Source organism: Arthrobacter sp. (genome assembly GCF_031179385.1).
In the GTDB taxonomy this organism is placed as follows: domain Bacteria; phylum Actinomycetota; class Actinomycetes; order Actinomycetales; family Micrococcaceae; genus Arthrobacter_D.
In genome coordinates this window covers 4,384-60,319 of sequence record NZ_JAPSHV010000006.1, presented here as the reverse complement: position 1 = coordinate 60,319, position 55,936 = coordinate 4,384, and the positions used below count along the sequence as shown (strand labels likewise).

The 55,936-nt window shown below is 62.8% G+C and carries 57 protein-coding genes, 2 tRNA genes and 1 pseudogene (1 of these 60 cut by a window edge); 24 read left to right on the top strand and 36 right to left on the bottom strand.

Going from position 1 to position 55,936, the window contains the following annotated elements; translation table 11 throughout:
- The 3 genes in view from RIF85_RS02485 to pdhA are tightly spaced (at most 8 nt apart) and all read right to left on the bottom strand, a layout consistent with a single transcriptional unit that may run on beyond the window.
- On the bottom strand, positions 1-562 hold the 5' portion of the coding sequence (locus tag RIF85_RS02485) for a dihydrolipoamide acetyltransferase family protein (protein WP_309070328.1). Its footprint begins 857 nt before the window's first position; the window shows 562 of its 1,419 coding nt (coding positions 1-562); it begins with the start codon at positions 560-562; its stop codon lies off the left edge, out of view.
- 8 nt (positions 563-570) lie between these two features.
- Complete coding sequence (locus RIF85_RS02480) at positions 571-1,587, bottom strand: alpha-ketoacid dehydrogenase subunit beta (protein WP_309070327.1); 1,017 nt, start codon at positions 1,585-1,587, stop codon at positions 571-573.
- On the bottom strand, positions 1,587-2,702 hold the full coding sequence (pdhA, locus tag RIF85_RS02475; RefSeq protein WP_309070326.1) for a pyruvate dehydrogenase (acetyl-transferring) E1 component subunit alpha: 1,116 nt from the start codon (positions 2,700-2,702) through the stop codon (positions 1,587-1,589). The genes RIF85_RS02480 and pdhA overlap by 1 nt, the downstream gene beginning before the upstream one ends.
- A 203-nt stretch (positions 2,703-2,905) precedes the next feature.
- On the opposite strand from pdhA, the gene RIF85_RS02470 reads away from it, so the two are divergent.
- The 3 genes from RIF85_RS02470 (at position 2,906) to RIF85_RS02460 (ending at position 4,539) form a co-directional block, all read left to right on the top strand.
- Complete coding sequence (locus RIF85_RS02470; RefSeq protein ID WP_309070325.1) at positions 2,906-3,376, top strand: Lrp/AsnC family transcriptional regulator; 471 nt, start codon at positions 2,906-2,908, stop codon at positions 3,374-3,376.
- A 106-nt stretch (positions 3,377-3,482) separates the two neighbouring features.
- On the top strand, positions 3,483-3,899 hold the full coding sequence (locus RIF85_RS02465; RefSeq protein WP_309070324.1) for a DUF4383 domain-containing protein: 417 nt from the start codon (positions 3,483-3,485) through the stop codon (positions 3,897-3,899).
- A gap of 7 nt (positions 3,900-3,906) precedes the next feature.
- Positions 3,907-4,539, top strand: coding sequence for a hypothetical protein (locus tag RIF85_RS02460; protein ID WP_309070323.1), 633 nt, complete (start codon positions 3,907-3,909; stop codon positions 4,537-4,539).
- Positions 4,540-4,615: 76 nt separating this feature from the next.
- Here the strand turns inward: RIF85_RS02460 and RIF85_RS02455 are convergent, their stop codons facing one another.
- A complete protein-coding gene (locus tag RIF85_RS02455; protein WP_309070322.1) occupies positions 4,616-6,235 on the bottom strand; it encodes a cation acetate symporter in 1,620 nt (539 codons plus the stop codon).
- Positions 6,232-6,612, bottom strand: a complete 381-nt coding sequence (locus RIF85_RS02450) for a DUF485 domain-containing protein (RefSeq protein WP_309070321.1) — start codon at positions 6,610-6,612, stop codon at positions 6,232-6,234. The genes RIF85_RS02455 and RIF85_RS02450 overlap by 4 nt, the downstream gene beginning before the upstream one ends.
- A gap of 214 nt (positions 6,613-6,826) precedes the next feature.
- Between RIF85_RS02450 and RIF85_RS02445 the strand changes: the two genes are divergently transcribed.
- The 4 genes from RIF85_RS02445 to RIF85_RS02430 all read left to right on the top strand — a co-directional run bounded on the left by RIF85_RS02445 (position 6,827) and on the right by RIF85_RS02430 (position 10,669).
- Complete coding sequence (locus RIF85_RS02445) at positions 6,827-8,020, top strand: histidine kinase (protein ID WP_309070320.1); 1,194 nt, start codon at positions 6,827-6,829, stop codon at positions 8,018-8,020.
- Positions 8,021-8,092: 72 nt separating this feature from the next.
- Complete coding sequence (locus RIF85_RS02440; RefSeq protein WP_309070319.1) at positions 8,093-8,812, top strand: LytTR family DNA-binding domain-containing protein; 720 nt, start codon at positions 8,093-8,095, stop codon at positions 8,810-8,812.
- Positions 8,813-8,816: 4 nt separating this feature from the next.
- Complete coding sequence (locus RIF85_RS02435; RefSeq protein ID WP_309070318.1) at positions 8,817-9,197, top strand: hypothetical protein; 381 nt, start codon at positions 8,817-8,819, stop codon at positions 9,195-9,197.
- Between the two features lie 11 nt (positions 9,198-9,208).
- Complete coding sequence (locus tag RIF85_RS02430) at positions 9,209-10,669, top strand: cation acetate symporter (protein ID WP_309070333.1); 1,461 nt, start codon at positions 9,209-9,211, stop codon at positions 10,667-10,669.
- Positions 10,670-10,720: 51 nt separating this feature from the next.
- Here the strand turns inward: RIF85_RS02430 and RIF85_RS02425 are convergent, their stop codons facing one another.
- The 6 genes from RIF85_RS02425 to rpsB form a co-directional block, all read right to left on the bottom strand.
- Positions 10,721-11,299: a DivIVA domain-containing protein gene (locus tag RIF85_RS02425; RefSeq protein WP_309070317.1), complete on the bottom strand. Its 579-nt coding sequence runs from the start codon at positions 11,297-11,299 to the stop codon at positions 10,721-10,723.
- Positions 11,300-11,372: 73 nt separating this feature from the next.
- Positions 11,373-12,371, bottom strand: a complete 999-nt coding sequence (locus RIF85_RS02420) for a phosphatidate cytidylyltransferase (protein WP_309070316.1) — start codon at positions 12,369-12,371, stop codon at positions 11,373-11,375.
- A complete protein-coding gene (gene frr / locus RIF85_RS02415) occupies positions 12,371-12,928 on the bottom strand; it encodes a ribosome recycling factor (protein WP_309070315.1) in 558 nt (185 codons plus the stop codon). Before frr ends, RIF85_RS02420 begins: the two co-directional genes overlap by 1 nt.
- Before the next feature lie 106 nt (positions 12,929-13,034).
- Entirely contained in the window at positions 13,035-13,772 is a 738-nt protein-coding gene (gene pyrH, locus RIF85_RS02410) for a UMP kinase (RefSeq protein WP_309070314.1), read from the bottom strand.
- Between the two features lie 265 nt (positions 13,773-14,037).
- On the bottom strand, positions 14,038-14,874 hold the full coding sequence (gene tsf, locus RIF85_RS02405; RefSeq protein ID WP_309070313.1) for a translation elongation factor Ts: 837 nt from the start codon (positions 14,872-14,874) through the stop codon (positions 14,038-14,040).
- A 115-nt stretch (positions 14,875-14,989) separates the two neighbouring features.
- Entirely contained in the window at positions 14,990-15,868 is an 879-nt protein-coding gene (rpsB, locus tag RIF85_RS02400; protein ID WP_309070312.1) for a 30S ribosomal protein S2, read from the bottom strand.
- Positions 15,869-16,286: 418 nt separating this feature from the next.
- Between rpsB and RIF85_RS02395 the strand changes: the two genes are divergently transcribed.
- Positions 16,287-16,802, top strand: a complete 516-nt coding sequence (locus tag RIF85_RS02395; protein WP_309070311.1) for a peptidoglycan DD-metalloendopeptidase family protein — start codon at positions 16,287-16,289, stop codon at positions 16,800-16,802.
- Between the two features lie 7 nt (positions 16,803-16,809).
- Here RIF85_RS02395 and RIF85_RS02390 read toward each other — a convergent pair whose 3' ends face one another.
- The 7 genes from RIF85_RS02390 to RIF85_RS02360 form a co-directional block, all read right to left on the bottom strand.
- A complete protein-coding gene (locus RIF85_RS02390) occupies positions 16,810-18,000 on the bottom strand; it encodes an acyl-CoA dehydrogenase family protein (protein ID WP_309070310.1) in 1,191 nt (396 codons plus the stop codon).
- A gap of 203 nt (positions 18,001-18,203) precedes the next feature.
- Positions 18,204-18,277: transfer RNA gene (locus tag RIF85_RS02385), tRNA-Ile, on the bottom strand.
- A 65-nt stretch (positions 18,278-18,342) separates the two neighbouring features.
- Positions 18,343-19,539 (bottom strand): glycosyltransferase, encoded by a 1,197-nt coding sequence (locus tag RIF85_RS02380; protein ID WP_309070309.1) that lies wholly within the window; start codon positions 19,537-19,539, stop codon positions 18,343-18,345.
- A gap of 41 nt (positions 19,540-19,580) precedes the next feature.
- Positions 19,581-20,471, bottom strand: coding sequence for a DMT family transporter (locus RIF85_RS02375; RefSeq protein ID WP_309070308.1), 891 nt, complete (start codon positions 20,469-20,471; stop codon positions 19,581-19,583).
- A gap of 13 nt (positions 20,472-20,484) precedes the next feature.
- Positions 20,485-21,093 (bottom strand): CDP-alcohol phosphatidyltransferase family protein, encoded by a 609-nt coding sequence (locus RIF85_RS02370; RefSeq protein WP_309070307.1) that lies wholly within the window; start codon positions 21,091-21,093, stop codon positions 20,485-20,487.
- Between the two features lie 83 nt (positions 21,094-21,176).
- Entirely contained in the window at positions 21,177-22,019 is an 843-nt protein-coding gene (locus RIF85_RS02365) for a phage holin family protein (protein WP_309070306.1), read from the bottom strand.
- 88 nt (positions 22,020-22,107) lie between these two features.
- Positions 22,108-23,547: a sugar porter family MFS transporter gene (locus RIF85_RS02360; protein ID WP_309070305.1), complete on the bottom strand. Its 1,440-nt coding sequence runs from the start codon at positions 23,545-23,547 to the stop codon at positions 22,108-22,110.
- Positions 23,548-23,805: 258 nt separating this feature from the next.
- Between RIF85_RS02360 and RIF85_RS02355 the strand changes: the two genes are divergently transcribed.
- A complete protein-coding gene (locus RIF85_RS02355) occupies positions 23,806-25,029 on the top strand; it encodes a multidrug effflux MFS transporter (RefSeq protein ID WP_309070304.1) in 1,224 nt (407 codons plus the stop codon).
- Positions 25,030-25,114: 85 nt separating this feature from the next.
- On the opposite strand, the gene RIF85_RS02350 is transcribed toward RIF85_RS02355, so the two are convergent.
- Entirely contained in the window at positions 25,115-26,593 is a 1,479-nt protein-coding gene (locus RIF85_RS02350) for an SDR family oxidoreductase (RefSeq protein ID WP_309070303.1), read from the bottom strand.
- Between the two features lie 1,277 nt (positions 26,594-27,870).
- Here RIF85_RS02350 and RIF85_RS02345 point away from each other — a divergent pair.
- Positions 27,871-29,013, top strand: a complete 1,143-nt coding sequence (locus RIF85_RS02345; RefSeq protein ID WP_309070302.1) for a hypothetical protein — start codon at positions 27,871-27,873, stop codon at positions 29,011-29,013.
- A gap of 761 nt (positions 29,014-29,774) precedes the next feature.
- Positions 29,775-30,743, top strand: coding sequence for a hypothetical protein (locus RIF85_RS02340; RefSeq protein ID WP_309070301.1), 969 nt, complete (start codon positions 29,775-29,777; stop codon positions 30,741-30,743).
- A gap of 62 nt (positions 30,744-30,805) precedes the next feature.
- On the opposite strand, the gene RIF85_RS02335 is transcribed toward RIF85_RS02340, so the two are convergent.
- Entirely contained in the window at positions 30,806-30,931 is a 126-nt protein-coding gene (locus RIF85_RS02335) for a hypothetical protein (protein WP_309070300.1), read from the bottom strand.
- Between the two features lie 343 nt (positions 30,932-31,274).
- Here RIF85_RS02335 and RIF85_RS02330 point away from each other — a divergent pair, with 343 nt between their 5' ends.
- Positions 31,275-31,718, top strand: coding sequence for a hypothetical protein (locus RIF85_RS02330; RefSeq protein WP_309070299.1), 444 nt, complete (start codon positions 31,275-31,277; stop codon positions 31,716-31,718).
- A 40-nt stretch (positions 31,719-31,758) separates the two neighbouring features.
- Here RIF85_RS02330 and RIF85_RS02325 read toward each other — a convergent pair whose 3' ends face one another.
- The 3 genes from RIF85_RS02325 to RIF85_RS02315 all read right to left on the bottom strand — a co-directional run bounded on the left by RIF85_RS02325 (position 31,759) and on the right by RIF85_RS02315 (position 34,780).
- Positions 31,759-32,547, bottom strand: coding sequence for a hypothetical protein (locus RIF85_RS02325; protein WP_309070298.1), 789 nt, complete (start codon positions 32,545-32,547; stop codon positions 31,759-31,761).
- A 188-nt stretch (positions 32,548-32,735) separates the two neighbouring features.
- Positions 32,736-33,335, bottom strand: coding sequence for a Shedu anti-phage system protein SduA domain-containing protein (locus RIF85_RS02320; RefSeq protein ID WP_309070297.1), 600 nt, complete (start codon positions 33,333-33,335; stop codon positions 32,736-32,738).
- Between the two features lie 395 nt (positions 33,336-33,730).
- Complete coding sequence (locus RIF85_RS02315; protein ID WP_309070296.1) at positions 33,731-34,780, bottom strand: carbon-nitrogen hydrolase family protein; 1,050 nt, start codon at positions 34,778-34,780, stop codon at positions 33,731-33,733.
- 160 nt (positions 34,781-34,940) lie between these two features.
- On the opposite strand from RIF85_RS02315, the gene RIF85_RS02310 reads away from it, so the two are divergent.
- A complete protein-coding gene (locus tag RIF85_RS02310; protein WP_309070295.1) occupies positions 34,941-35,900 on the top strand; it encodes an AraC family transcriptional regulator in 960 nt (319 codons plus the stop codon).
- 123 nt (positions 35,901-36,023) lie between these two features.
- Here the strand turns inward: RIF85_RS02310 and RIF85_RS02305 are convergent, their stop codons facing one another.
- The 4 genes from RIF85_RS02305 to RIF85_RS02290 all read right to left on the bottom strand — a co-directional run bounded on the left by RIF85_RS02305 (position 36,024) and on the right by RIF85_RS02290 (position 39,076).
- Positions 36,024-36,614 carry a DUF1990 domain-containing protein gene (locus RIF85_RS02305; RefSeq protein WP_309070294.1) on the bottom strand — a complete coding sequence of 197 codons (591 nt, stop codon included), beginning with the start codon at positions 36,612-36,614 and terminating at the stop codon, positions 36,024-36,026.
- 151 nt (positions 36,615-36,765) lie between these two features.
- Positions 36,766-37,581, bottom strand: coding sequence for a thymidylate synthase (locus RIF85_RS02300; protein WP_309070293.1), 816 nt, complete (start codon positions 37,579-37,581; stop codon positions 36,766-36,768).
- A gap of 167 nt (positions 37,582-37,748) precedes the next feature.
- Positions 37,749-38,363, bottom strand: a complete 615-nt coding sequence (locus tag RIF85_RS02295; protein ID WP_309070292.1) for a DsbA family protein — start codon at positions 38,361-38,363, stop codon at positions 37,749-37,751.
- 107 nt (positions 38,364-38,470) lie between these two features.
- A complete protein-coding gene (locus RIF85_RS02290; protein WP_309070291.1) occupies positions 38,471-39,076 on the bottom strand; it encodes an NAD(P)H-binding protein in 606 nt (201 codons plus the stop codon).
- A 91-nt stretch (positions 39,077-39,167) separates the two neighbouring features.
- Between RIF85_RS02290 and RIF85_RS02285 the strand changes: the two genes are divergently transcribed.
- The 9 genes and pseudogenes from RIF85_RS02285 (at position 39,168) to RIF85_RS02245 (ending at position 45,716) form a co-directional block, all read left to right on the top strand.
- Positions 39,168-39,566, top strand: a complete 399-nt coding sequence (locus tag RIF85_RS02285; RefSeq protein WP_309070290.1) for a helix-turn-helix domain-containing protein — start codon at positions 39,168-39,170, stop codon at positions 39,564-39,566.
- A gap of 225 nt (positions 39,567-39,791) precedes the next feature.
- Entirely contained in the window at positions 39,792-40,049 is a 258-nt protein-coding gene (locus tag RIF85_RS02280) for a hypothetical protein (protein WP_309070289.1), read from the top strand.
- Positions 40,042-40,509 carry a MarR family transcriptional regulator gene (locus RIF85_RS02275; RefSeq protein WP_309070288.1) on the top strand — a complete coding sequence of 156 codons (468 nt, stop codon included), beginning with the start codon at positions 40,042-40,044 and terminating at the stop codon, positions 40,507-40,509. Before RIF85_RS02280 ends, RIF85_RS02275 begins: the two co-directional genes overlap by 8 nt.
- Positions 40,510-40,780: 271 nt before the next feature.
- On the top strand, positions 40,781-42,112 hold the full coding sequence (locus RIF85_RS02270) for a SufS family cysteine desulfurase (protein WP_309070287.1): 1,332 nt from the start codon (positions 40,781-40,783) through the stop codon (positions 42,110-42,112).
- Positions 42,109-42,543 (top strand): annotated as a pseudogene (gene sufU / locus RIF85_RS02265) (Fe-S cluster assembly sulfur transfer protein SufU); the annotation flags it as partial. The gene RIF85_RS02270 and the pseudogene sufU, both read left to right, overlap by 4 nt.
- Before the next feature lie 255 nt (positions 42,544-42,798).
- On the top strand, positions 42,799-43,710 hold the full coding sequence (locus tag RIF85_RS02260; protein ID WP_309070285.1) for a methylenetetrahydrofolate reductase: 912 nt from the start codon (positions 42,799-42,801) through the stop codon (positions 43,708-43,710).
- A 209-nt stretch (positions 43,711-43,919) separates the two neighbouring features.
- Positions 43,920-44,936: an ATP-dependent DNA ligase gene (locus RIF85_RS02255; protein WP_309070284.1), complete on the top strand. Its 1,017-nt coding sequence runs from the start codon at positions 43,920-43,922 to the stop codon at positions 44,934-44,936.
- A gap of 22 nt (positions 44,937-44,958) precedes the next feature.
- Positions 44,959-45,108, top strand: a complete 150-nt coding sequence (locus tag RIF85_RS02250) for a hypothetical protein (RefSeq protein WP_309070283.1) — start codon at positions 44,959-44,961, stop codon at positions 45,106-45,108.
- Positions 45,109-45,389: 281 nt separating this feature from the next.
- Positions 45,390-45,716 carry a hypothetical protein gene (locus RIF85_RS02245; protein ID WP_309070282.1) on the top strand — a complete coding sequence of 109 codons (327 nt, stop codon included), beginning with the start codon at positions 45,390-45,392 and terminating at the stop codon, positions 45,714-45,716.
- Positions 45,717-45,720: 4 nt separating this feature from the next.
- Here RIF85_RS02245 and RIF85_RS02240 read toward each other — a convergent pair whose 3' ends face one another.
- From RIF85_RS02240 to RIF85_RS02215, 6 genes are all read right to left on the bottom strand, one after another.
- Positions 45,721-45,963, bottom strand: coding sequence for a helix-turn-helix domain-containing protein (locus tag RIF85_RS02240; protein WP_309070281.1), 243 nt, complete (start codon positions 45,961-45,963; stop codon positions 45,721-45,723).
- A 206-nt stretch (positions 45,964-46,169) separates the two neighbouring features.
- Positions 46,170-46,847 carry a hypothetical protein gene (locus RIF85_RS02235; RefSeq protein WP_309070280.1) on the bottom strand — a complete coding sequence of 226 codons (678 nt, stop codon included), beginning with the start codon at positions 46,845-46,847 and terminating at the stop codon, positions 46,170-46,172.
- A 799-nt stretch (positions 46,848-47,646) separates the two neighbouring features.
- Positions 47,647-48,513, bottom strand: a complete 867-nt coding sequence (locus RIF85_RS02230) for a hypothetical protein (protein WP_309070279.1) — start codon at positions 48,511-48,513, stop codon at positions 47,647-47,649.
- Positions 48,514-48,537: 24 nt separating this feature from the next.
- Positions 48,538-49,965, bottom strand: coding sequence for a DUF3631 domain-containing protein (locus RIF85_RS02225; protein ID WP_309070278.1), 1,428 nt, complete (start codon positions 49,963-49,965; stop codon positions 48,538-48,540).
- The gene (locus RIF85_RS02220; protein ID WP_309070277.1) at positions 49,962-50,333 is read right to left on the bottom strand and encodes a hypothetical protein; all 372 of its coding nucleotides are present in this window, start codon (positions 50,331-50,333) and stop codon (positions 49,962-49,964) included. The genes RIF85_RS02225 and RIF85_RS02220 overlap by 4 nt, the downstream gene beginning before the upstream one ends.
- 246 nt (positions 50,334-50,579) lie before the next feature.
- Positions 50,580-50,783 (bottom strand): helix-turn-helix domain-containing protein, encoded by a 204-nt coding sequence (locus RIF85_RS02215; RefSeq protein ID WP_309070276.1) that lies wholly within the window; start codon positions 50,781-50,783, stop codon positions 50,580-50,582.
- Between the two features lie 38 nt (positions 50,784-50,821).
- On the opposite strand from RIF85_RS02215, the gene RIF85_RS02210 reads away from it, so the two are divergent.
- Both RIF85_RS02210 and xerC read left to right on the top strand, forming a co-directional pair.
- Positions 50,822-51,424, top strand: coding sequence for a helix-turn-helix transcriptional regulator (locus RIF85_RS02210; protein ID WP_309070275.1), 603 nt, complete (start codon positions 50,822-50,824; stop codon positions 51,422-51,424).
- On the top strand, positions 51,421-52,704 hold the full coding sequence (gene xerC / locus RIF85_RS02205) for a site-specific integrase (protein WP_309070274.1): 1,284 nt from the start codon (positions 51,421-51,423) through the stop codon (positions 52,702-52,704). Before RIF85_RS02210 ends, xerC begins: the two co-directional genes overlap by 4 nt.
- Before the next feature lie 107 nt (positions 52,705-52,811).
- On the opposite strand, the gene RIF85_RS02200 is transcribed toward xerC, so the two are convergent.
- From RIF85_RS02200 to RIF85_RS02190, 3 genes are all read right to left on the bottom strand, one after another.
- A tRNA-Asn gene (locus RIF85_RS02200) sits at positions 52,812-52,884 on the bottom strand.
- A 55-nt stretch (positions 52,885-52,939) separates the two neighbouring features.
- Complete coding sequence (gene dnaG, locus RIF85_RS02195; protein ID WP_309070273.1) at positions 52,940-54,946, bottom strand: DNA primase; 2,007 nt, start codon at positions 54,944-54,946, stop codon at positions 52,940-52,942.
- 64 nt (positions 54,947-55,010) lie between these two features.
- On the bottom strand, positions 55,011-55,936 hold a 926-nt coding region (locus RIF85_RS02190), incomplete at its 5' end, for a deoxyguanosinetriphosphate triphosphohydrolase (RefSeq protein ID WP_309070272.1).

Below are 55,936 nucleotides of genomic sequence, written 5' to 3'. Positions count from 1 at the left end.
GCTTCCGCACCGGCGGTGTTGACCGCGGACGCTCCCGCGGCGCATCCGCAACAGCAGGAGCAGGAGCCGGAGCCGGAGGCTGAGCCGGTGGCGGCGTAACCGCTGGTTCGGTTGATATAGCAGGAGCAGAAGCGGCCGGAGCGGCGGCGTCAATAGTGGTGGCTGGTACCGCTGCGCCGGCACGCCGGGCTCGCCGTGCGGGCCGACCCGACTTCTCGACCGCTGCGCCGTAGCCGACGAGGTTCGGCTCGCGCCTGGGCGGCTCGGCGGGCTCGGACCTGCTCTGGTCCGGGCCATCGGTGGCCGGTGCGTCACCACCCGCACCGGGCACATCGAAGGAGACGATCGGCGCGCCGACCTCCACCACGGTGCCGGGCTGCTCATGGAGTTTCGCGACGACGCCCGCGTAGGGCGACGGCAGTTCGACGACCGCTTTCGCGGTCTCGACATCGGCGATCACCTGGTTGAGTTCCACCGTGTCGCCTACCGCGACGTGCCAGGCAACTATTTCCGACTCGGTGAGGCCTTCACCGAGGTCGGGCAGTCGGAATTCCTTGATCACCGGTGCCACTATCCTTCCAGTCCGTTGTGCGGGCTCAAGGAATTGGGCCGCCCGAGGGCGCGGTCCACTCCGTCCAGTATCCGGTCAAGGTCCGGCAGATGGTGGAACTCCACCTTGGAGTAGGGGTACGGGATGTCGAACCCGGTCACGCGGACCGGTGCGTGCTCGAGATGGTAGAAACAGCGCTCCGTGATGCTGGCGGCGATCTCCGCGCCAAGCCCGCCCGACTGGGCGGCTTCATGGGTGATGACCAGCCGTCCGGTCTTCCGGACCGATTTCTCCACGGTCCCGAAATCGATGGGCGCAAGGGAACGAAGGTCTATCACCTCGATCGAGATCCCGTCGTCGGACGCTGCGATCGCGGCGTCTCGCGCCGTCGGCACGAGCGGCCCATAGGTTACGAGCGTGACATCGCTGCCCTCGGTCACCACGCGGGCGTCGTTCATGCTTGTGGAGCTGAGATCGACGCTCTCGTCGACCTCCCCCTTCACGTGGTAACGACGCTTCGGCTCAAAGTAGAGCACCGGGTCATCGCTCGCGATGGCCTGCTGAATCATCACGTAGGCATCCTGCGGGTTCGAAACGCTGACCACGCGGAGTCCCGAGGTGTGGGTGAAGTATGCCTCGGGTGATTCGGAGTGGTGTTCGGGAGACCCGATCCCACCGCCGAAGGGCACACGGATGGTGAGCGGAACCTTCACCGCTCCCTTCGTCCGATAGTGCAGCTTGGCCACCTGGCACACGATCTGATCAAATGCCGGGTAGATGAACCCGTCGAACTGGATCTCGACGACGGGACGGTAGCCCCGGTAGGCCAGGCCCACAGCCGTGCCCATGATCCCGGACTCGGCAAGCGGCGTGTCGAGGACGCGGTGCGGGCCGAAGTCCTTCTGCAGCCCGTCAGTGATGCGGAAGACGCCCCCGAGCTTCCCAATGTCCTCCCCCATGAGTACAACCTTGGGATCGTTATCCATGGCGCGTCGAAGCCCGGCATTGATGGCACGCCCGAATGTCATGGTGGACATCAGCGGCCCCCTTCCTCAGAAGATCCGAATGAAGTCAGGTACTGCTCGTAATGGTCCTGCTGCCGCTCAAGCCATGAGTTGGGTTCACTGTAGACATGCTTGAACACGTCGAGAGCTGCCGGCTCCGGCATGGAGATGCATCCCTCACGCAGCCGCGCCGCAACCTCATCCGCTGTCGCCTTGACTGCGTCGCTGACTTCGGCGGGTAGGAGGCCCTCGGAATCAAGCAGCCCGGCGAGGCGCGCAATGGGGTCCTTGGCGGCCCAGTCCTCAAGTTCATTCGCGTCCCGGTATCGGGTGGGATCGTCCGCGGTGGTGTGCGGGCCCATCCTGTAGGTCACCGCTTCGATGAAGGTCGGGCCGCCGCCCGTCCTCGCCCGGTCAAGCGCCTCCCGTGTGACGGCAAGGCAGGCGAGCACGTCATTGCCGTCAACGCGAACGGACGGGATACCGAACCCCGGTGCGCGGCGCGCAATCGGCACATGCGCCTGCAAACGGACCGGCTCCGAGATGGCCCACTGATTGTTCTGGCAGAAGAAGATGACCGGTGCCTGGTAGCTGGCCGCGAACACCATTGCTTCATTGACATCGCCCTGACTGGTGGCACCGTCACCGAAGTAGGTGACAGCGACCGAGTCGGCGCCGTCTGTGAGGATGCCCATGGCATAACCGGTGGCATGCAGGGTCTGCGCTCCGATGATCACCTGGGGCGTGGCCATATTGATGGCGTAAGGATCCCAGCCCGAGGAGGCGTTCCCGCGCCAGACCCGGAGAAGATCCGTCAGGTCAACACCGCGGCAGTACGCCACGCCGTTCTCACGGTAGCTGGAGAACACAAAATCGTCCTCACGAAGGGCTCGACCCGAACCGATCTGCGCTGCTTCCTGACCAAGGAGCGGCGGCCAGAGCGCGAGCTCACCCTGCCTCTGGAGCGCGGTGGCTTCGGCGTCGATCCGCCGGATGACGACCATGTCCTCATACAGGGCCTGCAGGGCAGCCCCATCAACATCTGCAACCCAAGGGTCGTACGCGGCGTTTGAACGGCGCTCCCCGTTGGGCGTAATCAGCTGGATCAGCTCATCCCGCGTGGCATCCGTCTGGTCGTTCGAAGGCACGTTCACCCATCCTTAAGTCTTGCGGCGTCGGCGGTCGGCGCTCCCACGAACCCAAGGCCGAGCGGCGCTGGAAAGAGCCAAGGCACCGTTGCCTGAGGTTTATTGTGACGATACTCACGTGGACCAGCCAGCACAACCGATCTGCCTTTCACTGAGCATTCTGCTCTATTTCACGACTCCAGCTCGTGCTACCGTTGCGCACTATGCAGCCCCTTGACGCGACCGACTCGAGGCTCCTGCTCGCGCTTGCACGGGACTCCCGCAGGACGGTCGTGGCCCTCGCCCAGAAACTCGGCCTGTCACGCAACACAGTGCAGGCGCGAATGACCCGCCTCGAGAAAAACTCGACTTTCCTCTCCTTCGAGCGCCGCATCAATCCGACCGCGCTCGGCTACCCCCTGACAGCGTTTATCCACGTCCATGTGGACCAGCGGAAGCTGGCCCCCATCACCGAACAGCTGGCCGGCATCCCCGAAGTTCTGGAAGCCCACGGGTTGACCGGGCAGGCGGACATCCTGGTCCGCGTTGTCTCGGTTGATGCGGAAGACCTCTTCCGCATCAACGGAAAAATCCTGGCGTGCGACGGCGTGGAGCGCTGTGACACCTCCCTTGCCATGCACGAGCTGATTCCCTACCGCATGGAACCTTTGCTGCAGCGGGGTTCGGAGGAGTAGTCCCGGTTCCGGAAGATCAGGGGAAATAACCATCCGTAATGCCGACAGACCCGAATGGTGAGCAGAACTCCATTACCGGAGCGCACATCTAAGGAAAGGCATCATCATGGGCACCTCCCCCAACCGTCTCCTCGCAACCGTCTTCGGCGCGGTCTACCTCCTGGTCGGCATCCTCGGCTTCTTCGTCACGTCCGGGGTGGGATTCTTCGCCACCGAAGGCAACACGCTGATCATCTTCGAAGTCAATCCCCTCCACAACATCATTCACCTGGCGATCGGTGCAGCACTGCTGCTCGCCGGCCTGAAGTCGGTCAGCGCCGCCAAGGGAGTCAACACCACCGTCGGCGCCGTCTACCTCCTGGTCGGTATCCTCGGGCTTTTCCTGGTGGGCACCTCGCTCAACATCATCGCCCTCAACGGTGCAGACAACGTCCTGCACCTCGCAAGCGCCGTGCTCCTGCTCGGCGTGGGCCTGTCGCAGGACAAGCAGGTTCACACCGCACGCACCCGCGCACACGCGTAATTGACCGATGACCGTCACCGGTATTGAAGCGCGGGTTCTGCCGGCTCTTCAACAGCGCGCTGACGGGCAGGGTTCCCGGGACGAGGTACTCCGCCTGCTTACCGGCTTCGCTGCCCTGGGTTCGGGGATGACCTTTTTTGCCCTGGCAGCTGATTCGATCCTGGCTCGCGGTGGTCCGGGGTCCCTTCTGTTGGGTGGCGCCGTCGGACTGTGGGCGCTTTCGCTCACCGCGTGGGGCATCGTCACCCTGCGCGGGGGGCACGGTGCCGGTCGGCCGGCGAGGTTACTTACGCTGTCCGTGCCCGTCGCGCTTCCCGCGGCTGCCGCCGTCGTCCTGGCTGTCCTCAGCTGGAGCGCACTGTTGGCTCCTGCCGGCAGCCGTGAGCTCGACCTGACGCTGGTGTCGGCCCTGGCACTGGTGCTCCTGCAGCTCGGTTGTCTGGGAACCCTGCGCCGGCGTTCCGGACGTCAAGGCCGGCCGGCCTCGCCCGGAAAGCTCCTCGCCGGGCTCTTCTTCTCCGCCGTCCTGGTCGCGGGAATTACGACGCCGGGACTCGCCGCATCGACGGCAGGTGAGCACGCAGTGCCGCACGGCCAGCATGGTTCGGTGCCGGTTCCTGCGGACCACCCGGACCATTAGTCCCAGCGGCACGGATAGGTGCAACACAACGGGCCGGAATCGAAGCGATTCCGGCCCGTTGTGCATGCTGGGAGAACTAGTGGTGAGTTGCTTTCTCCGCACCGACACCGGTGAGCGAGCGAACCTCCATCTCCGCCTGCTTCTGCGCGTCCTCAGTGCGCTTGGCCAGCACGGTGCCGAGCCAGCCCAGGAAGAACGCCAGCGGAATCGAGACGATCCCGGGGTTGCTCAGCGGGAACCAGGAGAAGTCCGCCGTCTGGATCATCGACTTCTCACCACCGGAGACCACCGGGGAGAACGCGATGAGGATGATTGCCGTGAGCAGGCCGCCGTACATGCTCCAGAGCGCGCCCTGGGTGTTGAACTTGCTCCAGAACAGCGAGTAGATGATGGTCGGCAGGTTCGCACTCGCTGCCACCGCGAAAGCCAGAGCAACGAGGAACGCAACGTTCTGCCCCTGCGCACCGATTCCACCGAGGATGGAAAGCACTCCAATAACGACGACGGTACGCCGGGCGACCTTCACCTCACCGTCGGGATCGACCTTGCCGCGCCGGACGACGTTTGCGTAGATGTCGTGGGCGAAGGACGCCGCCGCGGTGATCGTCAGCCCGGCAACAACGGCGAGGATCGTGGCAAAGGCGACCGCGGAGATGATGCCGAGCAGGAATGGTCCGCCGAGCTCGAACGCCAGGAGCGGAGCGGCTGAGTTGACGCCGCCCGGTGCCGCGTTGATGCGGTCCGCACCGATCAGGGCACCTGCACCGTAGCCGAGCACCAGGGTGAAGAGGTAGAACGCTCCGATGAGCCAGATAGCCCACACCACTGAGCGGCGGGCTTCCTTGGCCGTCGGCACAGTGTAGAAGCGCATCAGCACGTGAGGCAGTGCTGCCGTTCCCAGGACGAGTGCGAGCGCGAGGGACACAAAGTCCAGACGTGTCGTACCGGTGGCGCCATACTGCAGTCCGGGACCCGTGATGGCGGGATTCCCCGAGGTTTCGATGGCGGCACCAAGCAGGGTGGAAAGGTTGAAGCCGTACAGGGCCAGCACCCAGACGGTCATCACGAACGCGCCGGCGATGAGCAGGCAGGCCTTGATGATCTGCACCCAGGTGGTGCCCTTCATGCCGCCAACCAGTACATACAGGATCATGAGCGCGCCCACGACGGTGATGACGAGGGACTGGCCGAGGCGGTCGTCGATGCCGAGGAGCAGCGACACCAGCGCACCGGCTCCGGCCATCTGCGCCAGCAGGTAGAAGAAGCACACGGCGAGCGTGGTGATGGCCGCGGCGATCCGCACGGGACGCTGCTGCAACCGGAAGGAGAGGACGTCCGCCATGGTGAACTTGCCGGTGTTGCGAAGCAACTCTGCGACGAGCAGCAGCGCAACCAGCCAGGCCACCAGGAAGCCGATTGAGTACAGGAAGCCGTCATAGCCGTTGATGGCGATGGCTCCCACAATGCCGAGGAAGGACGCGGCGGACAGGTAGTCGCCCGCGATCGCCGTGCCGTTCTGCGGGCCGGTGAAAGAGCGGCCGGCTGCGTAGTAGTCGGCCGCGGTCTTGTTGTTGCGGCTGGCGCGCAGCACGATCACCAGGGTGATCGCCACGAACAGACCGAAAATGGTCATGTTCAGCCACGGCTCACCGACCGTGGTTGTCTCGGCGGTCTGCATCGGCAGGTACTGCCTCATCGGGTTCCTCCCTCGAGGGTCTGGTTTGTCTCAGGCAGCACGCCTTCAAGGTCATTGCGGAGGCCCTCCGCGATCGGATCGAGCCTCTTGTTGGCATAGCTGACGTACCACATGGTGATTCCGAAGGTGCTGACGAACTGCAGCAGCCCGAGGATCAGCCCGATGTTCACATTCCCGAACACAGGAGTCGACATGAACTCGTGTGCGTAGTCAGCGAGCAGGACATACAGGAAGTACCACAGCAGGAAGACCGCTGCCATGGGAAAGACGAAGCTGCGGTGCCGTTTGCGCAGCTCCCTGAACTCCGGCCGCTGCTGGACTTCGGTGAAGTCCACCGGGGCCGGCGGCGGTGCGTCGCGCGATGGGTCGGAACCCATTGTTACCTCCTTGTTAGGGGCTCCCCTGAAGGTCAGCGCCGCACTGGACGGCACGGGAAAGGGAGTGTGACTCCCATCACTGTCGATCACCCGGCGCGTCGATGCCAAGAACCTGCCGGGGTCCGTCGCCCAATGGACAAGTACGTGCGGTGAACGGTGCGGCCCTGCGCCGAACGGTGTCGGACGTCGTTCCGGTGACCGCTACTCTTGACCCATGCTCAGCCCCGCCGTGGACGTAGCGCTTGTTGCCGCCGTCGTCATCATCACCCTGGCAGTGGTCGCGGTTTTGGGGTTCAAGTTCTCACGCTCCTACCGGGATCTGGGGTCCGACGCCGATCGCGCCACCTACGCGACCCTCCACACGGTGGCCCAGGCATCGGAACACCTGCGGACCGGGCTGACACCGGCCGGAGCGTCGAAGGCAGCGCGCCATCTTCGCGGCCTTCTGCGCTGTCAGGCCTTGCTGGTGACCGACACGGACGGCGTCCTTGCCTGGGAGGGTGCCGCGAAAGAGCCGTCCGAGGTGATGCTCCTCGCGCAGGACGTACTGTCCAGCGGGCGCACGCGGATCTTCAAAGGGCCGCAGCTGGGAAGCGTGACCGGAGAGCAGACCGGCATCGCGGAAGCAGTGGTTGCTCCGATCCGCGTGAACGGCCGGGTGGTCGGTACGGTGGGTGCCTTTGTGCCCTCGGTCAACGCAGGCCTCGTGCGTGCAACCAACGAGGTCGGTGCCTGGGTTGCCACGCAGGTGGAACTGGCCGAGCTCGATTCGTCACGCACCCAGCTCATGGAAGCCGAGGTACGCGCGCTGCGGGCGCAGATCAGCCCGCACTTCATCTATAACTCTCTCAACGCGATCGCCTCCTTCATCAACACCGATCCTGAGCGTGCCCGCGAGCTTGTGGTCGAGTTCGCGGATTTCACGCGCTACTCGTTCCGCCGCCACGGTGACTTCACCACCGTGGCCGAGGAGCTGCGGTCGATCGACCGCTACCTCCTGCTCGAGCGAGCCAGGTTCGGGGACCGGCTCAAAGTCAGTCTCCAGATCGGTCCTGAAGTACTCAGCACGGTGATCCCTTTCCTCAGCCTGCAACCGCTCGTGGAAAACGCCGTCCGGCATGGTCTGGACTCGAAAGACGGTACAGGGCATATCACCATCACCGCCCACGACGCCGGAGCCTATGCGGAAGTGACAATCGAGGACGACGGCGTGGGGATGGATCCCGACCGGCTGCGTGCCGTTCTTGCCGGGCATGTGGACGGCGTGCACGTGGGCCTGCGCAACGTCGATTCCAGACTGCGGCAGGTCTACGGCGAAGCCCACGGACTGGTGGTCGACACCGCGCCGGGCGCCGGCACGCTGGTCACCCTGCGCATCCCGAAGTCCCAGCCCGCCCACCGAACCTGAACTCCGGCTGTGCGGCAACCCACGTAATGGGTACCGACAAGAGCGCCCGCAGTTTCCGCGTAATCTGGAACCATGGTCAACGTGGTCATCGTCGACGATGAACTTCCGGCACTCGCCGAGCTGGGTTTCCTGCTCTCCAGGGATGCCCGCATCGACACTATTCATCAGGCTTCGAGCGGCGCCGAGGCCCTGCGGATCCTGCAGGACCACACCATCGACGCACTGTTCCTCGACATCCATATGCCCTCGCTGACCGGTCTGGACATCGCAAGGGTCATTTCACGCTTCAGCCGGCCTCCCGCCGTCGTCTTCGTCACCGCGGACGAGGACCGGGCTCTGGAGGCCTTCGAACTCCGCGCCGTCGACTATCTGCTCAAGCCGGTACGCACCGAGAGACTCACCGAGTCCGTACGGCGGATCTGCGAACTGATGGAGGATGGGGCCACCACGCCGGAGGTCATCACCGTCGACCAGGGCGGGATCAGCAAGATGATCCGGCGGGATGAGATTCGCTACGTACAGGCGCAGGGTGATTACGCCCGGCTGCACACCGCCGAGGCAAGCTACCTCATCCGGATTCCCCTGAACGACCTGGAGCGCCAGTGGGCTGACGCCGGATTCCTGCGCACGCACCGGTCGTACCTTGTGGCCATGGACCAGGTAACCCAGGTCAAGCTGGGAACGGGCAAGGCCAGTGTGCTTGTGGGTGACGCTGAATTGCCGGTGAGCCGTCGGCACCTGTCCGAGATCCGCGGCAAGCTCGAAGCCACCCGCCTGCGGCCCGGACAGTAGCGCGGTGTCGGCCCCTGAACAGCGCCCGCCACGCGTGCGGGTCACCGCGCCCCGCTCAGCGACGGGTCCGGCGCCCACCTACCCGGTCGCGAGGGAACTGGCGGAACAGTCCGACGTCGGTGAACTTTTTGTGCGCTCGCTCATCCGCTCCCAACTCAGGCTGTCAGCGGTCGTCGCGTCAGGCTTCCTGGTGATCCTCGTCGGCATCCCGGTCCTGTTCAGCCTCTTTCCGGCCATCCACAGCTGGACCATCGCAACCGTTCCCGTTCCCTGGCTTCTCCTCGGGCTCGGCATCTACCCCGTGGTCATCGGCTGCGCCGTGCTGTACGTCCGGAGCGCCGGACGGATCGAACAGCGTTTCCGCGACCTGGTGAACGACGAATGACGTTCCCCGAGCTGAACCCCGTGGTGGGATACGTATCGCTGATCCTCGTTGCCGTAGCCACGGTCCTGATCGGTATCTATGGGCTGCGGATCTCCCGGACCACGGGCGACTTTTACGTCGCTTCCCGCACCGTGCGCCCCTGGTGGAACGCCTCTGCCATCGGAGGAGAATACCTGTCCGCCGCGAGCTTCCTCGGGGTGGCCGGATTGATCCTCCTTTCCGGCGTGGACGCGCTCTGGTTCCCGATCGGCTACACCGCCGGCTACCTCATGCTCCTGTTGTTCGTGGCGGCTCCCCTGCGGCGCTCGGGCGCCTACACCATTCCCGATTTCGCGGAGGCGCGTCTTGACTCCCGAAGCGTGCGTCGCGTGACGAGTCTGCTCGTCATCGCCGTCGGGTGGCTGTATATCGTGCCGCAACTGCACGGGGCTGCGCTTACCGTGCGCATCACTACGGGCCTGCCGTCCTGGGTGGGGTCAGTCGCCGTCGTCGTGGTGGTGTGCCTGAGTGTGATCACCGGCGGAATGCGCTCCATCACGTTCGTCCAGGCCTTCCAGTACTGGCTGAAGCTGACGGCGCTGGCCGTTCCGGTGATCTTTATCCTCATGCAGCTCGCCGGCTCCGGGGCATCCCTGACGGACGACGGCGCCGTCTTCAGTTCCAGCCTCAACGCCACCGGGTCGGCCTCCCTCTACCAGAACATCTCGCTCGTGATCGCGCTGCTGTTCGGCACTCTAGGGCTACCGCATGTGCTGGTGCGCTTCTACACGAACCCGGACGGAGCCTCGGCACGCCGGACGACGCTCCTTGTGCTGGGACTGCTCTCAGTCTTCTACCTGTTCCCTACCCTGTACGGCGTGCTGGGCAGGATCCACACGCCTGATCTGGCGGTGGAGGGTTCAGCGGATGCCACCGTGCTGCTGCTGCCGAGCCGCATCTTCGACGGACTCGGAGGAGACATCCTCTCGGCCTTCGTCACGGCCGGCGCGTTCGCCGCCTTCCTCTCCACGTCTAGCGGACTGGTGGTGTCGCTGGCGGGCGTGGTCAGCCAGGACTTCTTCCGTGCGAGCGTTTCCGGTTTCCGGTGGGCGGCGATCGTCTCGGCCCTTATTCCCCTCGGCTTCGCGCTGCTCACCGACACGCTTGCGCTGGCAGGCAGCGTAAGCATGGTCTTTGCGTTCACCGCCTCAACCATCTGCCCCCTTCTGGTCCTGGGCATCTGGTGGCGTGGACTTACCGACGTCGGAGCTATCGCCGGCATGGCGTCAGGAGCGGTACTCTGCGGTGGGTCGATCCTGCTCGCGGCCGCGCTGGGAGCCGATCAGGCGCCCCAGTGGCTCCGGCTACCGGCCCTCTGGACCGTTCCGGCAGCCTTTGCCATCACCATCGCGGTATCCCGGCTTACGGCGCGGCGCCGGCCCCGAAATGCGTCACGGGTCCTTGCCCGGCTACACACGCCCGAAGCCGCCTGATCCTGATCAAGAGCCGCCGTCGCCGTCGATCACCCTACTGCGGTAAGAGCCTCAGTCGATGGCGGCCATGAGCTCAACCACGCGGTCGAGGAAGGCATCGACCTGGGTTTCCTCGTAGCCGTCCTGGCCGATAGCTTCGCGGAAGACAGCCCTGCGTACCACGTCGACGCTCAGCGGCATGTCGTTCTCGAAGTAGCCGAGCAGCTCGTTGCACAGAGCGTCGACATCCTCGATGTTGTAGCTGGTGGCATTATTCCGCGACGGGCGACGGAAGCGCTCGCCCGGGGGACGGTGAAGCCTCCCCCGCAGCACAGCGGAGATACGCCCGATCTGCATCAGCCAGGCCTGCTCGCCGTTGGACTCGATGAGGGCGTCACGCTCGCGCTGGGCGAAGACGTCTTCCAGCCGGTCGAGCGCCGCGTCAACCGCCCGCGGTTCGTATCCGCCGCGGGCAGGGTCGAAAGCCATGGTGCGCACGTCACTACTGGTGACGGGTTCACCGTCAGTGCCGTCGGAGTTGTAGAAGGTGCGCGCACGGGTCAGGAACCTGTCAACCTGCTTCGCGTTGTAGCCGAATTCGCGGCGACCGACACGGGCAAACGGCGAGCTGCCGTTGCGTGCTCCATCCATGGGTGTGCGTTCTCTTTCTTCGTTCCGTGGCGTTCTTCGCACCGTCGCGGTCACCGCGCGCAGTCACCAGGTTCTACAGGGATCCGGGTACCAATGTAACGGACAGCAGGAAGGCAACCGGCGAAGCGAAGACGATCGAATCGAGCCGGTCCATGACGCCGCCATGTCCGGGCAGGATGCTGCTCATGTCCTTGACACCCAGTTCCCGTTTGATCATCGACTCCGCGAGGTCTCCGGCCGTGGCCGCAGCGACAACGGCAACGGCCAGGCAGATGCCGACCCACCATGGCCTGTCGAGAAGGAGCACCACCGCGAGTACGCCCACGATCATCGCTCCACCGATCGACCCGCCGAAGCCCTCCCACGACTTCTTCGGGCTGATACGGGGGGCCATAGCGTGTTTGCCGAAGAATGCGCCGACCAGGTAACCGAAGGTGTCGTTCGCGACCACGAGAAGCAGGAGGGTTGCCACCTTGATGGAACCGGACGGCTCCTGGAGCAGCAGCATGGCGAAGCTGAGCAGGAACGGCACCCATAGGAGCACAAAGGTGCCGGCCATAATGCTTCGCGCGGCGTCTGGAGCAGGGTCGAGGGAGCGCCAGAGAACCAGCGCTGTCACCGAGGCTACCGTTGCAAAGGCCAGCGCTTCCGGCCCACCGAGGTAGGCCGCGAAAGGAAGCGCGACGCCTGCCGCCACCGCCGGGACGGTGGGAACCTTGATGTGCCGCACCTCAAGCGCTCTGCCCACTTCCCAGACGCCGACGACGCCGATCATCGTGGTGAGTGCCACAAAAGCCAGCGGCAGGAACAGCATCCCCACCAGCAGCGACACGAGCAGGGCAAGCCCGACGCCGATAGCCGCCGGCAGATTCCGCCCCGCGCGGGAGGCTGCACCGGACGGTGGCCGCGGCGACCGGCGCTTGAACAGGCCGGTGCGGCTTGATTTCGCTGCCTCGCGGAGTGCACGCCTGCCGGGCAGGACGCCGGCGGCCGGCGGACCGGCCGCCGCCTGGTGTGCAGCATCAGCGGCAGGCGTGCGGCCAGCCTCGGTAGAAGGCTGGGAGTCGCTCATCAGACCTCGAGCAGCTCTGTTTCCTTGCGCTTGAGCATGTCGTCGATGGTGTCGGTGTGGGACTTCGTGCGTGCATCGAGATCCTTCTCGGCACGTGCGCCCTCGTCTTCGCCGGCGTCGCCGTCCTTCACAGCCTTGTCGATGCCGTCCTTCGCCTTGCGGCGGATGTTCCGGATCTGGATCTTGGCGTCTTCTGCCTTGCCGCGGACCAGCTTGACGTACTCCTTGCGGCGTTCCTCCGTCAGTTCGGGAAGCACCACCCGGATGACGTTGCCGTCGTTGGACGGGTTGGCGCCGAGGTCCGAGTCGCGCAGTGCCTTTTCGATCTCGCTGAGCGCGGAGCGGTCAAACGGAGTGATCAGCAGCGTGCGCGCTTCCGGGTTCTGGAAGGACGCCAGCTGCTGCAGCGGCGTCGGTGAGCCGTAGTAGTTGACGACGACCTTCGAGAACAGGGACGGGTTGGCACGGCCGGTGCGTACTGTCGCGAAGTCTTCCTTCGCGGCCTCGACGGCCTTGTCCATACGGTCGGTGGCCTCTGACATGGTCTCTTCGATCACGATTTCTCCTTTGGTTCGAAATCCGCTGCTTCTAAGCGTCCGATTCAGTTGATAATCCTAGTTCACAGCCGGGCCGGCACCGGGACCGCCCGGCCGCGCGCGGCGCTCAGGCAGTGACGATCGTGCCGATGCGCTCCCCCATGATTGCGCTGGTGACGTTGCCTTCGCCCTCCATGCCGAAGACCACCATGGAGAGGTTGTTGTCCTTGCACATGGTCATGGCGGTCTGGTCCATTACGCGGATGTCCTGACGCAGGGCGTCATCGTAGGAGAGCGCCTCCAGCTTCTGCGCGCTCGGGTCTTTGCGCGGGTCAGCTGTGTACACGCCGTCCACGCCGCTTTTGGCCATGAGTACGACGTCGGCGCGCACTTCCAGCGCCCGCTGGGCGGCGACGGTGTCGGTTGAGAAATACGGCAGCCCGGCACCGGCGCCGAAGATCACTACGCGGCCCTTTTCCAGGTGCCGGATGGCGCGCCGCGGGATGTAGGCTTCCGCAACCTGTCCCATGGTGATGGCGCTCTGGACGCGGGTCTCGACACCCGCCTGCTCAAGGAAGTCCTGCAGGGCGAGGCAGTTCATGACTGTTCCGAGCATGCCCATGTAGTCGGCGCGCGATCGGTCCATGCCGCTCTGGGAGAGTTCGGCGCCGCGGAAGAAGTTCCCGCCGCCGACAACAATGGCAACTTCCACCTGCCCGATTGTCGCGGCGATCTGCTTAGCTATTCCCCGGACCATGTCAGGGTCGACGCCGAGCTTTCCGCCTCCGAAGACCTCTCCGGAGAGCTTCAACAGCACGCGCCGCCTCGGGGATCCGCTGTGGCCAGCGTTGTCGTATTTCTCCATGATGCCTCCCGGGCTTTCGTACGTGCGGTTCAGTTGCGCAGCTGCGCTGGTGGTTCAACGAGGGTGCGGTGGAAGATCACCCTGCCCCCGGCGTCGTTGAAGGCCCCGGTCGGCAGGTCTCGAATGGTTGGTGGAATCAGTCTTGCAGGTCCGGTACGGCGACGGTCACCGCACATGGTCACCGCACATGGCGGAGGGGCGGTCACCGTGGCGACCGCCCCTCCATCATCTCAAACAAATTCAACCCGTAAGGGTTTCGCGCCGGTTAGGCACCAACCCGGAAACGAGCGAATTCCTTGGGCTCGACGCCGGCTTCCTTCAGCACCTGGGCGACGGACTTCTTGGCGTCCTTGGCGAACGCCTGGTCCACCAGCACGCCCTCCTTGAAGAAGCCGGTCAGGCGACCCTCGACGATCTTGGTGAGAGCGGCCTCGGGCTTGCCCTCCGCGCGGGCGGTCTCGTCAGCGATGCGGCGCTCGGTCTCGACGAGTTCAGCCGGAACATCCTCACGGGTGAGGTAGGTCGGCGAGTAGGCGGCGATGTGAACGGCGACATCGTGTGCGGCCTCGGCTGCACCGTCTCCGCTGCCCTCTACTGCGAAGAGCACGCCCACCTGTGCGGGGAGGTCCTTCGACGTCTTGTGGAGGTACGCGTCAACGATTGCACCCTCAACACGTGCCACGCGGCGGATGTCCACCTTCTCGCCGAGCAGGGCTCCGGCTTCGATAACGTGCTCCGAGACGGGCTTGCCGTCAACGGTGTGTGCGAGCAGCGACTCGACGTCAGCGGCACCCGACTCAATCGCGGCAGCAAGGACCTTGTTGGCGAATTCGATGAACGGGCCGGCCTTCGCGACGAAGTCGGTCTCGCAGTTGACCTCGACCATGACGCCGACGTTGCCCTCGACCTTGGCGGCAACGAGGCCTTCGGCGGTCGAACGGCCTTCGCGCTTGGTTGCGCCCTTCAGGCCCTTGATGCGAATGAGCTCCATGGCCTTCTCGGCATCGCCGTTGGCCTCGTCGAGAGCCTTCTTCACGTCCATCATTCCGGCGCCGGTCCGCTCGCGGAGAGCCTTGATGTCAGCGGCAGTGTAGTTTGCCATTTGAACTCCTCAGATGTGGTTTTCTCGTCAAGATAATTTGAGTGAAAGTTCTCCGGAAACAGGTCCGGCACAAGCGAAAGGGTGCGGGCTTGAATCCCGCACCCTGTCACCGAAACTACTTGCTCTCGCCCTCGGCAGCTTCCTCAGCAGGAGCTGCTTCAGCAGCGGGTGCCTCTTCAGCAGCAGGTGCTTCCGCGGCAGGAGCCTCTTCAGCAGCAGGCGCGGCGCTGCCTTCGAGCAGTTCACGCTCCCACTCGGCGAGCGGCTCTTCTGCTGCGGCGGCGTCGTTGCCCGAAGCGCGGTTGTTGCGGGCGATGAGGCCCTCGGCAACGGCGTCGGCGACAACGCGGGTCAGCAGGTTGACTGCGCGGATGGCGTCGTCATTGCCCGGGATCGGGAAGTCGACCTCATCGGGGTCGCAGTTGGTGTCGAGGATTGCGACAACCGGGATGTTGAGCTTCTTGGCCTCGTCGATGGCGAGGTGTTCCTTCTTGGTGTCGACAACCCACACGATGGACGGAGCCTTGGTGAGGTTGCGGATACCGCCGAGGTTGCTCTCAAGCTTGGTCAGCTCGCGCTGCAGCAGGAGGAGTTCCTTCTTGGTGTGGCCGGAACCGGCGACATCCTCGAAGTTGATTTCCTCGAGCTCCTTCATGCGCTGGATGCGCTTGGAGACGGTCTGGAAGTTGGTGAGCATGCCGCCGAGCCAACGCTGGTTGACGTACGGCTGGCCAACGCGGGTGGCCTGCTCGGCGATGGCTTCCTGTGCCTGCTTCTTGGTACCGACGAAGAGCACGGTTCCGCCGTGGGCAACGGTGGCCTTGATGAACTCGTAGGCGCGGTCGATATAGGACAGCGACTGCTGCAGGTCAATGATGTAGATACCGTTGCGCTCGGTGAAGATGAAGCGCTTCATCTTCGGGTTCCAGCGGCGGGTCTGGTGGCCGAAGTGGACGCCGCTGTCGAGCAGCTGGCGCATGGTAACGACTGGCATGTCGTTCCTTTCGTAGGGCAGCACAGTCATTGCTGTGTAATCTGCCGGTTTGACGGTTGATTCCCGCGGACTATGCGGGGTCCTGGTGTCCGTCAGATGACTCACCGCTCCAACCGGATTCCTCCGGACCGCTGGAGCAGTGTTCCCAGGTATACGCCCACCAGTGAAGTTCAGCGGCGATCGACCTGTGAATCGGGACACGCGTAGTCAGTTCCCGACGAGCCGCAGAACCACACGAAGAGCTTTGTGGCATGACGGCATACGGGAAACTGCTTCACCTAGTGTACTACAGCAGCCCGTCACTCCTGACGGGGAGCACATCCGGCCCTTCCTCCACAATCCGGCCGAATCAGATGGACATTTCCACATAGGCCCACGACGCCGGCACGAGGGAAACGACCGGTTGGATAGTGGATGGGTGACTGCGCGAAAGAACCTGCCCCGCCCGTTGCTCATGGCCGCCGCTATCGGGGCGCTGCTCTCCATCGGCGGGCCGGCCCCGGCCGCCCCTCCTGCCGAGGGACTCTGGGAATGGCCGCTGAGCGGCGGCGTCCCCGTGCTTCGCCATTTCGATCGACCGCCGGAGAGGTGGATGGCCGGTCACCGCGGTGTCGATCTCGGCGCGGCGGACGGCGTGGTGCTGAGCCCCGCCGATGGGGTCGTGGTGTTCACCGGCACGGTGGTGAACAGGCCGGTGCTGACCATCGACCATGGAGACGGGTTCCTGTCCAGCTTCGAACCGGTCACCGCGTCCGTGGTGAAAGGTGCAAGCGTGCAAAGGGGGCAGGTAGTCGGGAGCATCAGCTCCGAACCCCACTGCCCTGACCCCTGTGTGCACTGGGGCGTCCGGGAGAATGGTGAATACATCAACCCACTCCCGCTCGTCTCCGACCGGCGTCCCTCCATCCTGCTGCCGCTGGCCGGCACAGGATAGAACTCCGCTAGATGAAAGCGGCAATCCCGGTGATTGCCCGCCCCGTGACCAGGGAGTTGATCTCGTAGGTTCCTTCATAGGAGTAGACAGCCTCTGCGTCGGCGAAGATCTTCGCCATCTCATAGTCGGTGACTATGCCGTTGCCCCCCAGAATGCTTCGGCCAAGTGCGACGGTCTCCCGCATGCGGGCGGTCGTGAACGCCTTGGCGAGGGCTGACTGTTCGTCGCGGGCACCGCCTTCGTCCGCGAGCTGGGCCAGCCGCACCATCATGCCCAGGGAGCTCACCGTGTTGCCCAGCATTTCCACCAACTGCTGCTGAATGAGCTGGAAGGAGGCGAGCGGACGTCCGAACTGCTGGCGCTCCACAGCATAGCGGCGGGCCACGTCGAACGCCGCAAGCTGCTGCCCCACCGCCTGCCACGCCACGGACAGCCGGGTAATGCGAAGCACCTTGTTGGCGTCCTTGAAACTGTTCGCACCGGCCAGCCGGAAGTCATCGCTCACCTGGAGACCCTCCAGGAGGATGTCGGCGTTCTCCACCGTTCGCAGGGCCGTCTTGTTCTCGATCTTGGTGGCCTTGTAGCCCGGCAGCGACGTGTCCACCATGAAGCCCTTGACCTGGTTGTCCGCGACATCCCGGGCGAAAATGACCACCCAGTCGGAGAACGTGGCATTTCCGATCCAGCGCTTTGCCCCGTTGAGGACCCATCCGTCGCCGTTGCGCTCTGCGGTGGTGCGCGTTCCGCCGGCCACATCAGACCCGCCAAGCGGCTCGGTCAGGCCGAAGGCGCCGATCTTCTTCATCGCGTAGATGTCCGGCAGCCACGCGGCCTGCTGCTCCGGTGAGGCCAGCGTTTCAATGGACCCTGTGAACAGCCCGTCATGGACTCCCATGAACGTGGCGATCGATGTATCGGCGCGGGTGAACTCGGCGTGCAGCAGCCCCGCAAACAGATTCGAGAAACCCTGACGCTTCACCGGCGAGACGACGTCCAACTCCGCAATGCGAGGGATCAACTCGGTCGGGAACACGCCTGCGTTCCACCAGCGCGATGCGTTTGGGCGGATCTCCTGGGCGAGCCATTCCCGCACCTCATGAAGGCGGGTGCGCTCCCTGGAGTCCAGCAGTTGTTCGAAAAAGTAGAAGTCACCGTCGGCGTACGGCAGGTTGTCTGCGTCGAGTGTGGGTGCACCCATGAATGTTCCTCACCATCAGTGGCCCGGCGCTCGCCCCCGCCGGCGGGGTCCGCGCACTGTTAGCGCGGCTCATCGGACTCATGTTACCCGCGAGTAACTTTGGGCACCAGCCGCCGGCGTCTCCGGTCTCAATGCCGCTTTCCGACGACTCGCCCGAGAATGAAAGGAACCCCGGCCTCAAGGCCAGGGTTCCTTCCGATCTGTAGGGCTGGTGGGGCTTGAACCCACGACAAACGGATTATGAGTCCGCTGCTCTAACCGGCTGAGCTACAGCCCCGCAGCACCGATGAGACCATCGGCGCAATCCATTCTAGTCACGAACCGAGCTGTGCTTTCGGCGAGTCAGACCGTTTCGCTCTCGTGGGATCGGCCGTGGTACAGATCCTCGAAGGTGGAAAGCGTGGAGTCGATACTGTGCTTCTCCACCATGGAGCGGCTCATCTTGCCCATCCGCTCGCGCTCGGCTTCCGGCATGGAGATGATTTCGGTGAGTCGTTCACCCAGCTCGGTGCTGTCATGCGGGGTGAACAGGTAACCATTGGAGCCGTCCTCAACCAGATGCGGCAGGGCCATCGCGTTGGCGAGCAACACCGGCGTCGACGCGGACATCGCCTCAAGAGTGACCAACGACTGAAGTTCAGCGGTACCCGGCTGGCAGAACACGGTTGCGCGCAGGTACGCCAGCCGCAACTCCTCATCATCAATCAGGCCATGGAACTTCACGCGGTCTTCCAGTCCGAGCCGCTTGGCCTGCGCCTGCAGCGCCGGCTTGACCTCTCCCCCACCGACAATCTCCAGGTGCAGGTTCAGCTCCTTCGGTGTCTTTGCCACTGCGTCGATCAGGACGTCCACGTGCTTTTCCTCCGCGAGGCGCCCGACGAAGAGCACGATCGGGTAGTCAGGACGCTCGATCTGTTCACCCGGCTTGGGCTCGTAAGCCGCCGCATCGATCCCATTCGACAGCGGCAGCACCTTGCGGAGAAAAGCGTGCTCATGCATTGCCTTCGCGGCGAGCGGGGTGGGTGTGGTGACAACGTCAGCCTTCCCCATCTTCCTGCCCATGTCGCGCCATGAATTCTTCGCCACAATGTTCTTGAACCACCGTGGGAAAGGCAGGAACGGATTCAGGTTCTCGGGCATGAAGTGGTTGGTGGCGATCACGCGGATGCCGCGTTTGAGAGCCTCGTAGAGCGCGTACTCACCGACCATGTAGTGGCACTGAATATGCACAACATCGGGCTGCACACGGTCGAAAAGCATCCGGATGTCACGCTTGATTTCCCAGGGAAGGCAGATACGCCAGTAGTCGTGCGTGGGAACGGCATGGGAGCGGAGCCGGTGTACCGTCCAGTCCCCGCCCGGTTCCGTAAAACTTTTGCCGGTGGTGGTGTGGGGCGCCAGGACGTGCACGTTGTGTCCACGGGCCGTCATGCCCTTGGCGAGCCGGTACCCGAACTGCGCCGCTCCATTGACGTGCGGCGGATAGGTATCAGCAGCGATGAGAATGGTCAGCGGCGCGTCTGCTGCCGTATCAGTCACGAAGTAGTCCTCGGGTTGGCAACGATGGGCGAAGTCCGGCGTTACCGCCGTCGTGCTTCTTTCTGGCGCTTGACCACGTCTGGATGGTGGCGCGACAGGGCTATTACTCCAACAATAGCAACGATGGCTGCCGCTCCCATGGCAATTGCGATCACCGATTCCACATTCGGCTGCAGTTCGCCCAGCACCACGATGCCGACGGCGATTCCCACGATCGGATCCACCACTGTCAGGCCTGCGATCACCAGGTCCGGCGGACCTGTGGCGTAGGCGCTTTGCACGAACCATGAGCCGAGACCCGCGGCGGCGATGATCGCGATAACGCTGTAGATCGGAACGTTGAGCAAAAACCGCCCATTCGGGTCCAGTAGATGCGTGGCGATGATCTTGGTCAGTACTGCCACGAAACCGAAGAGCACACCTGCTCCGAGGATGTAGGCGAATGCGCTGAGACGCCGCTTGAAGACGAACGCCAGAGTTCCGAAGACTGCCACGGCGATACACAGCAGCAGGACGGCCGTCAGTTCCTGGTCGGGCAGGACAACGTGGTCCTTCCTGGTTACGTTTACCGCAAGCAGCACGAACAGCGCGCTTCCGGTGACGCATGCCGAAATTGCGACGACGGTGGCCCGGTTGATGCGCACGCCCTGGTCCCGGGAGTTGACCACTGTGGTGATGACCAGCGCGATGGCGCCGATGGGCTGCACAACTGTGAGGCTGGCGAGGCTCAGTGCGATCACATTGCACACCATGCCCACGCCAAGGAGGATCAGACCCAGAATCCAGCGCGGATTTCGAAGCAGGCGCAGGAAGCCGTTCGAGTTCAGGGACAGGCCGCCGGTGTTCGAGCGTACGGCGCTGCCCTGGCGCTGTGCGCCGACGGCCAGAAAGCATGCGCCGAGCAGCGCCAGGAAGACCGCTACCCAGGCCATGCGCCCGCTTCCCTCATGCGCTCTGCTCCAACCGGTACTTCCGATGCGCCGCCGTGAAGTACCCGTAAAAAGCAATAAGGTGGCCGATGCACCCCAGAATCAGCAGTGTGTTGGCGGTGATCTCCAGCCACGGCTCGTTGAAGCCATCGACCCGCTGCAGCAGCAGGAGCGGGGATCCCACCAGCAGCAGCGCAGTCCTGATCTTGCCGATATTGCTCACCGGCAGGGACAAGCGGCCGCGGAACAGAATCAAGGCATTGATGATGAGAATGGCGTCTGGAATCACTATGGCCCACACCAGCCAGGCCGGTGCAACGCCGTCCACGACGAACGTCACGGCGACGACAATCAGCGCAGTCCTGTCCGCAAGCGGATCGAGCCACTTGCCGACTGACGAGACCTGGCCGAACTGGCGGGCCACGTAGCCGTCGATCCAGTCTGTTGAACCAAGGAGCACGAGGGTGATGACGGCGGCGCCGTACCGTTGCTGCACGATGAACATCACGAAGAGCGGGACACCGAGAAAACGGACCACGGTGATGATATTCGGCGCAGTCCAGAACGTGTTCAACTCGGCAGGAGTCCGCCCAGGCTTCCCCCCGGCGCCTATAAGTCTGATCACTGTCCCTCCGCTCCCATTATGCAGGCAGGGGCGCGATTAGCCGGCAACGGTCGGCGGGTTCGCGCAAGCAGGAGGTGCAAGGCCTACTTGGCGACGAGCCGGCGCACCATCACAGCGATAGCGGCAGCAGACGCGGCGACGACGCTGAGGGGCTTCCAGCGGTCTGCGAGTGTCTGGTTGTGGCGGGCAGGAACGTGCACTGCCCGCGGCGACGAACTGTTGTGGGTACGCCGGGAGTCCCGTGCCTGAACCGCTGACGACTTGGCATGCGCAGCAGCTGTGCGTGCCTTCGAGGTGGTGCGATTGATCTGCGACTTGAAGTCCAGTCCCCGGCTGAGATCGTCCCGCGTTTCCGCGATGTGGTCGCGGCGGCGTCCTGAACGGCTGCGCAGCTCCGCGTAGGACGGTGCCGGCCGCTTTGGCTCGCCGGACTCCTTGTGCTTGGGCTTCTTCTCTTCGGCAGGCTTCTTGACGTCGAGCGTTGCGGGATTGAACCTGCGCCCTTCCTTGAGCACGCCGATGTCGTACTTGACCCCGCGGATGGCATCTTCAGGCAGGAGCGGCATCGCCTTCTTGAACCGTGACAGGCCCATCAGCCCCGCGATCGCCGCAATGATAAGGAACAGCGCAGCGAAGCACAGCGCCGCGAGCCAGGCCGGCATGACCGTGGCCAGGCCCATGATGGCGGCAACGATGAGGGCCACTGCGAGGGCTGCGAGGAAGAGGAGGGCAACCACGAAAAAAGCCGCTGCGACACCGGCCTTGATCCCCTTCTGCTTCATCTGCTCGCGGGCGAGCGACACTTCGTCGCCAAGCTGGCGCGGGGTCAGCCGCAGCAGCAATCTGATCAGGCCAATTATCGACGGCGTGCCGCCCGATCGATTCACCCGCGTGCTGGTCGAGCTCTCCATCTGCCGTGCTCCCATCCGTTCATCCTGCGCATCTGCTAGCAAAATTACCACCGACGCATATTTCTCGCCCGAACAGGCTCGATTCACCGCAACTCACAGCACATCAGCGTGCGACGAGTTCGTCGCGATCCTCCAGCTCACGGCCCGCATATTCCTCGAGCTGGGTCTTGACGAACCAGAAGGAGACCACCGCGAAGACGGTGAAAACCGCGTACATGATCCACACGCCGAGATTCTCGCTGACCCATGGGAAGGCCAGTGTCACGATGAAGTTGAAGATCCAGTTCACCATCGTCGCCACACCGAGGGCGATGGACCGGACCTTGTTCGGGAACATTTCTCCGAGTGTCACCCACATGACCGGCCCCCAGGTCGCGGCGAAGAAGATCACGAACAGGTTGGCGCCGACGAGGGCTACAGGTCCCCACATTCCCGGCAGGGAGACATCTTCTCCGCCGCCCGTGGCCTGCGCGAAGGACACGGTTGCTGCGAGCAGGCCGACGAACATGCCGGCTGAACCGACCAGCAGCAGCTTTCGCCGGCCGATCCTGTCGACAAAGAAGATGGCAACGAACGTCATGGCGACGTTGATGATGGAAGTGATGACCGACGTCGTGAAGGAATCACTCTCGCTGAAGCCGACCGACTGCCACAACGTTGTGGAGTAGTAGAAGATGGCGTTGATGCCCACGAGCTGTTGCAGGGCGGCGACGATCATGCCCACCCAGAGAATCGGCTGCAGGCCGAGGGCCGATCCGCGAAGGTCCCGCAGGCTGGTCTTGTCTTCCACCCTCAGCGTCGAACGGATCTCCGTCAGCTTGGCAGACGTGTCCCTGATCCCGGTCACCCGCGAGAGCACCTGCGCAGCTTCCGCGTCCCGTCCACCGCGGATCAGGTAGTGGGGAGACTCCGGAATGGTGAGCGCAAGGACGCCGTAGATAATCGCCGGTACGACGCCGACCAGCAGCATCCAGCGCCACGCAGGCAGTCCCCACCACAGTTCTCCGGTTGCTCCCCCGGCCATATCGGCAAGCCAGGCGTCCGACAGCAGTGCGGCGAAGATTCCGACCGTGATGGCAAGCTGCTGGATGGAGGCCAGGCCTCCGCGCCACCGTGCCGGGGCGATCTCGGCGATATAGCCAGGCGCGATGACGGATGCGACACCGATCGCAACTCCGCCGACGAGCCGCCAGAACATCAGATCCCATTCACTGACTGCGAATCCCGAGCCGACCGAGTTGACCAGGAAGAGGATCGCTGCGCCGAACATCACACGCTTGCGTCCGAGGCGGTCAGCGAGTTCACCGGCGAACCAGGCACCGGCTGCGCAACCGAGGAGGGTGATCGCAACAGTGAACCCGAGGATCGCTTCTCCCAGACCGAAGTCCTCCTGAATCGCGTCGACTGCTCCGTTCACCACGGCAGTGTCGAAGCCGAAGAGGAGGCCGCCTACCGCGGCAGCCACGCTGACCCCGATGACCTTCCCCATGTGCGGCTGTACCCCGCCCGACGGCTCGTTGTACTTCCGATCCCTGGCCTTCACGCCGCTTCTCCCGACCCCTCGATCAATGTGTCCGCCCTCCGGGCTGCATTTCACCCTACGTCAGAGCCAAGCCTGCTGAGCAACGGACCGAAGTTTCCCGCGCCGGGGGGACTGTGCGAGGTTGCGCGGGGGCTCTAAGATGGTTAATGATTCGCCATGGCAACCACTATCTGGGTTCGCCGGCGCTCACCACGTCCCGTCTGCAGCGTCGCAGTGCGACTTCCCCCCGCATCCGCACACATGCCAGTTAGGTAACTGTTGAGTACCATCACGCACCCGGGAGATTCCCTCACCCGGCGTCAGAAGCTGATCTACGTTGTCATTCTCGGCACGCTGACAGCCCTGGGCCCCTTCACCATCGATCTGTACCTGCCGGCATTCCCGGCGCTGCAGGACGACCTCGGAGTCACCGAGGCAGCGGTACAGCTGACCCTGACCGGAACCATCGTAGGCTTCGCGGTGGGACAGCTCATCGTGGGCCCGCTGAGCGACAAGGTCGGTCGGCGCCTTCCGCTCATTGCCGCCACCAGCCTCCATGTTCTTGCTTCCCTCGGTGCTGCCCTGTCCACCGATATCGGGATGCTCATGGTCTTCCGGGTACTGCAGGGAATGGGCGCTGCCGGCGGCGGCGTGGTGGCAATGGCAATGATCCGCGACCTGTTCAGCGGCTACCCGCTGGTGCGCATGCTTTCCTACATGGCGCTGGTCAACGGCATGGCACCGATCTTCGCGCCCGTGATCGGATCCCAGCTCCTGGTGGTCATGCCCTGGCCCGGAATCTTCTGGTTCCTGGCAGCCTACGGATTCCTGGTGATCCTCGCCGTCTCGTCATTCATCATCGAGACGCTGCCGGCCGACCGCCGGAAGGCGTCGTCCTCGACGGCCGTGCAGCGCTACCGGGCCGTCTTGAGCGACAGGGTCTTCATCGGCATCCTGCTGGTCGGCGGCATGAACTTCGCCGGACTGTTCTCATACCTTTCAGCGTCACCATTCCTGTTCCAGGATGTGTACGGCCTTGACCCGCAGCAGTACGGCCTGCTTTTCGCCGTGAACTCGCTCGGCATCGTGGCGGCCGTTCAGACCAGTGCCCGTGTGGTCCGGCGGGTGGGGCCGCAGTGGATCATCGCCTGCTCTACCGTGGTCATGCTTGGGATGGCCCTGCTCATAATCCTCTTCGACTTCCTGGACTTCGGCTTCTGGGGAACCGCCGTTCCGCTCTGGTTCTACATCGCAGCCGCGGGGTTCACCTTCCCGTGCGTCCAGGTGCTGGCGTTGGCCAACCACGGCGCCCAGGCCGGCACTGCGGCTTCACTCCTTGGAGCGACAACCTTCGGACTTGCAGGCATCATCTCGCCGATCGTGGGCGTACTCGGCATCGCATCCGCCACGCCTATGGCTGCGGTGATGGCTGCCTGCATCGCGCTCGGGATCGTATTCCTCTGGGCGATCGTGCGGCCGCGGACCGTTCCCTCCATCCACTGACCAGCCGGCACGATCAGGACAGCGCAACCAGCCAGCACAACCAGGACAAGGCACAACCAGGAAAGGAAACCGGGCCCCCGGGCTCTCACCCCTGTTGGTGTGTCCTCTCCGCCGTGCGGGTGATGTTTCGCGCCATTGAGTCGAAGACGACGCCGTGGAACGGCAGCACGCTGAGCCAGTACAGCCTGCCGGCGAGTCCGCGGGGAAAGAAAATGGCGCGCTGGCGGTATTCGCTGGCACCGCCGTCGGGCACTACCGAGAGCTCCAGCCACGCCCTCCCGGGAAGCTTCATCTCTGCCCGCAGGCGGAGTTTTTCGCCGCGCACCAGTTCCTCCACCCGCCAGAAGTCCAGGGCTTCCCCTGCCATCAGCTCGGAGGAGTGCCGGCGCCCACGGCGCAGGCCTACTCCGCCCGCGATCTTGTCGAGCCAGCCACGGGCTGCCCAGGCGACAGGCCAGGAGTACCATCCGTTCTCCCCGCCGATACCCTCGATCACCTTCCAGACTGCCGGAGCAGGAGCACTTGAGCGGAAGGTGCGCTCATCCTTGAAAACCGTGTGTCCGGCCCACTGCGGATCGGACGGAAGAGGGTCGGCTACAGCGTCCTGCTGGGAAGCACCCGCCCAGCTCGTTTCCACTTCGCCGGCGCTCATTTTGTTGAGGGCGAGGTCGACGGCGCTGCGATAGTCGGTGAGCCCGCCTTCCGGCTGTGGCAGGTAGTGATGGATATCCGCCTCGGCCGTGACGGCGTCGTGCTGGAGGGATTCGATCAGCGGCATCGCCATGGCCCGCGGAATGGGTGTGACCAGGTTCACCCAGTGTCCAGCCAGACGAGGGGTCAGGACAGGCAGCGCCAGTACCGTCCGGCGTGGCAGGCCGGCGGCCTCCGCGTAGCGCTTCATCATGTCGGCATAGGTCAGGACGTCACCGGAGCCGAGGTCGAAGGTTCGATTGAGTCCTTCCGGAAGGTCCAGGGCGCCGAGCAGGTAGTGAATAACATCACGCACGGCGATCGGTTCGATGCGGTTCAGGACCCACTTGGGCGCGGGCATGACGGGTAGCACGTCCGATAGATGCCGGATCATTTCGAACGAGGCTGAGCCTGACCCGATGACGACGCCGGCCTGGAACGCGACGGTGGGCACGCCGGACGCCAGCAACGCCTCGCCCACAGCGACCCGGGAGCGCATGTGTGTGGACAGCTTCACATCCTGCGGATGCAAACCCCCAAGGTAGATGATGCGCCGTATCCCGGCCTGTGCCGCGGCCTCGGCGACGGTAGCCACAATCTCAGCCTCACGTCGCTCGAAACCGCGACCTGAGCCCATGGAGTGCACCAGGTAGTAGAGGCTGGTGACTCCCTCGCAGGCACGCCGCATGGTTTCGGGGTCCTGAAGATCACCTTCAATCACCTCGACTTTCCCGGCCCAGGGCACGTCCAGCAGCTTCTGCGGCGTGCGAACCACCACCCGAACCTTCCGGCCCTCGGCAACGAGGCGGGAGACCAGACGTCCGCCGATATATCCGGTGGAGCCGGTGACGAGAATGAGATCGGAGTCAGTCATTCGCCAACCCTACGTCGCGGATCTGGGCGTTGGCCCGGACCGCGGAAACCCTGCACGAGAAGAAAGGCTCCTGACCGGCGAAACCGCAGGTCAGGAGCCTATTTGCTCCCCCGACTGGACTTGAACCAGTAACCCTTCGATTATCTGATGGGCCTTATCAATGGTTTTCGGTGGGTTGCATAACCCGCTGAAATCCGCGCTGAGCCGCCTTCAACCATGATTCTACCCGTTCATACCTTTTCATCGTTTTGCATCCATTCCGGTGGGTTTCCGGTGGGTGCGCTGACCTGAAGCGTGTCTCATTGGCACAGGGGGTAGACATGGTTCAAAGTGCTGATCAATTCCGAGCACAGTTTGATTACGGTGAAGGTCAGACGGAGGGCAACGTAGACAAGCGTTCCGGCGAATAGGTTGATGCGGTCATGATCGCGAACGAGACGATCCGTGCAAGCACTTATTCATGCGTAAGGCGAGACGGGCTCCTACATCCGATGACAAGTACTTGTTCACAACGATGATGGTCGTCAGCATCTGGGCGACGAGGAACGTCGACTCGAAGGCCGATTTGAAGCGTTTGGCTGCTGAACATGGTCGAGGCTTTCGAGGTGATCGAACAGGTCCTGCTGGAAGGAGTCTCCGATTTCCAGCAGGATCCGGTGCAGCCTGTCCCGGTAACTGGCCAGGCTGCAGCCGTGCTGAACTGCCGCCTCCCGGAAGTCGAGCATTGCCCCTGGAGAGGAACAATGAGCAGGACAGCGTCTTGTCCGCGATCTGCTCGGCGAGGTCGTCGATGCCATAGGGATCAAGCTAGTCCGTGATCGCCCTGAAAATCGCGCCGGTGACACGCTCCATGGCTATGGCCCGCCGGCCGGTAGCCGGCGCTGTGAGGACTCCGTCGAGGTAGTCGTACTCGCTGAGGAGGGTTGTGATTGCGGTGTCGAGGGGTCATGTCGCTCCAAAGGGGAAGGAATCTGCTTCGTACACCTCTATGTGTGCGGCTACTTCAAAAAACCGCGACGGGTCTGGATCATCCGGCCTGATGTCCGATCATCGACGTCACGACCGCCATCGGTTCAACCCATGGACACACCAGTGACTTCTGGCTATGCTTCTAGCGGGCAGGCTGGTCTGCCCCTCTCCGAGTCCGAGTCCCCACGCGACAACGACAATGAGGACAACGGTTACCGATCCAGTGATTCACCCCTGTCAGTCAGAGATCTCTCTCATGTCGCAAGGGCTCGTACGCGTGGGTTACAACGCCCAGAACAGAGATAGAGATGACGTCCGACAACCACACCCACAGCCGCGGCCTGCAGCAGGATGCTCGCGCCTGGGCTCACTTCACGGGATGCAACTACACCGCCGCGATGCGGCAGATGCAAGACCCTCTCGCCCAGGGCCTCCTCGGCGACCGAATCAGCGCGCGACACCTGATCGCCACCCTCGATGATCACGCCATGGTCGGCCAGGTAGGCGACGATTTCGTCCTCGGCGAAAATGGTTTCAACGCTGATACGCAGTGGCGCTTCAACCACAAAGACGACTACGTCCAGCTGGCTCTCATCACTGAGATGCTTCGCATGTTCACTCCCCTGCCGGGCACAGAGTCCCCCGAGATCGGCAGCTATTCGCTGAAGCACACCGCGGAAGCCTTCCTGAAGGGAACCCCAGCCCACTACGTGACCAACGGCCGGCTGATCTGGGCCGCAGCGGCGTTGGGTCTTCCCATCGCCGAATATAACAGCGACGGCGGCCCGAACCTTCGAATCGGGATCCCAGAACATGAGCACGACTACGTGTACAGGATGGTGCGTGCCGGACTCGAACGGCCACAGGGACATCACTATCGCCCGCCCGGATACGAGCACCTGCGAACAGCCCTGGCGCAGTGTGCCGCAGGCGAACCGGTTGCAGACCGCTGGGTCCGGCCGGCTCCCGCGGTGGAAGATCCGGCTCCGTTCCACGACTGGCTGATCGCGCAGGCTGACCGGGATGAACCAATCGGCGATTTCGCCAGCGACTACGCTGAGGGAATTCGGACCAGTGCGCACCGCATCGCACGCACCCCCGATGAGCTGGTGCTTCTCCTCAACGAGCTCTCGCACTCCTCCGGAGCATGGGACGCAGCACGAGAGGTGATCGGTGAATGGCTGAGCAGGATGTCGCCGTCGCCCGGCATCCGCACGATCGGCACCAGCGGCCAGGTGGAGGAAGTCGGCGGCTACGGGGCCGGGCGCGGGAACATGGAGCGCCGTGAATACCGGTGCCCCTGTGGTGACGGACGGATCGTCGAAGAGCACGACAACATCCCGGGATTCCGCGAGCACGGTCACTGGATCGAATGTGACAAGTGCCGCGCTGAATGGCGCTTCCTCAGCGGCCGATCTGTGTATGACTGGGCGCTGGAGCCTGTGTTCTAAATCCCTGAGTAGAGAAGCACCAATAACAAGAGCCCCACCGAGATAAACCGGTGGGGCTCTTGTCTGTCAGCTGTTGTAGGGGTTGGCCGTTATAACCAGCCGTACAGGGGCGGCAGGCGGACGAAGGAATCGTGCGTGGGCCTCAAAGCCCACAATATAACTGACATTATGTTGTGGACTTCGACGCTGAACTGCACTTGAGCCCTGCCACCATCTGCACCTACGTCAGCCGCATGCTCATCAACTCAAGGTCCGGCAGCGTACGCAGCCCGTAATTCTTGCCTACGAGTCGCGTGCGGTCTGATGGAGCCAAGAGCAAACCGTCAGGGCTGCTGCCGTCCACTTCATCTATGCCCAGCCACGTAGGGCGGCAGCGCTTGAGCGGAGAATGTCCTCCCTCCCCATACAATTCAAGGCAAGGTGTTACCGAACGCGCACTTTGGTGCATTTGATTTTCGGAGACCTACGAGCATCTCGGGGTGACGCAAGCGGTGGCTGCGCCAGTCGTACGACCGCGAGAAGCTTCGAACCTTCCCGATTTCTCGTCCAGGGCGGCCGGCAGTTAGGAGGACGCTGGATGCCACAGTCGCGGGCACGGTATGGATGAACGTCGGCGTGCCTCGCATCTGGGGTGGTCAGGCGTAGGACTCAGAATCTACTAACCTGAGAAAACTCACCGGCGGCCTGGCGTCCATCGGAAAGAACGCTTGACCGGATCTTGGACTGAACCAGACCACATGTCAGCCTGAAAGGACACCCCAATGGCTATATCCACTCTGTCCCGAAAATTGCTTTGGGGTCGCGCGGCCAGCCATTGCGCGATGCCTTCGTGCCGTAGAACGCTGGCCCACCAGTACGACTTCAATGGCGACGCCGTTCTGGTAGGCGAAGAGGCTCACATTGTGGCTAAGAGCCCCGATGGGCCCCGCGGTGACTCCCCATTATCGCCAGCGCAGCGCGACGAGTACAGCAATCTTATACTTCTCTGTCCAACTGACCATGCACTGATAGACAAGGCCCCGGAGGACTTCTCCGTTGGTTTCCTGTTGGAAATGAAGGCACAGCACGAGGCATGGGTGCGAACAACCCTCGGGGCCGTGTCCAATTCCGCAGATGAAAAGTGGGCTGCCCTAGTCGATAGTCTGACGGCCAGGTTGAGCTTGGATACATGGCACCAGGATGTCAGCTCTGTACTCAGCGGCGGAGAAGCAAGCATGGCTGTCTCAACCGAAGAACGGCTACGTGCCTGCTTGCATTGGATTGCCACACGGCAGTGGCCGAAAGGCCATGATGACCTGCGCAGAATCATCGAGACGATCGGGCGCTTCATAAATGAGCTGCTGAGCACGTTTTCTCAACATGCCGATCCTGACCGCAGCGGCGAGCGTCTCCGCTTCGAAGCCTTCTATAAGATTCCCTTCTGGGACGAGGCGCTTTATGAATCACTCCTCAACGAATACAAAGAATGCCGCCAATATCTCGCCGATATCATCCTAGAGCTGACCCGATACGTGAACCTGTTCAGCGACATCGTCAGGGACGAGATTGATCCGGATTTCCGGGATGAACAGGGATACGCAACGCTCATCATCGAAGGCGACATACTCCGGTTCGATACCCACGTCCCCCGGTTCTCACCGGAAGAGATATCTGAAATCACTGACTCCGAGAATCCGTTTCATGCCTTTCGCGAGGTCCGCTCGGCTCGAACCCCCCGCTTCTCGTGGTGAGGGGAAAGCTTCCAATGCGCGCTGGCCTCTGGGGCACCTCACTCAGCCACGCTGAAGAAGCCCTACGGGTCCTCCGTGCCCGAGACACCGTGGTGGAATGCAACGGCATCCATCGGCCGAATATCGGCGAAGAGCACCTCCACCGTCTGCGAACGAACAACGGTGTACAGGACGAGGCCGTCAGCCACGAATGAATCCCGGTGTAATCCCCCACCTCCAGAACCCAACGCGGCAAACTTGCTGGCCACCGTCGAGGGAGCAAATCCAGGGTTCGACCATAGCGCCAAGTGCAATAGTCGAAGAGATTTGAGCTATAAGCAACAAGCGTGTGACGCGGAAACTGCGTCAATTGCCATACTGCAGTGGTTGGGGCGTGTCACTCTGCATTTCCGGCAATCGCGGTACCACCAGCGATGCTCCAACCCGAGTCTCGCACGCAACCCCACGACATAGCTGACATAATCGTGTGGATTTATGGTGTGTGGATTCATAAAGCTTTCAGGCCCGTATTGGACAAGGCGAGGGGTTCGTATGAGCGATATCCGTCTCATGGGTCAGTGGGATGAGGATGAAGGTTTTCACTACATATCCACTGAGGAATTCGGACTGCCGCAGGCATCCGTTGACGATGACGCCGAAGCCACAGCCTTGCTTCGGGAATGGCATTACGGACTACTTGAGCTTGATGCACAAGAAGATGTTCTGTTGTCGGATATCAACGCGAGTATTCAGGGGATGCTGCGACGGGATGTCTTGGAGTTCTATATAGCAGGGCCTGAGCGGACTTATGATGAGGCTCCTTCATCGTGGGGTGCCCTTGGTCCCCTTGCGGTTCAGCTTTGTGATGGCAGGATCGTCCTCGTCGATGGCAATCACCGGTGGGCTACGGCCAGGATCCGAGACGACAGATCGTTCCGCGCGCAGGTACTCCGTCAACGGCCGAGGGGAGACCGGCAGGTCACAGGAGTCGCGTAATTGTCGTCGGGTTGGGTTCGGCGTTCGGAATTCCGCTTTGTTATGGCGTTTCGCAGCGGCGATCGTAGAGTGCCCATCCTCGCTTCAAGATTTGGAATGACGCCTCGAAAGGCTGAGCGATTTCTTCCAAGGATCCTCCTGCGACGCCCGTGCTGAGCAACTGCCCCTTTACAGGTGATTGAAATACAGCTCGCTGAGCCAAAGCCCAAGTCAAAGCGTGAGCGTCTCCACTCATTTGGCGCCACAAGAGATTCACCTCGTTCTGCAAGTCAGCGTTCGTCCTGTAGGTCACCTCGGCGGCATATGGGATTACCGCATCTGAAACATTCAGAGATTCGTCCCCACCAGCCCGTCGAGCTTCTTCCATCCGACCTGTAAGCCATTCCATCTGCGCCCGGACTCGTCTCTGCTCATCACCTGTAAGGCCTGGAGATTTCAGAGTCTCTTCGTGGAACTGTCTGGAACGCTTATACGATTCAGCGATCGCAACCAGTCCGCGACCCCTGCGGATCTCAGCATCGTCCGGTCCTAAAATGTGAACGGCCTGGGACCCTGCCAGTAAGGCGCCACGCAGAGTGGTGTAATGCGCTATCGGGTAAACCTCTCTTGCTTTGATGGCTGTCCAGGCGAGGCGAAGATGCTCACCGGCCGAGACCAAGCAAATGCGTGCCGCCTCGCTGATGGGATGGGCCTCGAAGACAGCATCGTCCTGATGAAGCTCGCTACCCTCCTGCGGATACTCTTGCCTACCTGCACGGACCCTCCACCCCTCAAGTTCGGGTTCACGGGATTTAAAGTGACTGTAATACGCTGCGGTGTTGTCGCTCATCCGGTTATATATCCCCTCGTAGGTGGTTGAATCGTCCCGTGCCTTCACAGCCATCGAGATGTGTCGACCTGTTAGGTTCAATCCCTTCATGCCCGCAGTCCGCAGAGCCTCGCACCGCTTTATGGTTACCCACCACATTTGACGGCGTTACAGCGGGTTTCTAGACCGCTCATGCGCGTAGACCCTGTCTACACAGACTGAGCACGTGCCGGCTGCCTACTGAATGATGGGATGTCTCGTCCGATGATGACCAAGCCAGGAGCCCTGTTCGTTCTCCCGTGCAAACCAAGCTCAGTCTGGGCGTAGGTCACGTTGGTCATCATCCAGTCTCGCCAGTCTTGGATTTGCTTCACACCGTGCCTCGTCGCGCCGGACAAGGTCCCGTCATTGTTTACTATCGAGTGTCTTGCAGCCTCGATGTCGACCGTAACCCACTGGGGACCAATGCTGTTGACTCCCAGTACCAGGAAATCAGGAATGTACTCCGATCCGAGACGCTTCTGAGGGATGATAAACGTCTTCCAACCACCCATGACCGTGGAAGCAAGCAATGCAGGATACATCTCCAGCAGCTTCTGGAACGGTGCTTCCATTTTCTCCCCGGACTCTGAAAGCTCCTCCAACGCGCGGACTGCTTCAGGCTCTGGAGCATTCTTCTGTAGCGCGAACTCCTCAAGCGCCAGAAACCTCTCGTGGCTAATTGAGCTATAAGAAGAGGCGTTACGCAGCGCGGCATCAACGGCAGCCGCAGCTTCAGCATGCTGAGGGGACCCTACCGGCTCAACCATGACCAAATTGTTGGGCCAGGCACGTCCGGCGGGCCTGCCTCGAAAATGCACACGACCGTCTTCGCCGATGCTAGAAATAACCCGATTACTGTTCGGCTTTGCAGGGGCAGATACGACGTCACGGAAACGGTTCCCCAAGATGGATACTGAGGGCTCTCTATGATGCCGCCAAAGGCTTGTGTGCCATAGACGGGAGCGTTCGGCTCGCCAGATTGTCCATCTTCGACACGTTGGACGGCGTTCGGCTGGGCGAGCTCCTACTGCACTCCACGCCCCAGTTCCGTTATTGTCCTGTAGGGCTGCAGAAAGCTATGTGACTGCGGCGTCCACGGGCGGCGCGGGCGTCCGCGGCCGCCGCTGATCCTAGGAATGCAATCCGGTCTGCGGTCCGGGCCTCACGCACGCGAGACATCTCCTGTCTCAATTGCGCCGTCCCATCCAATCTCGGCGTCGGCCGGTTCCGGTTCCGCTGCCTCGACCGGTACCTTCGGCATGGCGCCGGGACGGATGACCGGTGTACGCGCGCTGTCGTCGAAGACCAGCCGGGTAACGTCTGGGCGGGCGTAATGGCCAGCGGGATCGACGGTGTTCTTGGCCAGGTCGATGTCCGCTAAATCAATGTCAGCGTAGACGATACCTTCCTCCGCGGGGTCCAGCGGTTCAGTGATGAGACCCGAGTGCGGTCCGTAGACGCGCGCATAGCCTCCGCCGCCGGTGTAGACCGGTGTGGGTCCTCCATCGGCCGTCGGGAATTTGCGGGCCCCGTCATCGGACATGATCTGGGAGGCGGTGATGACGAAGGTGCTTCCCTCCAGCGCGTAGGTCTGTGAGCAGGCCATGATGGACTCCGGGCTCAGGGCCGGCACGTTGCCCAGGATCCCGAGGCAGGGCCAGCCGGCGACGTGGATCTGCTCGTTCTGCGCGTACATGGCGTACTTCGTCAGCGGCTGGAGGTGCTCGAAGCAGTTCAGTGCTCCCAACCGGCCGAGGGGGGTGTCGACGACTTTGATGCCGCTGCCGTCGCTCTCCCCAAAGAGGGTGCGCTCGGCGTGCGTGGGCTTGAGCTTCCTGCGATGCAGGACGATCTCCCCGTCGGGGCCAATGATCGCCTGGGACATGTACAGCGAACCGCCGTCTTTCTCGCTGAAACCCACGATGACCGTGATGGAGTGCCGCCGAGCCGCCTCTCGGATCTTGACTATCTGAGGTCCGTCGATGGTGGGTGAATTGGCGTGGTACCGGGCGACGAACTCCATCTGCTCGTACACCGGGTAGGACCAGAGGAACACGGGGTAGCCGGGAATCCATGTCTCCGGGAACGCGACCAAGTCGGCTCCCCCGGCTGCGGCCTCGGCAATCAACTGGACGGTCTTTTCCGTCGTCCCGTCAATGTCCAGCCAAACCGGCTCGGCCTGAACGGCAGCAACCCGCACCTTCTCGCTCATCAATACTCCTCGTTATGCTTAGATGGTGCTTCCAAATTTATGACGGAGATCACTTACATACGTTGACAATTCCTGCAGGCTCATCGACTATTCCTGCAGGTTCAGGCTTCTCCTGCTGAAGTAGGTGCTCGTGCTCGTGCTGGGGAGTCGGAGGGACGCAATGACGGACGTGACCGTTACTGATGTTTCGGCTTGGCAGGATGCAGCGAGCCGGGCGTTCGTACCGCTGCTGTGCACAGCCTCCGAACCCGGTTTCGTCGCACATCTTGAGTCCGTCGCCCTGTCCGGCGGGGTATCTCTGGCACGGGTCCAGTCGGGGCCTTTGCGGGTGGAGCGTCCCGAACGTTTGGCCCGCCGGAATGATGGTGACGACATTCTCATATCGCTGCAGCTGCAGTCGACCGGGGCCGTCCAGCAGCACGGCCGAACTGCTGTTCTGGTACCTGGAACGGCAGCCCTTTACGAAACAAACCATCCATATCTGCTGGACCAGCCGCAATCAGGGCAGGACCTGATCGTCCTTCGCGTTCCACGCCGACATTTGGGATTGAAGGACCGGCTCGTCACCGACCTTTGCGGTCGGACAATCGATCAATCCGTCCCCGGCATGGCCGCTTTCACCGGGTACGCTGCTGGATTGGTGGCTGGCCGCGGCCCCATGGATGACCGTGCCCGAGAGGAGTTAGGGCACATCAGTACTGACTTACTCTCGCTCGCCCTGCGCTCTTTCGCGGGACTCCAGCAAACCTCCTGGAGCGATGATGAGACCTTATTGGAATCCGCGAAGGGGTACATCAGGCAATATCTCGCTGACCCAAACCTTTCGGTGGAACGACTGGCCAGCGCAGAGAACGTCTCCGTCCGCAAGCTCCACGAAGTCTTCGCGGCGATTGGGGAAACGCCGGCGGCGTACGTACGGCGACGCCGCATGGAACGCGCTACCGCCCTCCTCGCTGCGAGGGCACAAACCCGCCAGAGCGTGGGAACCATCGCGATCGCGTGCGGATTCCGCGACACATCCACCTTCGTCCGGGCTTTTACACGCGTCTACCAGTGCACTCCCACCCAATGGCCACTCACGGCCGCACTGGAAGCTGCCCCCCTGGCATCTGCAGACTAACCGCATCTGCAGACTAACCTCGGACGAGAAGCCGTCAAGCGACAAGAAGCGCGCAGATTTCGAAGCAACGGCAGCAGGGACCTCCGCGGGGTTCTTCGAGGAACGGATGCGGTCTCTTCGGGTTCAGGAGATTGGTCCGGCAAGGGCGTTGATATAGGAGTTCCGGATCCCTGTGCGTACCAGGAGCACCAAAGGGTAGGCGAAGAACCAAAGGCCTTTTCCGGGACCGCTGAGTGAGCGCAGGGTGAACCAAACCGAGTCGTCAGGATTTTGTTGGACTATGAACGCGGCTTCGCCGCTGACCGGGTGTCCTTTCAGGGTTCCGAATGCGAATCCCTTACGGGCAGGTTCGTCGATCGTATAGACGACACGGACGGGCATCTTCATACGAAGTGGGCCGAAGCGCTTTTGAAGCAGGACTTCCATCCCTTCCCTGGCCAATTCAGGGATAGGTTCTGCAGCATGCGGAACTGAGGGGGCTTCGGGGTGCGGCTGCGGAGGATGAATGGGTAGGACTGTATAGCCGGATTTGCGTTGGATGCCCCAGGAAAGTGTTTCCTTCCATGCGTGCTCCCACCGCCGTTGGCCGGATCCGATGTGAATCCGTTCTTCGCTTGCCCGGTAGCCACGCGGCAGGAGAGCGGCGGGTGCGTCCATCCTCTTCGTTGCACCAGGTTCGGGGTAATTGTATGGGCGGGGTTGTTTTTTACTCATTGGTGAGGCCCTGTTCGAAGGTTTAGTCCCAACCAGCCGGGTTGTGGGCGGATTCCGTCTGTTCCACTTCAGGGCCTTCCGGCCCCGCGGGTACTGGCTTTACTGCGTATTTTCCCCCGCCGGTTCAACAGTGGATACAAAGGCTTCTGATTCACACTGCGACCGGCGCGGCTATGGGTGGGTGATGGCGGTAGTCCAGAAGCTGGAGGTCTTCCAAGGAGTAGTCAAAAAGGGTGTCCGGACGGCGGCGGAAGGACAATCGAGGCGGTGGGAAGGGGGCACGCAAGATTTGCTCACGGACCTGATCGATGTGGTTGTCATAGATGTGGCAGTCCCCGCCGGTCCAGATGAACTCTCCGGCTGCAAGGCCCAGTTGATGGGCGATCATCTGGGTAAGCAGGGAGTAGGCACCGATGTTGAACGGCACTCCGAGGAACAGATCTGCGCTGCGCTGGTAGAGCTGGCAGCTGAGCCTGTCGGGGCCGGAGGGCATTGGCTCTACATGGAACTGGAAGAAGGCGTGGCAGGGGGGAAGGGCCATGCCGGGGATTTCAGCGACGTTCCATGAGGAGACAATGTGCCGGCGGGAGTAGGGATCGGCTTTGAGCGAATCCATTACCCCTGCGATTTGGTCGATATGCTGGCCGTCCGCGGCGGGCCAGGAACGCCACTGCACCCCATAAACGGGGCCAAGCTCACCCTGAGGGTCTGCCCACTCGTCCCAGATACTCACCCCCTGGTTCTGCATCCACTGGACGTTCGAATCCCCACGGAGGAACCACAGCAGTTCCACGGCAACGGACTTGAAATGCACACGCTTGGTAGTGATCAGGGGAAAGCCCTGAGCGAGATCGAACCGCAACTGCCGTCCGAACACGCTGCGCGTGCCGGTGCCGGTGCGGTCCGACTTGGGGGTGCCCTGCGCGAGCGCCTCTCCGAGCAGATCCTCATAAGGGGTAGGGATCATCGGCACTTCCCTCCCATCGGAAGTTGTACTGGGGCGAGAGACTGTCCCCCTGTGAGCGGGATCGGGAATAAACGCACGGTTGGGAACTGGTGCAACTGATGATGCCTGGTGTCGGAGTACAGCTGCCGTCGTCCTTGGAAAAGAGCGCAGGACCTCAGCTGTGCTTCCTACAGGTCTTTGAGCGCCTTGCGCAATTGCTCCGCGGAGTAGACCGGGCTACCGATTTTTACCAGCCCGCCATCCGTGTGCACGAGGAGGGTGGGGTAGCTGTGGATTCCGAGATATGCAACGCGTTCCTGTTCTGACAACGCCCTTCCCCGTGTACCGGGATGAGTGTAAAGCTTCTCCACGAGGTCCGGATCCAGGCCTTCACGGGTTGCGATGGTGCGGTAGGTTCGCGTGTCGGAGAGGCTGAGTCCGTCGATGTAGAACGCTTGCTGCATGGCTGCTGCCATGGCCAGGTCTTTGCCGCCCGAGGCTTCTTTCAGCGCGACCAGCCCTGCCCCGGCGTCATCGGAATCCAGGTGCAGCGTCCCGTCTGAGAGAACTGCTTCGTAGGCTTCACCGAAGCGAACCCCGGTAAGAGCTGCAATCCGCGCGTTGGCCCCGGGGATGTGCGGCAGCGCGCCGATAGGGCCGGCGTGGTGGCCGCTGAAGAGGCCGCCGCTTATTACCTCAATGTCGATGCCGTCATCCTGGGCCAGTTCGTGCAATGCCGGAGCGAAACCGTAGCACCAGCCGCAGTAGGCATCGAAGACGTAAGTCAGTTTGGTGGAAGTCATGGTGGTCCTTTGTTAGGTGTTGAGGTCTATCGCCCAGCGTGCCGTGCGGCCAGAGACTGATCTGTCCGCACGGCACTACTTAGCTGCAGGTGGTTTAGTACGCCGCTTTAGTTGGCGGCGGTGAACCGGGCGTTGCGGTAGGCCGGGTTCTCGATTTCGTCGAGCATGGCCACCGCGAAGTCCTGGGTGGAAATACTGTCGCCAGCCGGGGAGTCCTTGGCTGTGTTGTACTTACCGGTGCGTTCGCCGGGCTGGATAACAGGGGCCGGTGCGAGCATGGTCCAGTCCAGGTCTGCCGGGGCTTCCCTGATGGCGTCGTAGGCTGCACCGAGCGTGAGGGCCTCAGCCTTATAGACCTCGGGGAACTCAGGAGTGTCAACGAGCCGGGTACCTTTGATCTCCAGTGCGCCTGCGCCGCCCACGACCAGCAGGCGGGTGCTCGTGGCGTTGGAGTAGGCCGTCTTCATCGCGGTGAGCCATTCCCCGTGGTCTCCGCCGGTGCGGCTGGGGCCAGTGGCCAGGACGACAGCGTCGTGTTCTGCTGCGATAGCGGCAAAGGTTGCGGCGTCCGCCAGGTCAGCTGCCCGAACCTCGGTGCCGGCAACCTCTGCGCCCCGGCGGGAAACGGCCGTCACCTCGTGGCCTCGGTTCAGCGCTTCGCTGACAATCTGGCTGCCGACCATACCGGTGGCTCCATACACTGCGATCTTCATGAACAGACTCCTTTGTAAACGAGCGGATCGTTCCGCCAAGAACAAAAGTATCTTTTAGGTACTGAGTACCTCAACGTGCCATACTATCCTTATGGATACTAAAGCAGAATCAACGGCCGCAGCAGCAGTCACCTTTGATGTGCTGAACCTTGACTGCCCGTCGAGGGTCGTCATGCAGCGCATCGGCGACAAATGGACGACGCTGGTCTTCCAGGTCCTCAAGCACGGGCCGTGCAGGTTTTCAGAGATCCGCACTGCCGTCCAGGGAGTCACCCCGAAGGTTCTGACGCAGACCCTGCGCACGCTCGAACGGGACGGGCTCATAACCCGCCACATCTTCGCTGAAGTACCACCACGAGTGGAGTACGCGCTCACCCCCTTGGGTCAGACCCTGCTGGAGCCGCTGGATGCAGTCAGGGACTGGGCTGAAGACAACGTCGCCGCGATCCTGGAAGCCAGGGACGCATACGACGACGCCAACGACCACTGACACGCCTCGGCCCCTAGGCACTGCCCTGAATGGCCGCTGCAATGACGCGGACATCTCATCGTTTGGATGCCGCCCACCTCGTCGCGGGCGGGATTCAGTGACCGACATGGTTCCGGGTCACGCTGCCTTCAGCTGAAACCTTCGCCGGAGGAACTTTCAGAGCACGTTGCCACTCCTCGCCGATCAAATAGTGCACTAACAATTAGTGTACTATTTGAGAAGCGGATGTCTTCCATCATCAAGAAAGGTGCAGACGTGGCGGAGAAGAAGTCGATGACCGAGCGGTTCATGAGGACCACGGGAAGGTTGCGGATGTTTTTCGGTCCAGCCGATCAGGGTGTCTTAGACGGCCAGGCGAAGCATGAGGACGAGGCGGGCAATCAGCGCCGCCAGCAGGAACTGCGGCAGTGGGACGTCGTGCGCAACGCAGACGGATCCACATACCTTGTCTCCCGCGACTCCAAGGAGGACAAGGGTGAATGATGCAGTGGCGGTAGCAGAAGAGCAGCCACAAACCGGCGACCTTCTTCTGGAGCGGCAGCTCTGCTTCGCCTTATCGGTCGCCTCCCGTGGCGTTATCGGCGCTTACCGCCCCGTATTAGAGCCCCTCAATCTCACCCACCCGCAGTACCTCGTGATGTTGGCACTCTGGGAGCACAGCCCGCGTACAGTGCGCGAGATCAGCGAGGCACTAGCCATGGAGCCGGCTACTCTTTCCCCGATGTTGAAACGGCTCGAGGCGAACGGACTGGTGTCCAGGGACCGAATGGTCGGCAATGAACGGGCACTCGCCGTCGACCTCACTCCCAAAGGCAAGGAGTTGCGCGCACAGGCAGTGTCTGTGCCCGAAACCATGCTGACCAAACTGGGGCTTTCTCGTGAGCAGGCCGAAAATCTTAACCACTTGATGCGCCAAGTCATCGCCGCCACGCAACGGACCTGAGAATTACCCGCCTGCATGCGATGCCGGCACTTCACGTATGTCTGCCGCCAAAGCACAGCCCCTTCGAGGTGTAAGGCCCCAGCTTTGCGGGTTCCGCGTCGATGGGTGCCGCGCAGCTCTAGCGTCCGCGAATTCCAGCCGACCAGGCGCTCACAGCGTGACTGACCGCTAACCCACGCCTCTGGGCCGCCCACCGTGCTTGCCCTTGTTATCGAACCCATCACGCGCTGATTGGTTCCAGCGATGTCCTCCAGCTTTAGGAGCCCGGTCCATGACCGTCAATAACGACCTTCACGCAGTACTGGCGCAGCCCGCTGGTCTCACCGATGATGATGTACGCATCATTCAGCAGGACTTTCCCGCCCTTCATCAGGAGATCCACGGCAGGCGGCTGGTCTACCTGGATTCGGGGGCGACCTCCCAGAAGCCCCGCTGGGTCCTTGAGGCCGAGCGGGAGTTTTATGAGACGTGCAATGCCGCGGTGCACCGCGGTGCCCATGAACTTGCCGTACGTGCCACTGACGCTTTCGAAGACGCACGAACGACAGTAGCGGCGTTCGTGCGTGCCGCGCCGGAAGAACTGGTTTGGACCGCCAACGCAACGGCGGGCATCAACCTCATCGCGCAGGCTTTGGGCAATGCGAGCATCTGGGCCGAGCGCGGGCGCGGTGGTCAGGAAATACGGCAACTGGCGCTGAAGCCCGGGGACGAAATTGTCGTCACGGAACTGGAGCACCATGCAAACCTCATCCCTTGGCAGGAGCTGGCCTTCCGCACGGGAGCCGTCCTGCGTTTCATACCGGTAGACGCGGCGGGGTCGCTTCGCTTGGAGGAAGCTGAACGCCTCATCGGGCCGCAGACGAAGGTAGTTGCCTTCGCCCACACGTCCAATGTGCTCGGCTCCGTCGCCCCCGTGCACGAGCTGGTTCAGTTGGCCCGCCGGGTGGGTGCCCTCGTCGTCCTTGACGCTTGTCAGTCAGCCCCACACATGCCGTTGGGCCTGCCGTCGTTGGACGTGGACTTCGCGGTCTTCTCGGGCCATAAAATGCTCGGACCAACCGGCATCGGTGTTCTCTACGGTCGCCGTGGCTTGTTGGATGCGCTCCCACCGGTTCACACGGGCGGCTCTATGATCACCACCGTAACGATGGAGCGGGCTGAGTATCTGGCCGCGCCGCAGCGTTTTGAGGCCGGCACTCAGCCGGTTGGGCAAGCGGTCGGCCTGGCCGCCGCGGTGCAATACCTCGACGGCATTGGCATGGACCGCATCCACGCATCGGTCACGGTCCTGGGCCAGCGCCTGGCTGAAGGGATTACCGCGATCAGAGGTGTGAAGTTGCTCGGTCCACCCGCAGGTGAACCACGAATCGGTTTGGCTGCCTTCGACGTTGAGGGAGTGCATGCCCACGACGTCGGCCAGTACCTGGACAGCCTAGGCGTAGCAGTTCGGGTGGGACACCATTGCGCTCAGCCTCTGCACCGCAGACTCGGCTTGAGCGCATCCACCCGAGCCAGCGCCTACCTCTACAACACCACTGACGACATTGATGAGTTCCTGGCGGCTTTATCCGGAGTGCGGCCCTACTTTGGGGTAGGCAAATGAGTTTGGAAGCGCTATATCAAGAGATCATCCTTGACCACTCTCGCGCCAGAAACGGCAGTGGCCTCCCACCCCAGGACACCATCGACGCTACGGGCGAATCCCATCAACTCAACCCGGTCTGCGGAGACGAGATCACGGTCAGGGTCACCGTTCAGAGTAAAGCGGTACAGAGCCTGCGTTGGCAAGGATCCGGATGCGCGATCTCGATGGCCTCCGCCTCCATGCTGCACGAACTGGCCACCACACTGTCCGCCAGGGACCTTCAGGCCCGCGTGGATGCTTTCCGCCAGATGCTCCGCTCCCGCGGAACCACACAGGGCGATCCGGAACTTCTCGGTGATGCCGCATCATTGGAAGGCGTCTCCCGCTACCCGGCACGCGTCAAATGCGCGATGCTCGCCTGGGTCGCCGCGGAAGGCGCTCTCGAACAGATCACGCCGGCAATGGACACCGGAAATGGTGCTGCCGCTCCCGACGCCGGTGGTGAGAATGAAGCGATGACGCGCCTTATCGCTCCTACAAAGGGATAGCAGCCCACCGCAGAGGCGGTCAGTTCTTCCTGATCGAACAGGTCCAGGCCTTGGCTGTTCGTGAGGGCCGGGGCCTCCTTTCACTTTCAGTCTGTCGTCCTAACCGGCGACAGCAGATACTCCATGCCCACCCAACGTTTCTGGAGAAGACACCGCATGGCAAGTACATCCCTGAGGGGAGCCAATTTGGAGATTGTTGATAGGGCGAGTTCCATCGCTCTGATGCCTTACGCCCTGGAGGTGGCAGCCAAAGACATCGCGCAAGTCGAGGCCGCCAAGGCTACCATTCCACCGGGAACGCCGATCAACATCGCGTTCCTGGGAAATGAGGATCACGCCCAGCGCATCGAAGCTGCACGGGTAATACGAGCATGCGGTTTCGAGCCCGTCCCGATTATTTCCTCGCGCCGCCTGCGCTCCGAGCGGGACCGCGATTATCTTCTCGACGCCCTGGTTGCAGAAGCAGCCCCGTCGCGGATAATCCTTGTGGGCGGTGACCCGGCCGTCCCTGCCGGTCCCTTTGAGGACTCGCTGGCCCTCCTGAGAAGCGATCTCCTGGAACGCCATTTCATCCGCCAGGTGGGTATCGTGGGGTATCCAGAAGGACACCCTAAGGTCGACACCGACACGCTCTGGCGTTGTTTGAAATGGAAGTTCGGCTTTCTTCAGGATGCGGGTTGCTCGGTCGAGATTACGACCCAATTCGGATTCGATGCCGATGCCGTTGTGCAGTGGATGGAGCGCCTGCGCCGTGAAGGAATCGACGCGCCGGTCCGCATTGGTGTTCCGGGGCCGGCCAGTGTCGGAAAGCTCCTGAGGTACGCCAAGCAGTTTGGCTCGGTGCCATCGGCAGCTATCGCCCGGAGATATGGGCTGTCGGTGGGCAACCCTGACCACCGCGTCAGTCCTGAGCGCTATTGGGATCACATCACGGCCGGGATGGACGGCGGGAACCTCGGAACCGCCCTTTATCACCTTTATCCGTTCGGCGGGGTCATGGAAGGCGTTCAGTGGATGAATACCCGCATGCCAACGGATATCCCACGTATGCCCTTGGACGTGGGATGACGGTCCGCTGGGGATACGTAGGAGTCTGCCTCCTGCCCACCCTGTGTACGGCACAAGCTCCCTCCGCTTCGCTGCTTGTCCCGCACCCACGTGGACAGCAGGAACCGTTCTGACCGCCTACACACACCCACCACCTCACTAACATTGGGAGTCTCACCTCGATCGAGCGGTGGGCGTGCACAGCCTAGTTCGAGGGCAATAATGGGTCGATGGAGAGCGTGCCGCTCGAACCCGGAGCACCGCCGGCGCTGGCGTTGGCCCGGGCGGTGCCGAAACTTCCTGCACCCGATGCCCTGCCTGGCGGGTGCGTGTATGAGCCGAAATGGGACGGTTACCGCCTCGGAATTGTCCGGACCGAGGATTCGACCGTCCTGTGGTCGCGTCAGGGCAAGGACCTCACCCGGTACTTCCCCGATCTGACGGCCGCCGCTGAGGACCATATCCCGCCGGGCTTCATCGTCGATGGTGAAGCAGTCATTTGGACCGATGACCGGCTCAACTTCGAGGCGCTGCAGAAACGACTCGTCACTTCCAAGAAGCACCTGCCCACCCTGGTGAGTGAGCGTCCCGCGTCTTTCGTGGCGTTCGACCTCTTGCAGGCCGCCGGCACCGACATCCGGACTTTCCAATTTAGTGACCGGCGGGAGCTATTGGAGGAACTCGCGTCCTGGTGGGAACCACCATTGGACCTCTCCCCCACCACCACAGACCTGGCTAAAGCGACCAGGTGGTTCGACACGATGCCCGTAACCGGGATCGAAGGGCTTGTCATCAAGGGAGCCGGGCAGGAATACCAGGGCAATGAGCGGCAGTGGTTGAAGGTCAAGCACCGCACAACCCTCGACGTCGTATGCGCGGCGGTCATCGGACCCATCAGCCGCCCGGAGATGGTTGTGGCCGGACTGCGCATCGACGGCGAGTTACGGATCGTGGGGCGCAGTTCCATGCTCAAAGCCTCGGCGTCGAAGGCTCTGGCTGCCCATCTGACACTGGGAAATCCTGGCCATCCGTGGCCTACTGAGGTGAAGTCGGGTGCGATCGACCGGTTCAACAGCACCAGCTCCACGACGGTCCTGACCCTGGTCGAACCGCTGGTGGTTGAGGTATCCGCCGATACTGCCTTCTCAGGCTCCTCGTTCCGGCATGCCCTGCGCTACATCAGGGCCCGACCGGAGCTCGATCCCGCCAGTGTCGTGGTTCCTGTGCATTTGAACCGCCTCCGTTGACCGGGCGGGTACGGTGTCAAGAATGGAAATCACCGGGACCATCCGCACACCAGACGCTCAGACCAGCCGAATCAGCGCCAGCGGCACCACCTATGGCGAAGCCCGAGCTGCCCTGGACGCTGCCATCCCGGAAGGTGCGCAGCTGATCACGATCCGCGCCGATCACTCCTAAGTCCCGCCCTCTTTTGATCGTTCGTCGGGAAACGTCAGCACCTTCTGATAGAACAAATGTTCTAATTAAAACGGAGTCCCCATCGGTTAAGAGAGTGGTGCCGGCGACCGTACGAATGGGGGAAACGTACGGGGCCGGCACCAGGAGAGTCCAGTCTCGTAAACCCTCGCTCGCATCACCGATGGGGGATCGATGTGCTGATACCCAGCCTACGGACCAATCCTGAAGGGCGGCTGGGTAGTTCGCCGACGGCTTGGAGCGGGAAGGCGGAGGTGTCAGGAATGGGCGAGAACAAGCGATATAGGGCCTACTATGACCGGCTTCTGGATGATTGGATTGAGCGTTTCGTGATGCGCGAGGAGCCTATAATGCTCACCGAGGCCGAGCTCGACCTGGAGCACCATCCAGCGCACGAGTTCCAACCGCCACGGTCTGTGCACGTGTGGATCCGCTACCCCTCACAGGCGTACCTGGTGCAAGCCCAAGCAACGGCATGGACGGCAACAGCGATCCGCATTGGGTTCTTCGAACCGGCAATTAAGATTCACCGTGAAGGGTGGGTGTGGCGCAGCGCGGTCACCCCGGCGCCGCCCGACAAGAAGCAGTGACGGGCTAGTCTTCGCCTTCGTCTGTGAGCTTTACTCCTCGCTGGAGGGCTTCGGCTGTGCGGGTGTAGGCGTCAGCGATGTAGCCCTCGAGCTTGGCCCGTTCAATGCGCCACTGCCCGCGGCCACCAATCTGAATGGCAGGAAGATCACCGGAGGCAATAATGGCCCGGATCTGGGATTCACTCGTCGCCAGCTCAGCCGCGACGTTCTTGATGGTCAGGAAGCGAGACGATTCCTGTGCGGCCATGCGACGGGTACTCCTCTGCTCAATCTCCAATGTCCTCGTCAATAAAGGTGGGGCCGGAGGCTGCACCACACAGCTCCCGGCGTCAATGTGCCGGCACTGCGGGATCTTGTTGAAAGACGAGCCATAGGAAATGGCGCCCGATCTTGGCAATCCTGATTCAGATCCCGTCTATGCCGGGGATGCAGCTAGCGTCTGCGCTGCAGCACCTATCCCCGCCTGAAAATCAGTTGTTCGACCTGCTCCGGCTCAATGCTCAACTCTTCCGCCCATTCACCCATGCACTCGGTGTATCGGCGGTAGCTGCTGGTGCTGTTCCAGTTGAGCCAGAGCGCGCCGACCTCTCTGTAGTGCTTGCGGAACCATCCCACGACGATCCTGTCCATGATCGGCGTGGTGGGCACCTGACTTGAGGCCTTGGTAGCGAAGCTGATGAACTTGGTCGCGAAAGAGGGCCCCCACTCGTGGAAGAACATCCTGTCGTGTTGCCGTTTGTTCACGACGTGCTCGAACGCAGCGGTTCCCCCGTCCTTCATGGCGATCTGGGCGAGCGTATGCAGCTCGGCGGCGAAATCCTTCCCGTTCTCCGGGTCGGTGTTCAGCCGAATGACCTGCTCGGCCCGGTAAGGTCCGAAGCCCGCCCTAGCGTAACCCCAGAGGTAGCTGGCGATGTAAGCGTCGAGGGCGGAGTTCGGGTCATCGACGCACTCGAATGTCTCCAGGACGCCAGCACGGTCAACGGGATTCGGAAGCTTTTCGAGGATGCTGTAGGCGCCCAGGTATCTCTGCCAGTTCTGTTCTTTCCAGCCAAAAGCCTCTTGTTGTGGTCGCCCGTCCGCGGTCCACTGATCGAATCTTCCTCGCAGGTCATCGGGCACAGCTGGCATGGTGGTGTCTCCCCCAGATAGATCGTCTGCTCACTCTCGCATATAAAGCCTTGTGCTTTCTGGTGCTGCGAAGCTACACGATGCGGACAGTGGGTAAGGGCGTTTAGTATCTCTGGACGGGCTGTTCACGCCCCTCTGTGGGCAGTCTCTGGACCAGAATCGCTGCTGCATGCTCGCCAGGGCGAACGCTGAAGTTCCGTTGTCGCTGGGACAATAGGAGCTGTTGCTGTTGCTGTTGCTGTTGCTGTTGCTGTTGCTACGGGGATTATTAGAGGAAGGCCGGCCAGATGGGGCAGAAGCGGTATCACACAGCTCCGAAGTTCTAATTGAATGGATTCGGTTCTAAGGACCAGGCAGACAGCACGCCACAAATCGGTGGTGCTGGAGTGACGGGAAGCGGTGCTCATACCCACTACCGACGCGACGGTCCAGCAGAACTTTTACGTATTGTCCGGTCATCCCGATGGGGCCAATGTCTTTGAGAAGGACCTGTCGAGGTCGGAAGCCGAGGCATCTGTTGGCATCAGGAAGGCGACTGCTGGCTTCTGAACGTTTTCCCCGAAGGTTCGGAGATTCTTGGGATCTTCCTCGCGTTTCAGTTCGTTAGGGGGCCGGATACCCGGACGTCCTGGACCAGAACTCCTGCACGTCATCGCCGAGGTAATCCCCCGGCATACTGACGATCTCGGGATTGTCCCAATGGTTCGCCGTTGGGATCCCCACGATAGAGAACGGTTCTGACCCTGTAGAACCGCCGTGGTTGAGGTATCCGCCGGATTTCACGCCGCGCCCCCATGGCCTACTCCGCGGGGCCGGTTCGCTCCCGCAACTCCGTTATGAGAAGGGCGCTGATCGACTCCGCAGGGATGGAGAAATACCCACCATCGAGAATCAGACCCCCGCCCGTGATGATCGACCGCACTGACTCGTCGGATACGAGGGTTGCCGGATTGATCACTATTGCCGGGACGGGCGGCTGTAAGTCGTGCGCGCCGGGGTTCGCGTTTACGGTCATCTCGCCGTACGGCAGAAGATCACGCACGGGGGCACCGTCGACAACCAAAAAGAATCCTTTCGGGCCTGCGAAATTGTTCTTGTGACCGGACGTCCCGACCGGTTCCGCCCCCACCCCGCGGGCTCCGGCGTCCAACCCATGCAGACGGGAGCGCCGCTCCTGAACCTTGAGAACCTGGTTGATCGCTTTTAGGGCGGTGTCCGCATGAATTCCCGGCAGCTCCATGAGCTGGTACAACCGCTGCCGTAGGACCTCCAGTTCAGCATCGGCCATGGCCCGCAACTCCTCAACTGACGCGGCGGCCCGCTTGGACAGCGCGCGGCTGACTGCCCGGAACGCGCCGGACCTGTCGGCGTACCCAAGTTCGGCGGCTATGCGGTCGAGTGACCATCCGTCGGCGGAAAGTTCGAGGGCGCGCACTTCGCGGTGGCGGGCTTCGGTGGTCCCGGTTGTAATGGTTGGGTGTTGAGCGCCATGGTTGCTCGTGACCGTGACATCTGTGACCGGCGTGACGGTTGTGACGTGCTCGCCGCCGTCCCGTTGTGGCGCATCGGGGCATCTGCCGGGCAGGCAGAGCCGGTGCTCGCCGCGGACGTGGGCCCGGCTCCGTCGCTTCCTTTGCCGGGCAGCCTCGGCGGTGTCGTCGTTCATGGTTCGGATTCGTCTTTCGTTGGATTAGCAGCTGGGGTGTGTCCCGGCGGCGGTGAGGGCGGGGTGCATCGGAAAGCCGCACACCGCGCAGGCGGGCGTCGAATCATTGACGCCGTTACCGGCGTTACCGCTGTTACCGACTTCTGGACTAAGGCGCGCGTACGGACTTTCCGGTTGCTTATTGCGAATGACCCCCTGCTTATTGCGAATCACCTGTTCACCTCCCACCCCAGAATCGAGGTGAAGGTAACGCTGCTCAGGTTCCGCGCACGCCTGTGTTTCAACGTCGGTAACAGCGGTAACAGCGGTAACGGCGGGCAGATATCTTTGGAAAGCGTCCGCAAAGTGGGCGCGGAGGTAACCCTTCACGGTCCCGCCGTCGATCCGGACGGTGTTGTTCGTGGGGATTTCGTACCGCCCCAGCATCCGGGCGAGGTACCGGGCGTCGATCGGTTCGCCCTTGATGCTGGCCCACGGTGCAGTGTCTATCGCGTCCAGGGCGCCCAGCAGGTCAGTCGTGCTGATCCGGTCCCGACCGTCGAGGACATCCCGGATGTCGGCAAGCAGGCGAATACCGAGCGTCGCGGGCTTCTCCTTCGCTTTGGCGACCATGACAAGCGCGGCCTCCCGTGCGGTCTCCGGCCAACGCCCACCTGCGGCGTCAGCGACGGATAGCAACGGCTCCCAAATGTCGGCGTCGCGGTCCTCGATGCCCTCGGGAAGGTCCGGCCACACACCGGCCACCTCGGCGCGCGCGGATTCCGCGAACCGGGCGAGCCGGTTCCGCAGACGGCCAGCCTCCGATGCGAACACCCGCCGGCGGTATGGTTCGATTTTCTGCCCGGGCCTGCGGCGCTTCATCGGGATCACGATGGACCGGGTCATGAGCGTGTCGGGCAACTGATTGAGGCCCGCGAGGGCCACGGCGCAGAAGGACGGCCACTCCTCCGTCACTATTTCCCGGCCCCGGATCGCCGCCCGCCCGGCGGTCGCGCCTTTCCTGTAACCGGAGTTCAGCAGCCCGCGGAGGTCCTCGTGGACTTCGGCCTTGCCGCTGCTGAATACGGCGTCGATCTCATCCATCAATAGGGTGGGCAATCCGGCCTCATCACTTATCTTCCTGAAGATGTAGGCGACTGAGGCATTCACCGAAAGAACGGGGCGTGGCACGAGTGCCTCGGTGAGTTCCATTGCTCTGGATTTCCCGCTGCCCGGTTCGGGCGAAAGGAAAGCCAAGCGTGGCGTGTTCTCGAACGCGTCAACAAAGTGCGCATGAGCGACCCATAGGGTGTGCGCCACCGCAGCCTCATCCGATGGGTAGGCGATGAAACGGGAGAGGAACGCCCGCACCGCGTCAAGCAGCCCCTCATCATGATCGTCGCCCTGCTGTTCCGCGTGCGAATAGAAGCCGTCGGGCATCCACTCGTCCTCGGTCAAAGGCCCGGGAATCATGCCGCCGACCCCCCTTCGGGATCGTCCCAGCCCGACGCGGCGCGGATTCCGGCGCGCCAGTGCGCCGCGACGCCCATGTCGTCGGTGCAGATGTTCCAGATCATGCGGGGATCAGCGAAGCCGAGGCGTCCTGGCACCGGTCGATAGGAGTGCACGACGAGGTCCACGGTCGAGCCGGGCGGCAGTTGGGCAACCTGTTCGCTCGCGTGCTGTTCAAACCGGGAAAAGTCATAACCCGGGCCGACACGCTCACGGACAGCGAACCTGCGGAGGTCAATTCGAAGCGTTGTCTGGAACCGCGGCGGGCGGTCGGACGGGACGGCGGACAGGGGTGGGGGCGGCGGTTGGAAGTACGGATGGGTTTTCATCAGGAAACCGACCTTTCCGAAGGAAGTTTGGTCGATTCGGCGTTTGGTGGTGTGGGGGCGTGGGTGGTCTTAGTTGCGCCGCGCATTACCCGGCCCGGCTGGGGTCACGGCACCGCAGCCGGGGTAACGGTCGGTGGCGTCGTACGGAACCCGTACCGGCTCCTGGCCCGGGATGAGCCCGGCGGAGCGAAGCCGGTCAAGGAGCGTCGGTGCCGGCCCAAAAAAGCCGGGGCCGTGCCGCTTTTTTCATGCGACTTCTCGCGGACGCGAGGCCAGCCACGCATCGACCTCGGATTGGCGGAAGCGGACGAACCGGCCCACCCGGATACCCGGAGGTGCCTTCCGTCGACTGCGCCACGCATAAACGGTCGCGATCGGCACCGAAAGATACTCGGCCAGCTCCTCCGTGGACATCAGCCGATCACCCCGGCCCTCACTCGTGAAAGTCATCACTGTTCTCCATTTTCTATAACGGAATACCGGTTATTTTGTCGCTGGTCACAGTTGATCACGATGTGTCCGCTTTGTCCAATACCCTGCTAGAATTATTGATTATGGAGAAATTAATGAAGCAGGGACCGACCGGCAATCGGGTAGCCTCCAACGTCAAGGAAGCCCGGCGGCGCTGTGGTTTCGACCTCAAGGAACTATCGGCCCGGCTAGAGCGAATGGGGCACCAGCTGAATTTCAACGGTCTATCAAAGATCGAAAACGGATTGCGCCGGGTGGACACCGACGATCTGGTAGCGCTCGCCCTCGTCCTAGACGTGACGCCGGACTGGCTCCTCGTCGGTGATGTCACGGACGATCAGCCCGTGCGTCTCACCGGGAAGTTCGAGACTACGGCCCGCCGTGTGTGGAGATGGCTGGTAGGTGACGCCCCGCTGAAGCGAGACCTGGCGAAAGCAAAATGGCGCGCGACCGTCCGTCCAGACTCACCCGGCTTGCCGGGGATTCATCTGCCGACCGATGCGCCTAAGGCGCTCCTGAAAGAGGCGTTCGCCTTGTTCGAACGGGCGGAAGCTGAAGGGATCGACCTAAACGGATTGGTCACCCTGTACGAGTGGCAAAAACCTTTGGAGGAATCATGAGCAGGCCACCGCTGCCGATAGGGGCGTGGGGGAACATTGAAGCCACGCCGGTCGAGTCCGTACGGCGGACCACACCCGGCGGACGCGAGCGCACCGTCGCGCGGGCTATCCCCCGCGAGGAATGGGTGAACCTTTCCGCCGCCGAGTTGCGCCGCCTCAACCGGTGGCGGGCGTCCTGCTGGTTCCGCGATCTGGACGGCGTGACCCGCAAAGTCGAGAGGACGGGCACATCCGCGCAAAAGGCGAAGGACTCGCTGATCGGGTATCTGCTGGAGCGGACCACACCGACCGTCGACGAGTTGACGGCTGAGACCCGCGTGCAGGTGCTGTGGGAAACCTACCTGGATGTGATGGTGAAGGACGGGCGGGCGGTGAAAACGCTGGACCTGTACCGGTACGTGGCCGGGCACATCGTCAAAGGGTTGGGTGCACTACGGTTGCGGGAAGCGTCCACGCAGCGGCTCGACAAGTTCCTCCACGCGATCACGGACCACAACGGCCCGAACGTGGCCCGCACGTGCCGCGCCGTCCTGTCGGGGATGTTCAAGCTCGCCGTGCAGTATGGGGCGCTGCCGCATAACCCAGTCTCGGGTGTCGGCGCGATCCGGGTGGAAACCAAAGCCGCCCGTGCGCTGACCGTGGACGAGCTACGCGGAATCCTCGACGCGGTACACCGCTCGCCTGTAGTGCTCAACCCGGACAACAAACTTCATCCATCGCTGACGGTCGGGCAGTACTGCGAGCGGGCGGACCTGTCCGATCTTGTGACCATGCTCGCGGCGACCGGGTGCCGCATTTCGGAAGTGTTAGGTCTGCGATGGTCCGACGTCGACCTCGAAGCCAAAACGGTCGCTGTGAACGGGAAAGTCATCCGGGCCAAAGGCGCTGGGTTGATCCGGGAGAACTATACGAAGAGCCGATCGGGTGATCGGGTGCTCCCGTTGCCCGACTTCGCCTTAAGCATGTTGATGCGGCGGCAGGTGGAAGCGGCGGGGAACGTCCACGATGTCGTGTTCCCGTCGGACGTTGGAACGCTGAGAGACCCTACCGGGGCTTCTAAGCAATGGGCCAAGGTTCGGGAGGCCCTCGGGTTCCCGTGGGTGACGTCACACACGTTCCGTAAAACCGTGGCCACGCTGATCGACTCGGAGGGGTTGTCCGCGAGGATTGGGGCGGACCAGTTGGGCCACGCGAACGTGTCAATGACGATGGATAAGTACATGGGCCGCAAGGTCACCCATTCCGCCGTCGCTGACCTTCTGAACCGGGCAGTGAAATAGGCCGGTTCGGTATCGAAACCGGTGGGTTTCCGGTGGGTCTGCACCGTATAACGACAAAAGGAAAGACCCCCTGACAAGCGTTTCCGCAGGTCAGAGGGTCTTTTTTGCTCCCCCGACTGGACTTGAACCAGTAACCCTTCGATTAACAGTCGAATGCTCTGCCAATTGAGCTACGGGGGAAAGCAGCAGGAACAACTCTACATAGGATTTGTGGCGAAGTGAAATTGAGCGCCGGCTAGTCGGATCGCAGGGCCCGGCGCTCCATCTCAAGCTCCATCAGCTCACGGTTCAGCTGCTGAAACTGGGCAGGGTCCGATGCCGGATCGAGCCGCTGAAGCGCGCTCAGCTTCTCCGCCTTGAGCCGAGTGATGCGCAGCTCGGAGAGCCTGTTGAGGATGTCACGGCAGTACATGGCCAGGGCATCGGCGTCCTTTGCGGGCAGCGGGGTCACGGCGAGTTCACTCACAAACCCGCGCAACACCTCGGGAACCTCCTGGCGCACCCTTTCCACCCAGTTGGACGTGGCACTCGGATCCTGGGAGCCGCCCGCCGCAGCCGCCCGGACGGCGTCGTGCAGCGCAGCGTAGGCGGGAACGGAGAACCGCGAATCTCCAAACCTTTCCCACTGGGCACCATCGAGCAGCTGCGGGTACTGCAGGACCACCTCGAGCGCCTCCCGCTCCATGCGCGCTACGGGGTCACGCGGATCAGGCCGCCGGAACTGGGGCACCTCCTCCACCCGGGCCTGGTCGCCGGCGGAACTGCGTCCCTGGCCCGTGGAAGCGCCGGGAGCGTCCTGCCCGGGCTGGGCCCCGGTGCGCTCCCCCCAGTCGCCCTGCTGCCCATCGCCGGTACGACGGCGGCCCTCGCCCTGGGTCTCCGGTGCCGGCTGCGCCGCGCGCTTCGCAGCGGACGCCACCGCGCGCGCCACCTGGTCCTCGCCCACGAACTGCATGCCGAGCCAGCGGGAAAGCTCCCGCGTATAGATGGACCTGAGCGAGACGTCGCGAATGTTCGCCACGATGGGAGCCGCGTGCCGAAGAGCCTTCATCTGCCCTTCACCTGTTGTCAGATCGAACTGGTCGAAGGATGCCTTGATCGCAAATTCGAACAGCGGACGGCGGGTACTGATGAGATCCTGGACCGCCTGGTCCCCGGCTGTCTGCCGAAGCTCGCAGGGGTCGGCGCCGCCTGCCCCGACGGCGACGTAGGTTTGGGCGTTGAACCGCTGGTCTTCCTCGAAAGCCCGCAGCGCGGCTTTTTGGCCCGCGGCATCGCCGTCGAAGGTGAAGATCACCTCTCCCCCGGTGCCGTCGTCGGACAGGAGCCTCCGGGCGATCTTGATGTGCTCGGCGCCGAACGCCGTACCGCACGTGGCGACCGCGGTGCCCACGCCCGCCAGGTGGCACGCCATGACGTCGGTGTAGCCCTCCACCACCACGAGCTGCCGGGACTTTGCAATCTCCCGCTTGGCAAGATCGATGCCGTAGAGCACCTGTGACTTCTTGTAGAGACTGGTCTCGGGCGTGTTCAGGTACTTTGGCCCCGGGTCGTCCTCGTAGAGCTTGCGGGCTCCGAAGCCGACGGTGTCTCCGGTGATGTCGCGGATCGGCCACATCAGCCTTCCGCGGAACCGGTCGTAGAGCCGGCCTGCGTTGTTCGAGGAGGCGCTGAACATGCCGGTCAGCTTCAGCTCATCGAGCGTGAACCCGCGACCCGTCAGATGGTTGAGCAGCCCGTCCCAGCCCTGCGGTGCGTAACCCACCCCGAAGTGCTCCGCGGCGGTCCGGTCGAAGCCCCGCTCCTGCAGGAAGGACCGCCCCGTCGCGGCCTCGGGAGTGAGCAGCTGGTCCCTGAAGAACTCGGCGGCAATCTTGTGCGCGTCCAGCATGCGCTGGCGCTTTCCGGCGTCCTCGCGTCGGGGGCCTGTTCCGCCGTCCTCGTAGCGCAGCTCGAAGCCGATGCGGGCAGCGAGCTTCTCGACGGTCTCAGCGAACGAGGTGTGGTCCATCTTCTGGACGAAGGAGATGACGTCCCCGCCCTCGCCGCAGCCGAAGCAATGGTACGAGCCCATGTGCGGACGAACATGAAAGGACGGCGAGCGCTCGTCGTGGAACGGGCAGAGCCCCTTCCACGAACCGACGCCGGCAGACTTCAGCGTGACGTAGCCGTCGACTACTTCCTTGATGTCGGTGCGCTGGCGAACCTCATCGATATCTTCACGCTTGATGAGTCCGGCCATGCCATCCAGTCTAGTGTCGGGGTACCGCCCTGCGGTGTCGGACCGGCCTGCCTGTGAACACCCTCTACCAGAGGGCGGGGACCGGCCCCACAACCCTCTCATGCAGCGCGAGCGCGGAGGCATCTGTGAGGGATGCGACCTGGTCGATGACGACGCGGAGGCGTGTGTCGTCGTCGTCGGCCTGGCGCCAGTCCGCGGCGAACATCGGCTCAAGGTGACGGTCACCGGCGGCAGCGATCTGCTGGACGAGGGAGGACAGCACTTCGCGCTGCCGTTCGTAGATGGGCTGGCGATGGACGCTGGTCATCACGTAGGTGGTGGCGAGCCCCTTCATGACCGCGATCTCGGTCACGGTGTCCTCCGGGACCACCATCTCTGCCGCGTACCGGGTCAGCGGGTCTGTGCCGTAGATTCCGCGGGTTGTCTCGAGCGCGCTGAGGCAGAACCGGCCGATGAGCTGGCTGGTCATGTTCTTCAGGGCAGCCATGGCTTTCCGGCTGCCGTCCGCTTCGCGCACCCAGACGTCGGTCGCTTCAAGTCGGGCAAGGGCGGCATCGACGGCGGCGGGGTCCGAGTGCGGCAGGTACCACTGCTGCGTGTACCCCACCACCCGGGCGCGGTGATCCGGGTTGTCCATCCACTTGAGCTGGAAGTGGCCGGCAACGATGGCGTCCTCGACGTCGTGCACCGAGTAGGAGATGTCGTCCGCGAGGTCCATGACCTGCGCTTCAAGACAGGACCGGCCGGCAGGCGCTCCCTGGCGCAGCCAGTTGAACACCGGGAGATCGTCCTCGTACGCGCCGAACTTCGACGTGCGGTGCCCATGGATGACCGGCGCGTCCGGGGCCGTCCAGGGGTACTTGCAGGCGGCGTCGAGGCTGGCACGGGTGAGGTTGAGGCCGGCGGGAGTACCGTCAGCCCGGATGACCTTCGGCTCGAGCCGGGTCAGCAGCCGGAGGGTCTGGGCGTTGCCTTCAAACCCGCCGATCG

What these genes read in the sequence shown, in the direction of transcription:
- RIF85_RS02225 (WP_309070278.1), bottom strand. Translation starts at nt 49,965, where the DNA reads ATGATTCCCGGGCCTTTGACCGAGGACGAGTGGATGCCCGACGGCTTC.
- RIF85_RS02470 (WP_309070325.1), top strand. Translation starts at nt 2,906, where the DNA reads ATGCAGCCCCTTGACGCGACCGACTCGAGGCTCCTGCTCGCGCTTGCA.
- RIF85_RS02300 (WP_309070293.1), bottom strand. Translation starts at nt 37,581, where the DNA reads ATGATCCCTACCCCTTATGAGGATCTGCTCGGAGAGGCGCTCGCGCAG.
- RIF85_RS02325 (WP_309070298.1), bottom strand. Translation starts at nt 32,547, where the DNA reads ATGAGCGACAACACCGCAGCGTATTACAGTCACTTTAAATCCCGTGAA.
- RIF85_RS02215 (WP_309070276.1), bottom strand. Translation starts at nt 50,783, where the DNA reads ATGACTTTCACGAGTGAGGGCCGGGGTGATCGGCTGATGTCCACGGAG.
- RIF85_RS02310 (WP_309070295.1), top strand. Translation starts at nt 34,941, where the DNA reads ATGACGGACGTGACCGTTACTGATGTTTCGGCTTGGCAGGATGCAGCG.
- RIF85_RS02465 (WP_309070324.1), top strand. Translation starts at nt 3,483, where the DNA reads ATGGGCACCTCCCCCAACCGTCTCCTCGCAACCGTCTTCGGCGCGGTC.
- RIF85_RS02305 (WP_309070294.1), bottom strand. Translation starts at nt 36,614, where the DNA reads ATGAGTAAAAAACAACCCCGCCCATACAATTACCCCGAACCTGGTGCA.
- RIF85_RS02285 (WP_309070290.1), top strand. Translation starts at nt 39,168, where the DNA reads ATGGATACTAAAGCAGAATCAACGGCCGCAGCAGCAGTCACCTTTGAT.
- RIF85_RS02345 (WP_309070302.1), top strand. Translation starts at nt 27,871, where the DNA reads ATGACGTCCGACAACCACACCCACAGCCGCGGCCTGCAGCAGGATGCT.
- RIF85_RS02250 (WP_309070283.1), top strand. Translation starts at nt 44,959, where the DNA reads ATGGAAATCACCGGGACCATCCGCACACCAGACGCTCAGACCAGCCGA.
- RIF85_RS02460 (WP_309070323.1), top strand. Translation starts at nt 3,907, where the DNA reads ATGACCGTCACCGGTATTGAAGCGCGGGTTCTGCCGGCTCTTCAACAG.
- RIF85_RS02350 (WP_309070303.1), bottom strand. Translation starts at nt 26,593, where the DNA reads ATGACTGACTCCGATCTCATTCTCGTCACCGGCTCCACCGGATATATC.
- RIF85_RS02480 (WP_309070327.1), bottom strand. Translation starts at nt 1,587, where the DNA reads ATGTCCACCATGACATTCGGGCGTGCCATCAATGCCGGGCTTCGACGC.
- RIF85_RS02280 (WP_309070289.1), top strand. Translation starts at nt 39,792, where the DNA reads ATGTCTTCCATCATCAAGAAAGGTGCAGACGTGGCGGAGAAGAAGTCG.
- RIF85_RS02240 (WP_309070281.1), bottom strand. Translation starts at nt 45,963, where the DNA reads ATGGCCGCACAGGAATCGTCTCGCTTCCTGACCATCAAGAACGTCGCG.
- RIF85_RS02320 (WP_309070297.1), bottom strand. Translation starts at nt 33,335, where the DNA reads ATGGTTGAGCCGGTAGGGTCCCCTCAGCATGCTGAAGCTGCGGCTGCC.
- RIF85_RS02270 (WP_309070287.1), top strand. Translation starts at nt 40,781, where the DNA reads ATGACCGTCAATAACGACCTTCACGCAGTACTGGCGCAGCCCGCTGGT.
- RIF85_RS02455 (WP_309070322.1), bottom strand. Translation starts at nt 6,235, where the DNA reads ATGAGGCAGTACCTGCCGATGCAGACCGCCGAGACAACCACGGTCGGT.
- tsf (WP_309070313.1), bottom strand. Translation starts at nt 14,874, where the DNA reads ATGGCAAACTACACTGCCGCTGACATCAAGGCTCTCCGCGAGCGGACC.
- RIF85_RS02220 (WP_309070277.1), bottom strand. Translation starts at nt 50,333, where the DNA reads ATGAAAACCCATCCGTACTTCCAACCGCCGCCCCCACCCCTGTCCGCC.
- RIF85_RS02445 (WP_309070320.1), top strand. Translation starts at nt 6,827, where the DNA reads ATGCTCAGCCCCGCCGTGGACGTAGCGCTTGTTGCCGCCGTCGTCATC.
- RIF85_RS02365 (WP_309070306.1), bottom strand. Translation starts at nt 22,019, where the DNA reads ATGGGAGCACGGCAGATGGAGAGCTCGACCAGCACGCGGGTGAATCGA.
- RIF85_RS02450 (WP_309070321.1), bottom strand. Translation starts at nt 6,612, where the DNA reads ATGGGTTCCGACCCATCGCGCGACGCACCGCCGCCGGCCCCGGTGGAC.
- RIF85_RS02255 (WP_309070284.1), top strand. Translation starts at nt 43,920, where the DNA reads ATGGAGAGCGTGCCGCTCGAACCCGGAGCACCGCCGGCGCTGGCGTTG.
- RIF85_RS02290 (WP_309070291.1), bottom strand. Translation starts at nt 39,076, where the DNA reads ATGAAGATCGCAGTGTATGGAGCCACCGGTATGGTCGGCAGCCAGATT.
- RIF85_RS02340 (WP_309070301.1), top strand. Translation starts at nt 29,775, where the DNA reads ATGGCTATATCCACTCTGTCCCGAAAATTGCTTTGGGGTCGCGCGGCC.
- RIF85_RS02260 (WP_309070285.1), top strand. Translation starts at nt 42,799, where the DNA reads ATGGCAAGTACATCCCTGAGGGGAGCCAATTTGGAGATTGTTGATAGG.
- RIF85_RS02390 (WP_309070310.1), bottom strand. Translation starts at nt 18,000, where the DNA reads ATGGGTGCACCCACACTCGACGCAGACAACCTGCCGTACGCCGACGGT.
- dnaG (WP_309070273.1), bottom strand. Translation starts at nt 54,946, where the DNA reads ATGGCCGGACTCATCAAGCGTGAAGATATCGATGAGGTTCGCCAGCGC.
- RIF85_RS02420 (WP_309070316.1), bottom strand. Translation starts at nt 12,371, where the DNA reads ATGAGCGACTCCCAGCCTTCTACCGAGGCTGGCCGCACGCCTGCCGCT.
- RIF85_RS02425 (WP_309070317.1), bottom strand. Translation starts at nt 11,299, where the DNA reads ATGGATGGAGCACGCAACGGCAGCTCGCCGTTTGCCCGTGTCGGTCGC.
- pyrH (WP_309070314.1), bottom strand. Translation starts at nt 13,772, where the DNA reads ATGGAGAAATACGACAACGCTGGCCACAGCGGATCCCCGAGGCGGCGC.
- RIF85_RS02295 (WP_309070292.1), bottom strand. Translation starts at nt 38,363, where the DNA reads ATGACTTCCACCAAACTGACTTACGTCTTCGATGCCTACTGCGGCTGG.
- rpsB (WP_309070312.1), bottom strand. Translation starts at nt 15,868, where the DNA reads ATGCCAGTCGTTACCATGCGCCAGCTGCTCGACAGCGGCGTCCACTTC.
- RIF85_RS02315 (WP_309070296.1), bottom strand. Translation starts at nt 34,780, where the DNA reads ATGAGCGAGAAGGTGCGGGTTGCTGCCGTTCAGGCCGAGCCGGTTTGG.
- RIF85_RS02230 (WP_309070279.1), bottom strand. Translation starts at nt 48,513, where the DNA reads ATGAACGACGACACCGCCGAGGCTGCCCGGCAAAGGAAGCGACGGAGC.
- RIF85_RS02440 (WP_309070319.1), top strand. Translation starts at nt 8,093, where the DNA reads ATGGTCAACGTGGTCATCGTCGACGATGAACTTCCGGCACTCGCCGAG.
- xerC (WP_309070274.1), top strand. Translation starts at nt 51,421, where the DNA reads ATGAGCAGGCCACCGCTGCCGATAGGGGCGTGGGGGAACATTGAAGCC.
- RIF85_RS02245 (WP_309070282.1), top strand. Translation starts at nt 45,390, where the DNA reads ATGGGCGAGAACAAGCGATATAGGGCCTACTATGACCGGCTTCTGGAT.
- RIF85_RS02330 (WP_309070299.1), top strand. Translation starts at nt 31,275, where the DNA reads ATGAGCGATATCCGTCTCATGGGTCAGTGGGATGAGGATGAAGGTTTT.
- RIF85_RS02375 (WP_309070308.1), bottom strand. Translation starts at nt 20,471, where the DNA reads ATGGCCTGGGTAGCGGTCTTCCTGGCGCTGCTCGGCGCATGCTTTCTG.
- RIF85_RS02235 (WP_309070280.1), bottom strand. Translation starts at nt 46,847, where the DNA reads ATGCCAGCTGTGCCCGATGACCTGCGAGGAAGATTCGATCAGTGGACC.